The sequence below is a fragment of the Bacillus sp. HMSC036E02 genome, from assembly GCF_001836235.1.
Taxonomy (GTDB): domain Bacteria; phylum Bacillota; class Bacilli; order Bacillales; family Bacillaceae_G; genus Bacillus_A; species Bacillus_A cereus.
In genome coordinates this window covers 48036-105706 of sequence record NZ_KV827842.1, presented here as the reverse complement: position 1 = coordinate 105706, position 57671 = coordinate 48036, and the positions used below count along the sequence as shown (strand labels likewise).

Below are 57671 nucleotides of genomic sequence, written 5' to 3'. Positions count from 1 at the left end.
ATTGCTTTCTCAATTGCATCAATGGATTCATTATCTTTTACTGCACCCCATTCATCTCCACCAATTGCCCAAGAACCGAATCCTATCTCTGAAACTATTAATCCCGTGTTACCTAATAATCTATATTCCATTATGTACGGACTCCTCCTTTACAGTTTATGTTATTAGAAGTATATATAGTGACCAGTTGGAATATTCTTGAATTTGTTTTCGGAGAATAAATTAGGCAATTTACTTTAATAAATATATGCAAGAATACTGTATAAAAAGAAATTAGAATTATTAGTGAAATGGTTTTTTATGCTTAAATTGAATAAAAGTATGAATTGATACAGTATAAATATGAGTTTTATTCATAATTTTAATAACTATGCAATAAGTGAAATAAATGTTGAATTTAGTCGGAAAATATAGATTTACAAATTGCAGAATATGTACATATAGTTGTAACTGTAAATATTATCCGTTTTTAAATATTTATAAAAGGAGAAATTCATATGAAAGAAATACAAAAGAAATATGAAATTGTAGAAGAATTGGATGTAACAGTAGGCCAAGAAGCATTATGGATAGCTCATCAAATGGAAATAGAAATAGGAATGAACAATGAACCGATTATAATAAAGTTAAAAGGAAATCTTCAAATAGAGGTTTTAAAGAAAGCGCTTACTACGATAGTGCAATCACATCCTGCGCTACGTACAATATTTAAGAAGAGGGATGAAAAAATAAAACAATTAATTCAAAAGAATGTAGAATTTGATATACCAATTAAGGATTTAACTGCTTTTAAAAACACAGAACAAAAATCTATTTTAAAAAATTTCTTAGAATCTATAGTGAATGAGAAATTTAGTTTAGAAGAGGGGCCTTTGTTTAAATTCCACATCATTAAATTCAGTGAAGATACATTTATTTTACATTTAATGTTTCATCACATTATTTACGATGGATGGAGTTTAGGAGTTTTCATCCGACAATTATCCAATACGTATGGTGAATTACTTCAAGGAAAGTCGAATGTAGAATTTGAATCTCCTTATAAGAACCTCGTAAAGCATGAGGAGAGTTTTATTGATAGTGCAATATATAAAGAGGGATCATCGTATTGGAAAGATTATTTACAAGGTGAATTAACTCCTACAGAGTTTCCTATTGATTTTAATAAAATGAATGAAAAAAGATATACAGATAAAAATATAAGTAAGAATATTAATTCGGATTTATTTTATCAAATACAATGTTTTGCTAAAAAAAATAATATAAGTATTTATCGAGTAATGTTAAGTACTTATTGTACCTTACTTCATCAAATGACAAATGCTGAAGAGATAATCGTTGGTATTCCAATTAATACTAGACCATATACAGAAGAACGAAATACTTTTGGTTACTTTGTTAATACATTACCTATACGTATAACAATAGAAAAGGGAGAGACATTTAAGGGGATACTTAATAAAGTTAATAAATCTATTCATCTAGCTATTACGTATAAACATAATTCTTACTCACATATAGTAAAAGATTTAAATCTAAATACAAATACAAATCATAATATGGTATATTCCACAGCATTTAATACGATGAAGATACCGGAATTAAAAATTCCTGATATTGAGTCAACAGTTTTAACAGATTGTAAAAGAGTAAATCCTTTTAATATGACTTGGAGAATAATGCGATATGAAGGGGAAACAGAGAATAAAATTGAGGTTGACTATAACTCAGCATTATATAAACCAGAGAGTATTAGTGATTTAGTCGAAAGGTATATATATTTGTTACAAAAATTAATGAAGAATGTGAATGAACCTATTCATTCATTGGATTTGCTTTTAGAAAAAGATCATCGTCTATACAAAGAGATGAACTCAAATGCTCTTACATATCCTAATTTAAAAACATTAGATCAATTAATCGATCTACAAGCATTAAAATCGCCAAATCAAATAGCGATTTCAATGGGTGACCAATCCATTACCTATTATGAATTACAGCAAAGGTCCAATCAAATTGTGAATTATTTGCGTGAAAATGATTTGAAAAAAGGACAACGTGTAAGTATTACAATGGAGAGAGAGATTGATACTATTGTATGGATTCTAGGCATCTTAAAATCAGGTGGAGTTTATGTACCAATTGATCCAAAGTTTCCTGAAAAAAGAATAGAATACATCTTAAAAGATAGCGAAAGTCAAATGATTATTACGAAGAAAGAATATAGGGGATTGGTTGAACGGTTTGCGATTCATACAATTTATCTAGAAGATTTTCATTACGCTAATTCTATAGAAAATATTGCGTCTACACATACCATAGAAGATGCAGCTTATATTATCTACACGTCAGGTTCAACAGGTTTGCCAAAAGGAGTCGTTGTACCACATAAAGGTGTAGTTAATTTATCATATTCAGTAATCAATACATTTCATTTAGGAAAAGAAGATGTGTTTTTACAATTTGCAACAATCATTTTTGACGCCTCCATTATGGAAATATTTCCGATTTTGCTATGTGGAGGAAGAATGCATTTAATTTCTGAAATCGAAAAACGTTCAGCAGAGGAATTTATAAATGTAAGTCAAAAGTATGGTATTACAAATGTGGTTTTACCAACTGCGTTTTTTAAATTAATAGCTGATATGCCAAAAGAAATGTTACTTAAATTAAATTCTGTAAAGCGTTTATTTGTGGGAGGGGAAACCTTACCTGCTGAATCAGTTCGTAAATGGCAAAGTAAATTAGGGTTAAAGATTCCAGTTCTTAATGCATATGGTCCTACTGAAACTACTGTATGTGCAACCATGTATGAAGTAAATGGTGAGATACAAAAAGAAATTTCTAATATCCCAATAGGTAAGCCAATTGCTAATAGTGAAGTTTTCGTGATTAGTCCGTTCAATACATTATGTCCGTCAGGTGTAGTAGGTGAGTTATTTATTGGCGGTGATGGAGTTGCCAACGGATATTTAAATCAAAAGGAAAAAACAGAAGGGGCGTTTATTTCTCTCGATAAATCCTATAATCGTGATAAAAAGATGTATTGTACTGGGGATTTAGTCCGTCTTTTAGCAAATGGAAATTTAGAATTTATCGGAAGGAAAGATAACCAAGTAAAAATACGTGGGTACCGAATTGAGCTTGATGAAATCGAAGGAACATTATTTAAACATCCAGAAGTGAGGGATGCTGTAGTATTCACTTATCAAAACGACAAAATCGTTTGTTTTTATTTATCTAAAGACAATACAGAATTAAAACAAGAGGCATTAAAAACATTCTTAAGTGAAAGTTTACCAGATTTTATGATGCCAAATTATATATTTCACCTTGAAAGTTTTCCTGTATCACCAAGCGGGAAACTAGATAGAAAAAAATTAGAATTACAAATCCCATCTTTACTTGAAAACATGCAGAAGCAATATGTTCCACCGATAAGTGAAACAGAAAAAAGATTGGCAAAAACATGGGCAGAGATTTTAAATTTAGGGAAATATAGAATCGGCAGAGATGATGACTTTTTTAAACTTGGGGGACATTCATTGATTGCTGTGCAAGTGTTAAATCAAATTCAAAAAGAGTTTCATCTGAAAATTGAAATTAGAGATATTTTTGGGCATACAACGATTGCTAGTCTATCTGCTTACATCGATAAATTAATGGCAGTAAATCATGATAGGGAAGAACAGGAGATGCAAGTATTAAAAGTTGACGATAAGGAAAGTTATCAGTTATCAAGTGCTCAAAAAAGAATCTGGTTTTTAAATAAGTATAACGCCATTAATAGAGTATATGATACACCACTACACATATATATTGAGCCGAGTTTAAATAAGGATATTTTACAAGACACCATAAGATTTTTAGTTGAACGACACGAGATGCTACGAACAGTGTTTATTGAAAGAAATGGAGAGCCTAGACAAGTCATTTTAAACTCAATAGCGATTGACCTGATTCACGATGAGATTGAACATATGTCTAAAAAAGAACAACAAGAATATATACGTACAACAATAAATCAAACGGATCATACACCATTTGATTTAGAAAAGGGCCCTCTTTTTAGGATTAGAATTTTTAATCTGAATAAGAAAAAGTCTTATTTATATATTAATTTACATCACATTATTACAGATGAGTGGAGTGTAAGGAATTTATTAGATGAATTAATGAAGGTATATAGTGCCTTTGCTAAACGTAGGAATCCTGAGTTGCCAACTATTTCTAATCGATATGTAGATTATGCAGAGTGGGAACAGGTACAGTTAAATTTAGGTCGATGGGATACAGAAAAATCTTATTGGATGGCCGAACTTGCAGCACCTCTTCCTATATTAAATCTTCCTTTAGATTTTAGTAGGAATCGTCAAAGTACAAATAAAGGTACAGTATTTGAAATGAAGTTAGATAATGAAATGAAAGAGTCTTTGAAACAAGTATGTGAACAAGAGAATATTTCTATGTATATGCTATTTTTAGCAGCGTATATTCAATTGTTACATTATCTAACGGATCAAAAAGATATTATTGTAGGTACACCTGTTGTTGGAAGGAATCATCAAGAATTTGAAAAAATACAAGGGTTTTTTGTAAATACCTTAGCGATCAGAACACAATTGAATGATGTGAAAAATTTAACACAGCTATTACAAGTAGTGAGAGAGAAATGTTTGAATTCATTCCAAAACCAATCGTACCCATTTGATAAAGTAATTGAGCAAATAAATCCTGATAGAAGCTTTGGGAATAACCCGATCTTTTCTACTATGTTTAGTTATCAGAAAGATATTCTGCAGCAACATGATGCGTATAAGCTTCAGTTGTTACCTAATAAACAAGATATTAGTAAGTTTGACATTTCTTTAGCTGTTGAAGAAGGATTGGATTATGTAGGGATTTCATTTGAGTATGATATTAATCTTTTCAAGGAAGAGTCAATTAACAGGTTTACTCAAAACTTACTTAATATACTGGACGCCTTTATTCATCAACGAACAGTAACATATGAAAATCTTTCATTCCTATCACAGGAAGAAGAATCTTTATATAAAAAGGTAAATCATACAGAAAGACCATATCCTTATTTTCAAAATATACAGGAGCAATTCTATATGCAAGTAGATAGACAACCTGAACGGATTGCTATAGCGACTGCAACGGAATCTTTGACATATAGACAATTAAATATGAGCTCTAATCAAGTAGCTCAACATTTACTCGAAAAAGGTATAAAAAGAGGTGATAAGGTAGCCATATTTTTAGATAGAAGTATGAATAGTATCGTTTCTATGCTTGGAATATTAAAAGCCGGTGCTGCCTATATACCAATTGATGTAAAATACCCTGAGGATAGAATAAATTATATAGTTCGTGACAGTGAGGCATGTAGAATTATAACGAGTAACAAATTCAAAAGTCATTTGAATGTAAGTGATTATAAGGTTTCAATAATAGAGGATATATATCGTACGACTATAAATGATGATGTGAAAATTTTAAATAAACCAGATGACTTGGCCTATGTAATTTATACTTCAGGCTCAACAGGAAAACCAAAAGGTACATTATTAACGCATAAAGGAGTATTAAATTTAGTTGAGTGGAGAAATGAAGTATTTCAGATCTCTCCAAATGATAAAGTAACACAGTTTTATTCCCATAGTTTTGATTCTTCAGTATCAGAAATTTTTTCTACCTTGTTAAATGGGGCGGAACTATATTTATTAAGTGATGAACAGCGCTATTCAACTGTCGAATATGCTCAAGCCATTCAAGAAACTCAAGCAACTATATCTGACTTACCAACAGTATTTTTCAATGAATTATCAACTTCATTAACTAAACTGGATAGCGAAAAGATACGTTCTTTAAGATTTATAATAATGGGAGGGGAAGCTGCATCAACAAATGCCATTAGAAGTTGGCAAAATACTTTTAAAAATCAAGTACAGCTGGTAAATGAGTATGGCCCTACTGAAGCAACCGTTTCAGCAATGTATTATTTCATACCAGTTTTAGAAGGTGAAAATAACCTTTTAGGAAGCGTACCGATTGGTATACCAATTTCTAATACAAAGGTTCATATATTAAATTCATATATGCAATATTGTCCGGTAGGGTGCATGGGTGAATTATATATTGAAAGTTTAGGATTGGCCCAAGGGTATTGGAAGCAGAAAGAGAAAACAAAACAGGCATTTATTTCAAACCCATTTTCAGAAGACAATAGTAAAAGATTATATCGAACAGGTGATTTAGTAAGGTGGTTACCAAATGGAAATATAGAATTTATGGGGAGAAAAGATAAGCAGGTTAAAATTAGAGGGCACAGAATTGAATTAGGTGAAATAGAAGATGCAATGTTACAACTTGAGGGGATAAGTCAGGCTGTAGTAACACAAACGGAAGGTGGAATGTTACTGCAAGCTTATTATAAAACAGTGGACGGTATAGGGATAGAGAAGAATAAGTTAGCGATACATTTATCAAATGTATTGCCAGAATATATGGTTCCTAAATATTACTCTCATGTGTTAGAAATACCGATAACGGCTAACGGTAAAATTGATTTTGAAAAGCTGCCAAAAATAGAGTTTGGTCATGAGCAAAAAGATGAGTGTAAACTTAAACCTCAAACTAAAGTGCAAAAAGACATTGCAAAGGTATGGTCTGAAGTTCTAAACGTAAAATCTATAGGTTTAAAAGATGATTTCTTTAATTTGGGTGGACATTCTTTAAAAGTTATGCCGGCATTAGTCAAATTAAAACCGTTATACCCTAACTTGAAAATTCAAGATTTCTTTAAGTATAGAACAATAGAAAAATTAGCCTCTCATATTGAAGAGATGGAAGATATGTCGTTCAAGAAAGAGAAAAATATGAATGTAGCATGTATGGAAAATGAAACGAAAACGACTCCTGTTTATGAAACAACTAAATTAGAAAAATGTGAATTAGAAATGGTGAATTATCCAAAAACAGTTTTCCTTACAGGGGCAACAGGATATTTAGGAGCACATATTTTAGAACGATTATTACAGTTACCATCTACGACTATTTACTGTTTAGTAAGGGAAAATGAGGATCAAGTAATTGGTGCAAAGTTAAAAGAAAGAATGGAGTTTTATTTCGGTAAAGAAATTCTCCAAAAGTTGAAGGAGAGAGTAGAATTAATTGAAGGAGATTTATCTCTGATGAATCTAGGTCTAGATTCAAAGCAATTGGATCATTTAAAGAAAAACGTAGAATCAATCATACATTGTGGTGGAGAAGTTAGACACTATGGAGAACGTGAGCATTTCCAAAAGGTAAATGTTCAGTCTACAAAATACTTATTGGAATTAGCTAAGAACACAAATGTGCGTTTTCATTATATATCGACTTTAAGTGTAGTAGGTCAGGCTGAAAGAGATCCAAAAGAATTTGAATTCTTTGAGTCTGATTTTGATAGAGGGCAAAATTTAGATAATCTGTACCTAGAAAGTAAGTTTCAAGGCGAGAAAATGGTCAGAGAAGCAATGGAAAAAGGAGTTCGTGCCACGATATACCGTGTGGGGAATTTAGTGGGTAACTCTAAAACAGGTAAATTTCAATACAATATTAATGAAAACGCATTTTATAGATTATTAAAAGGGATATGCTTATCTAGCATAGCTCCTGACGTCAATACGTATGTAGATTTAACGCCTGTAGATTATGGAAGCTTAGCTATTACTGAATTATCTTATAAGGCTAATACAGTAAATAAAACCATGCATATTTGTAATCCAAATCAGCTTAAATGGGACCAATTTATTAATAGTTTACAAGCTTTTGGATACGATATCCTGTTAATGAAACAAGAGAAGTATATAGAGAAGTTTTTTAATACGAATCTAACTACTGATGAACAGAAAGCTTTAGAGCTCATAATGCCTTTATTAGAATCTGTAGAAGAGCTATCAGTAGCTATACCATCTTGTTTATACACGCAAGGATATTTGAAGAATGTACATTGTTTAGAGCCAAATCAAGAGTATATCAATTTGTTATTAAATTATGCTATGAGTATAGAGTATTTACCATTAATTAAAGAACCAATACTGTTGTAGTATACTCTATCTATTTTGAGCAAAAGGGAAGAAGGGTTTCACTTCGAAACTTTTTATTTAAAAATCTTAATTATTTGAGTACAAAAAATAAAAGATTGTATAGCGAAGAAGTAATAATGAAAAAGAACCTGTTTTCCATGGAAAATAGGTTCTTTTTTGGGATAAAGATAACTTAGGGGTACGGAAAAGATTCCTTCCCAATATGATTGGGATCGCACTATCGATAATATATAAATATACAATTATGTATATTTATATCGAATATTTTTAATAACTTTAAAATCTAATATATAATTAAAAAGTTTTTAATGAATTGATAAGGAGATGCGAGTATGAAGAAAGTCATAGGACTTATAGTATCATTATTTTTATTATTCTCTACCTATGCACCAACATTTACAGCAGCAGCCGAAGTTTTAAATAAAGTAGGCTGGGTGAAGGAAAATGAGAATTGGTACTATTATCAAAAAGATGGAAGTAAGCAAATAGATAACATTACTTTAGATGGAATAGAGTATTCCTTTTTTAAAGATGGGAGGCTATTCCAAGGGAGAAAACAGGTAGGAAAAGACGATTTATATTATAGTGAGCCTGGTAAATTAAAGACTGGATGGAGTTTTTCTGCAACTTCATGGAGCTATTTAAAAGATGGGAAGTATGTAACAGGAACATTTACCTATCAAGGAAAACCATTTGAAATTAATAAGTACCGGGATATGGAAAAAGGATGGATTACTCTTCGTTCTGCTGTTAAAAGAATCTATCCAAAGCCAGAAACAAAATTTCTATTTAAATCTAAACCTGTAAAGGATGGGTACAAGAAGAAGGAAAATGGACGTATTAAAAAAAGATAGGCAAAGAATAACAGGTTTCCAATCAATTGATGGAAAACGTTATTACTTTGGTACCGATGGTTTTATACAAACCGGATGGGTACATACAAATGGATACGATTATTATTTGGGAACCGATGGCGTGGTGCAAACTGGAATCCAACATATTGACGGAAAAACTTATTACTTTGGCCCGTTAGGTCCTGTACAATCTGGATTTACACATGTTGATGGGAAACCGTATTATTTTGATGCTTCTCATGAATCAAGAAATGGTTGGATGAAGCAAGAGTTTAATTGGTATTTGCTACAGCCTTCAGGTGCATTACAAACAGGAGATTTTACATATAAAGATAAGAAATTCTCCTTTAATCAAGATGGAGAAATGATTAAAGGATGGGTTACATTAGAATCCCTTGTTAAAAAAGTATATCCTGAGCCAGATTTAAGAAAAGCATTACGTGCAAAACGTGTAAATAAGGGTGAAGTGATAGAAGTAACTGGGAAAGTCGGTTCTTGGTATGAGGTTAATTATCAAGGATACGTACGTATTCATGATGCTATTATCTTTGATCAGGAAGCTAAAAGTCCAGATGCTCATATTCCATATAAAAAGTAAGAATTGAGGTCGAAAATGAACGTACAGAGAATACAAGCAGAATTTGAAAAGTTACACTATTGTGATGCATGGGTTACTAAATTAGTATGCGACTATTTTGGTGATGAGGTACACCTAACTTATAAGGATGAAAATGAAGACGTAGATTTTCAATTTAGCGGTTGCTATAGAATAGATTTCAAACATAGCATGGGATATGTAAAAGAAAAGCCAATAAAAACATTTACATATGAACAGTTACCATATTTTCTTCATGATATTGAAATCGGTGAAGTAGGAAAAGAGGGCTTGAAATTATATACCTGTAATATAATTATGCCTCCTATGGAATTAGAAATATGGTGTAAGGATATAAAAATTGAAAGATAAGTATTTGCAAAAGAAAAAATGCTAAGTAAATGCTATATTGTTGTAAAATAATTAAACGGACCTTAGATAAACATAAAACTGTGGAAATATTTAATTCCTGCGGTTTATATTATATCAATTTGATTTTCTTTGATATTGATTCTTTATATCTCAACTCGTTTCTGTATCTCTGCAATATTATGAATTTCTTTTTAAACGCTATGCTTGGTATTATCAAGTATTTGATGTGGGGACAGGTGAAACGGTTGAATTTTAAGTTTAAAGATAAAAATAAATAAGGGGAATATGTTATGAAAGTAACTTGTTTATATAATACCGGAAATGCCCTATCTAAGATAACAGAGGAAACATTTAATTTAACCATTGAAAAAGAGTATATTGTTTATGGAATATGTAAATTACAAAGTGGTGAGTTAACATATTTAATCTTAGGAGAACGTGAAAATATGCCATCATGGTATCCAGCAGAATTATTTAAAATATCTGATGCGTTACAACCTTTAGAATGGTATTGTGCAGAACACAAACAGGTTAAAGATACAACTATAGATTATATATGGGGATATAAAGAGTTAGCCTTGGATGATACACATGCTCTGGGGTTAATAGAAAGAGAAAATAAAGATATGGAACTATTTTTAAAGCGTAAAGCTGAGATTGACGAATTTGAGGAATTGTATAAATAAATTAAATTTATTTATACAAAACGTAGGAATTAAATATTCCTACGTTTTTTTGTTTATAACATTTAAATACCTGATTTTTACAAAGGTTAAAGGATCAAATGGAAAATTTTTAATTTATCTTGCATAAGCAGAATCGTTTCTGTAATTCTACTTAATAGAATACTCCCCTGTATAGCATCATTATTGGGTCCTGATTCCATGAGATTGAAGTTAAGATATATTGAAAAGATCTTATTGAGATTTCTTGTCAATTTCTCATAAGTTTTCAGTTTATTCCGAAATTTAGTGGTTTTAATTTTACAGTTCAGTGAAATAGTGGGTTTGAAGGTAATATAAAGTGTCTGTAAGACAATAGTTATGGGTATAAGATAAAAAATTGTATGTGCATATCAAAACATAACGGAAAATCAACAACATGAACGGAAGGGTAAACAGGATTGTAGTATATGTAATTCCTCTGGAATGGATTCACTTATAGATCCCCATCTAAACTAAAAAATTTCGCATATAACTTCATTTATGTGTAAAGTTTAAAAGCTCACCATTGATGATTTATAGAGAATGCAATTATAAATACAAGAAAATCTAATTTAAAATTGAAAATTCGTTCTATTTTGGTTAGATATGGAATAAATGAATTTTATTTCTCAATATTCACTGTATGTCACTTTTTTGTTTTTTTCTATATGATATTGGAAAAGTATGCTTAACTTTATAACATAAAACCCCTACAAAATTATTACTCTACAAATTAATTTCTTAAAGAAAACTTCTTGTGAATATGTTACTAACTACATAAATTGTAATATTAACAGAATTATTACCAAAGTATTAGGTTTTTAGAATAAAAATGAGTGCTCAAAATATCATTGAAATCCAGGAATAGAAATTGTAATTAAATTTTTTTGTTTTCTGTCAGGTATGTAAATCACTTTAGCTACTTTATGGATAATTTCATGTGTTTTTTCTTTTGCTTAAGTTTATGAAATAGGAGTATTAGCGCTAAATATTGTAGCTAAGAGTATGTAAAGCATAGAAAATCCGAATTAAACAAAATAGGAGGAAAGTGAAAATGAAGCATCAAGATGATAGTAAAACTGGTTTGGAAATAGCGATTATTGGAATGGCAGGTAAATTTCCAGGTGCAAATGAAATAAACCAATTCTGGGATAACCTAAAAAATGGTGTTGATTCAATTTCTACATTTACTGAAGACGAGTTAATTAAAGAAGGTGTTAATTTAGATGTTTTACAACATCCTAATTTTGTGAAAGCAAAAGGGTATTTGGAGGAAGTAGAATATTTTGATGAATCCTTTTTTTCTTATACACCTAGAGAAGCGAAAATAATGGATCCTCAGATTCGTATGTTACAGGAAACAACATGGGAAGCATTAGAGATGGCAGGCTATAATCCATTTGATTATGAAGGATTAATAGGATTATACGTAGGAGCATCTACTAATTTTAATTGGATGAAGCACACGCCATTATTAAACAGTGATAGTGTGGTTGAGTTTTCAGAGGCGGGTACTCTTTCCTATAAAGATGCAATTTCAACGCTTACATCCTATAAGTTGGGACTTAAGGGACCGAGTTTTACATTGTATACAGCTTGCTCTACATCTCTATTGAGCATTCATCTTGCATGTAGATCATTGTTAACTGGAGAATGCTCTATTGCAGCTGCAGGTGGAGTATCTATAACGTATCCTAAAAAGAATGGTTATAAATACCATGAAGGAATGACAAGTTCACCGGATGGCAAAGTACGTACTTTTGATGCAGAAGCCCAGGGTGCAGTTTTTAGTGATGGTGTAGGTATGGTAATACTAAAGAGATTAGAAGATGCGATTGCTGATGGGGATACAATCTATGGTGTAATTAAGGGATCAGCAGCAAATAATGATGGTGGTCGAAAAGTAGGCTATACTGCTCCGAGTGTTGAGGGACAGGCTGAAGTAATTCAAGCAGCACATAGTTTTGCTGAAGTTGATCCTTCTACAATTAGTTATATAGAAACGCATGGGACGGCAACGCCATTAGGGGATTCTATCGAGGTAGAGGCTCTAAAGAGAGCGTTTCAAGATGTGGACAAGAAATCTTTTTGTGCAATTGGTTCTGTTAAGAGTAATGTAGGTCATTTAGATACAGCTGCAGGGGTGACCGGACTTATAAAGACAGTTTTATCTATGAAACATAAACAACTCCCGCCAACTTTAAATGTGAAGCGCCCTAACTCGAAAATTGATTTTATAGATAGCCCATTTTATATCAATACTGATTTGGTAAATTGGCAAAGTGATGATAATGATCTTCTTCGAGCTGGTGTAAGTGCTTTCGGATATGGTGGAACTAACGTTCATATTGTATTAGAAGAAGCCCCTAAATTTAAAAGTTCTGCTTCTACTAGAGAGAAAAAACTAATGGTTCTTTCTGCTAGATCAAAAGAAGCTTTAAATAATGCTACAGTAAATATGGGTGAATATCTGCAATCTAATAAAGATGTTGAATTAGCAGATGTAGCATACACATTGCAAACTGGCCGTCGATCATTTCCGTATAGAAGAGCGGTCTTATGTAAGGATATAGATAGCGCCATAGACAATTTAAAAACAGTTAAAGAATTTCACGTAAAAACGCAAGAAAATCCAGATTTGGTATTTGTGTTACCTAGCGAATACTCATCAATTATTGAGAATGTAAAAGAACTATACCAAAAGGAACCATTATTCTTAAAAGTATTTGAGCGTAATATGACTGATGCCCAAATGTATACTGGAAAAGCATTGAAAGAAGCATTCTTTAAAGGAACAGATGATAGCTTGGTTGAAGATTTAACCTTCTTCGTCTGCTTGCAATCGATTATTGATGTATTAATTGAATGTGATGTACGTCCTTCTAACATTATTGGTACAGGCTTAGCTGGAATGGTTTCAGATATTTATAATAAATCTCTTAAGCCAGAAGATGTCCTGAATCCATTAGTTGAGAACTATATAGAGTTACAGACAGAATGGACGCATGGAGAAAAAGTAGAACTTCTAACACAAGTTAAGGATGTAGATCCTAATTTTGTGATTGTACATATTGGAGAGTTATTAAATTCTGAAATTAATAATAATCAGATTATTTTACAGAACGACTTGTTAGAGGTATTGGGACAAGCGTGGGAGTTAGGGGTAGAAATTAATTGGAGTAAACTGTATGAAGAGGAATATAGATTACGTATTGCCTTACCAACTTATCCTTTTGAGAAAAAGCGATATTGGATAGATCCAGCTGAACAGCAAAATATAACTAATAGTGAAGAAACATCGATAAAGAAACGTTCTAATATAGCTGAGTGGTTCTATACTCCAGATTGGATGGAAAAAGAAATTGTAGATGTAACTAAAGAATCTACTAAAAGTTGGTTGTTATTTTTAGACAATGAGCATATAGGCTTAGCTCTTAAAGAAAAGCTTGAAAGAGATGGACATCGTGTTATAACAGTCAGTGTGGGTCCTTCATATAAAAAGATTAGTTTAAATGAATTTACAATATGCCCTACTAAACAAGAAGATTATTATCAGTTATTTAATGAGCTACAAAAACAAGAGTGTTTACCAGAGGAGATTGTTCACCTATGGAATGTGGATAATAAGGATTTAGGTATCGAGACCTTAGATACTGGATTCTATTCATTAATATCACTTGCAAAGACAATTAGTAAATTTAATTTACTTTATCCTATCAATATAAATGTTATGACGAATAATATGCAAAAGGTAGTAGGAGACGAGTCTATTATTGCAGAAAAATCTACTCTTTTGGCTCCTATAAAAGTATTTCCGCAAGAGTATCCAAATATTAGATGCCGTAGTGTAGATTTTATGTTGTCTGATAATGAAGAAGCATTAATATCAAACTTATATTCTGAGATTCAAACGGACATTATTGACACTGTAATAGCAATTCGAAATAACACTCGTTACATTCGAATCTATGAGCCTATACCTGATGAAAAAGTAAGTGAAATGCTAGTAATAAATGAAAATGAATTAGCTTCAAAAATTCCGAATATTCGATCGGAAGGGGTTTATTTAATTACTGGTGGAATGGGAGGAGTAGGTCTTAAATTAGCAGAATATTTGGCGCGTACAGTAAAGGCTAAACTAATATTAGTTAGTAGAACAGCTCTTCCTGATCGTGAAGAATGGGATCAAATTCTTCAATCACAGATTGAAAATGAACAATTATGTCAACGTATTAACCATATTCAGAAGTTGGAGTCATTGGGAGCAAAAGTAATGACAGCTGTTGCAGATGTAGCTGATGAAGAGCAGATGAGAAACGTGATTCATCAGGCTGAGGCTAATTTTGGTCACATAAATGGGGTAATTCATGCTGCAGGTGTCTTACGTGTTAAATCAGCTCAGTGTCCAATGGAAAAGATAAGTAGGATTGAATGTGAAGAGCAATTTCTTCCTAAAGTACATGGTGTGCTAGTTCTTGATAAGTTATTGAGTAATTATGATCTTGATTTTTGTTATCTTGTTTCATCACTTTCACCTATTTTAGGTGGATTAGGTTTTGTAGCCTATTCAGCAGCAAACCTTTACTTAGATAGTTTTTCAGACAAAGTGAGTAATACATCTAATAATCGATGGACTAGTATTAACTGGGGAGATTGGCAGTATACGGGAGCTCAACAGGTTAATAAAATATTCAATGCTCAAAGTATAGAAGCGCTTGAAATGACATGTGAGGAAGGACAAAAAACATTCCAATGTGTGCTTGGTTTAAGTGGTTTAAATCAGGTAATTATTTCTTCAGGAGATTTAAATAAACGTTTTGATCAATGGATTAATCTGAATTCTCGTAAACGAATTTCTGAATTGGAAACTCAAACGAAAACGGGAGATAAGTTCAGAAATCAAGATGAAGTAGAGCAAATAATTATAGGGATTTGGAAAGAGTTTTACAGTGTTGATACTGTAAATGTAAATGAAAATTTCTTTGATCTTGGTGCAACTTCACTTCATATAATTCAAATTCATGAGAGATTAATTAATAGATTAGAAAAACAGGTTTCAATTGGAGTTATGTTTGAGTATCCAAGTATTCGTTCTTTAGCGAAATACTTAAGTGGAGATAAACAAAAGAATCAAGTTAAACATACAAAACGATTTAATCGAAAAACGAAAGAAGATAACGATATTGCAATTATAGGAATAGATGGACGTTTTCCTGGAGCACAGAATGTAAATGAGTTCTGGAATAATATAAAGTCTGGAACAGAGTCTATTCAATTTTTTACAGATGAAGAGTTAATTGAATCTGGTGTGAATCCTATGGAAGTAAAAAGCCCTAATTATGTTAAGGCGAAAGGGTATTTAGAGGGAACTGATAATTTTGATGCTCCATTCTTTGATTATACACCTCAAGATGCATCATTAATGGATCCGCAACTACGAGTATTTCATGAATGTGCGTGGTCTGCCCTTGAACATGCTGGATATAATATCGAGACATACCCGGGCCTAATTGGTGTATATAGTGGGGCATCTCCTAACTTATATTGGCAAGTGTTATCTACTCTTTCAGAGGCAAATGAACCAGCTGGACAATTTTTAATTTCATTACTTAACGACAAAGACTCGCTAAGCACTCAAATTTCTTACAAATTTAACCTAAAAGGACCAAGTATGAATATCTTTACGGGATGTTCAACATCATTGGTGGCTATTCATAATGCATGCCAAGCATTATTACAGGGGCATTGTGATATTGCTATAGCTGGAGGAATTACATTAACTCAACCTGAAAAAGCAGGTTATACCTACCAAGAAGGAATGCTATTTTCTTCAGATGGTCATTGTCGTCCTTTTGATGAAAATGCAAATGGAATGCTTTTTGGAGACGGTGTTGGGATTGTTGTTCTGAAGCCTTTACAGGAAGCTATAAATGATGGGGATACTATACATGCAGTAATAAAAGGAACGGCGATTAATAATGATGGGAATCGGAAAATTGGTTACACTGCACCTAGTGTAGAGGGCCAAGTAGAAGTTATTAAAATGGCGCAACATGAAGCAAATGTAGAACCTGAGTCCATTTCCTATATTGAAACACACGGAACTGCTACTAAACTAGGAGATACCATTGAGATCAAGGCGCTTAGTGAAGTGTTTAACTCTAATGAAAAACAATCTGTACCAATTGGATCTGTTAAAGCAAATGTAGGCCATCTAAATGCAGCGTCTGGTGTTGCTGGTCTAATTAAAACGGTCTTTGCGATGAAAGATCAGGTTCTTCCGCCAAGTGTGAATTTTACAAAACCAAACACGCAAATTGGATTTGAAAAGACACCTTTTTATGTAAATCAACAATTAAATAAGTGGAAAGAGGATAATAAACCATTACGTGCAGGTGTTAGTTCATTTGGTATTGGTGGTACAAATGCACATATTATTTTGGAGGAGGCACCAAAGCTTGAAGCAACCTCAAATAGTAGACCATACCAGATGTTAATGATTTCGGCAAAATCGAAAGATGCTTTGGATCGTATGACTTTGAATTTAGGAAATCACCTTGAAGAGAATCCTCATGTGAATTTGGCAGACGCTAGTTATACATTGCAAATTGGACGTAAGGAATTCAAGCATAGGAGAGCTTTAGTTTGTTCCAGTACTCAAGAAGGAATTGAACAATTAAACCAGCCAGACGGAAGAAGAGTACAATATGCAAATGTAAAAGAGGAACATCCTAAAATCAACTTCCTGTTTTCTGGGAACGGATCGCAATATGTAAACATGGGGTTAGAATTATACGAACAAGAGGTAATTTTCCGTGAAGCTATGGATGAATGCTTTGCAATCCTTCAATCTGTTACGAATATAAACATGAAAGAAGTATTATACCCAACTACATTCAGTATTGATGAGGCAACGGAAAAATTGAAAAGAATGGAATTTAGTCAACCAATTCTTTTCGCGTTTGAATACTCAGTTGCGAAACTATTAATGGGTTGGGGAATTAAACCTGAAGCAATGATTGGATATTCATTTGGCGAATATGTGGCTGCTTGTTTAGCAGAAGTATTTACTTTGGAAGATGCATTTAAATTAGTTGTAAAAAGAGGTCAGCTAATGAGTAGTCTTCCTGCAGGGGTAATGCTTAGTGTTCCGCTTCCAGAAGAGGAATTAATTCATTTAATTAATTCTTTTGAAAAAGAATATCAACATACCATTTCTTTAGCGGTAGTTAATGGTCCAGCTTGTATAGTTTCTGGGACAGAAGAAGCAATTGTAGATTTTGAAAATGAATTAAAGAAAAAGCGTTTAATGTGTATGCGAGTAACAATAGAAGGAGCAGCACATTCACACGAACTGGATTCAATTCTGGACGAGTATGCTTCCTATGTTAGTACATTGACACTTAGAGAACCTAAAATACCTTATTTATCAAACTTGACTGGTACTTGGATACGACCAGAAGAAGCAACAAACCCAGTTTATTGGGTAAAACATATGCGTGGAACTGTTCGATTCTCTGATGGAATTCAAGAGTTGAATAGCGACAATACAAGTCTATTCATAGAGATTGGTCCTGGAAATGACCTTAGTAGGCTTACTAGTCGCCTTTTAGACTATGAAAATGGTAATGAAAGAATATTTAATACGGTTCGATCTGTTCAACAAGATGTATCAGATATGTATTTCTTATTTAGTCACATCACTCGAATGTGGGTAACAGGTATTTCTATAGATTGGGAACAATTTTATAAAGATGAGAAGAGAAGACGTATCCCATTACCAATGTATTCTTTCAATAAAATATCTTATAAATTACAAGGTAATCCGTATGATTTAGGTCAAAAGCTTAATAGTAAGCAATCTAAAATTAGTAAGAATAACAACATTTCTGAATGGTTCTATACACCGCAATGGAAAAGTTCTACATTGTTTGAACCAAATCATGATGTGAATCAGACATGGATTGTTTTTGTGGATCAAGAAGGATTAGGTAATGAACTAGTTAAGGACTTATTAAATAAAGGGGAGAGAGTAGTTACAGTAGAACCTGGCTTTGCTTTTAATAAGGAGAATAACGATCGTTTCATTATAAATCCTGAAGAACGTACAGATTATGTTAAGTTATTGGATGAAGTACAGGAAATATGTGGTTTACCTACAAGAATAGTTCATTTGTGGGGAATTACGGATGAGGAAAGACAAGCCTCAATTGAATATGTAAATTGTAAACAAAACTTAGGATTCTATTCAATTTTTTACTTAACTCAGGCACTAGGAGACAAGAATATCTCTGATTCAATCTCAATTCGAATTATTACAAATGGTGTTCAACAAGTGATTGGTGATGAAGAATTAATTCCAGAAAAATCAACTGTACTTGGAACGTCATTAGTTGTTCCACAAGAGTATTCTTATCTTTCTTGTTCAAGTGTTGATGTTGTTTTACCTCTAAACAAAGAATGGAAGAGCAGGTTAATAAATCAATTAGTAGAAGAATGTCTTTCAAATACGAATGATAAGATGATTGCTTATCGAGGAAATAAAAGATTTGTTCAAACTTACGAGCCTTTACAACTAGAACAGCCAGCTAAAGAGAAACTGCCTTTACGAAAAAATGGAGTTTACCTTATTACAGGAGGACTCGGAGGTATTGGTACAATTCTTGCGAAACACTTGGCTCAAACTGTACAAGCCAACTTAGTTCTTCTTACACGTACAGGTCTGCCAAATCGTGATGAGTGGGATATGCATTTGAAGGAAAATACGATGTATTCGGACAGAATTCGTAAAGTTTTAGAGATAGAAGAAACGGGATCTAAAGTTTATGTACTTGCTGCTGATGTTACAGATCAATCACAACTATACGAAGCAATTCATAAGGCAGAACAAAAATTTGGAAAGATTAATGGTGTAATTCATGGTGCAGGTATTCTTGGTGGAAAGACTTTTAATTTAATTCAGGAACTTGAAAAAGAGGACTGCGAGGAACAATTTTCTGCAAAAATTTATGGTCTTCTCAATTTAGAAGAGTGCTTACGAAATAAAGATTTAGATTTTTGTGTTCTAATGTCTTCAATTTCAGCGGTCTTAGGTGGATTAGGTTATGTATCATATGCTGCTTCAAATATATACATGGATGTTTTTGCACAATATATAAATCGTTATTCCAACCTGCCTTGGATAAGTGTCAATTGGAGTGATTGGAAATACTGGGAAGATGAAGAAAAAGATATGCAGATAGGTGCAAGTGTACATGAATTATCTATGACACCTGAAGAAGGAGTTCAGGCTTTTAATATAGCACTGTCATGGAAACAAGGGGAAGTACTGATTCATTCTCCAGGAGAACTGCAAGCGCGTATTGATCAATGGGTGTTATTAAATTCTTTCAATGATGAGAAGGAAGAAGAATTAGATTCTACGTTATACCATTCTAGACCACAACTCTTGACTGAGTATGTAGCACCTCGTAATGAGGTAGAAGAAAAGCTTTCAAAAATTTGGAGAAATATATTTAAAGTTTCAGAAGTTGGTGTTCATGATGATCTTCTGGAACTAGGTGGAGATTCACTTAAGGCTATTACTATTGTTTCAAAAATTCATAAAGAGTTTAATGTTGAAGTTCCTATTAAAGAACTCTTTACTCTATCAAATATTGAGAAACTAGCAAATTATATTTCAAGGGCAGATAAGAGTGAATTTGATGTTATTGTTCCAGCTGAACCTAAATCTCATTATCAGCTTTCTTCAGCTCAGAAGAGATTTTATGTATTACACCGATTGTATCCAGAAAGTACAGCTTATAATGATACTTCCGTTATTCTTTTAAATGGAAAATTAAACATTGAACGTTTAGAAAAGGCGTTCACTCAATTAATTAAGCGTCATGAGATATTTAGAACTACTATTGAAATGAAAAATGATAAACCGGTACAAATTATTCATGATCATGCTGATTTCCATATTACTCAAATTGAGGGCTTTGAATCTGAAGTGGAACAAATAATTAATGAATTTATTCGCCCATTTAATTTTAATAATGCTCCATATTTCCGTGTAGGGTTAATTAGATTGGAAGAACAAAAACATATTTTAATTATTGATTTACATCATATAGTAACCGATGGAGTTTCCTATGATATTTTCGTTAGAGATCTATTTGCGCTTTACTCAGGAGAGAAATTACCAAACTTAAAAATACAGTATAAGGATTACTCAGAATGGCAACAGAGTGAAAAAGAAAAAGAAATTGCTCTCAAACATGAACAGTATTGGCTAGATCAATTTAAAGATGGTGTACCTGTCTTGAATATGCCTACTGATTATACAAGACCTGAAATATTAGATCTAAAAGGTAGTAAAATATCCTTTACTATTGATTCAAATGTTACCAAGAAAATTAAGCGTTTATTAGCAAAAGAAGAAACTACATTATATACGCTAATGCTCTCTGTATATAATATTTTGCTAGGTAAATATACTGGCCAAGAGGATGTTGTTATTGGTTCACCAATTACTGGTCGCCCGCATGCGGATTTACAAGATATTATAGGAGTATTTGTAAACATGTTAGGAATAAGGAACTATCCAAGAGCTGAACAAAGGTTTACTCAATTCCTATTTGAAGTAAAAGAGCAGGTCTTACAAGCATTTGAACATCAAAAATGTCAATATGAGGACCTGGTTAATCAATTAGGACTTCAGGGCACGTATAATAGGAACCCACTTTTCGATGTTTCATTTGTTATGCAAAATATGGATGCAGATCATATGTTTATCGATGGTTTAGAACTAAGGACATATGATCACGACTTTAAGCGCGCACAAATGGATTTATTGCTAAGAGTGGTTGAATTGGAAGATACAATTGAACTGACTATGGAATATGCAACCTCTTTATATACTAGGGACACGGTTCAAAAGTTATGTGAGCGTTATGTTGAGATTTTTGAACAAATTGTAGATCATCCTGAAATTTTATTAAAAGATATTTCATTTAAACAAGAAATTCAAGAACTGCAACCAGTTAAGGTATCGGTAGATTTTGGGGATTTTAACTTTTAATTGATTATTGTCAGGAGTGAGTAACTATGGTTGAACGAATAGCAAATAAAGATAAAGTAATTGCCGCAAATGAACGAATAAAGGAAAGAGAATTTTGGTTAGAAAACTTATCAGGGGAACTGGCTGACTGCCATTTCCCTTATGATTACCGGACATCAAACAAACAGGTGAATTTATCAAATGTTAACATAAAACTAAAAGAGGAATTGTCCGAGAAGATTTTAAAGTTAGCAAATGGATCAGATCTTCAGTTGCACATGATTCTTACTGCTGGACTTACCTTGCTGTTAAATAAATATACTAGATTGCAAGATATATGCATTGGTACACCTGTTTTAAAACAAGACAGTGATACTAACCTTATTAATACTTTGTTAGTTTTAAGACATGGTCTTGAGGAACATATGACATTTAGACGAATTCTCCAGCATGTTAGTACAGTAATGGTTAATGCTTTAGAACATCAAAATTTCCCATTGGAAAGTTTACAACCGGTTTTGAGTAACTACCTTCCAGAGGGGCGTAATTATCCGTTCCGTACTGCAATTTTGCTAGAGGAAATTCAAGATTTAAATTATTTAAGTGAGAGCAATGCTGAGATTATATTCTCTTTCCGTCAAGTAAATGGGTGTATAGAAGTTGATATGTATTTTAATGAGCATCTATATAAAACATCTACTGTTATGCGATTTGGTCATCATTTTATAGACTTGTTAGAGCAAGCTTTACTACAACCGAATACACCGCATATAGAGTTAGATTGGATTAGTGATAATGATGTAAGAGAGTTAATTACATTTAATCAAACTGAGTTAGATTACCCGCATCATTTAACGGTGATACAGTTATTTGAAGAACAAGTCATGCATAATCCAAATAAGCTTGCTGTTTCTGATGACAAAAGAGAAATAACATACGCTCAATTAAAAGAAAAGGTAGATCTGGTTGCCAGTTCTCTACATAAAAAAGGAATTGGAAAAGGACACATTGTTGGCCTTATGATGGATCGATCCATTGATGCAGTAATTGCATTGCTAGGTATTTTAAAAAGTGGGGCTGCTTATTTACCTATTAACATATATTTGCCGTATAAAAGGATAGAGGCAATGCTAAAAGAATGTAAATCTCCACTTTGTATAGTAAAACCAGAAGTTATTAGTGAAGATTTTACAAGGGAAATCCAGGATTGTAGTATGGTAAGTTTTAATGAACTACTTGAAACAGAATTGGTTAGTTTCCCTTCAGTAAGTACACCTTACGATTTGGCATATGTTATTTTTACCTCTGGAACAACAGGTAATCCTAAAGGAATTATGGTTGAAAATCGTAGTGTTGTAAATTTAATATTCGGGTTAAAAAATGAAATATATGATAAATATAGTTCCTCTATGCGAATCGGGTTAGTTTCCCCTTTTGAGTTTGATGCTTCAGTACAAAACATGTTTGGTGCGCTTTTATTAGGAAATAGTTTATTTATAGTACCAGAGGAAGCAAGAACTGATGGGCAGAAGCTAATGAATTTTTATCAAGAAAAGCAAATAAATATCGCGGATGGAACGCCGATGCATCTTCGATTATTAACTAATTTTATAGATGAAAAAATAGAATATTCATTTAAACATTTTATTATTGCTGGAGAGGAATTACCACCGAAATTAGCGCGGAAATTCCTTGGTTTATTTAATAAGAACTGCCAACCTAATTTAACAAATGCTTATGGACCTACGGAGACTACTGTAGATTCTACATGTTATCATGTTCAGCACGATAAGTTAGAACTTATGAATCAATTACCAATAGGACGACCTCTAGCCAATCAAAAAGTTTATATTATGGGTGATAATCAACAGTTACAACCCGTTGGAATTCCTGGAGAGTTGTGTATTTCAGGAGAAGGGCTAGCAAGAGGGTATTTAAATCAACCTAAGTTAACTATGGACAAATTTGTTCCTATACAAATCACCAAAACAGGTTCTTCTATTATAGATGACAAGGTATATCGTACTGGAGACTTGGCTCGCTGGTTACCAGATGGAAACCTTGAATATTTAGGCCGTATGGACGATCAAGTCAAAATTCGTGGATTACGAATTGAATTGGGAGAAATAGAAAAGCAACTATTACGATATCCTGAAATTGGTGAAGCTATTGTAATTACACGTAAAAAAGAGGGAGAAGATGCTCCGGTTTTATGTGCATATGTTGTTATGAATTCTTCAGCTAAAGTAGAAGAGGTACGCCAATTCCTTAGAGAGTATTTACCTTTTTATATGATTCCTGCATACATCATCCCGATTGAGCAGTTTCCAATCTCATCAAACGGTAAAATAGATCGGAAAGCTCTTCCAGATCCAATTTGGGAGCAATCCACAGCTTTATTTATTGAACCACGTAATGAAATTGAACAAATGCTCTCTGAGATATGGAAAGTAGTACTTGGAATAGAGAAAATAGGTGTGAATGATAACTTTTTCGAATTAGGAGGTAATTCATTACAAATTACTTCTGTTGTTTCACACATATATAAACGTTTAGGTGTAGATGTACCTATACGTGAAATGTTTCAAAGGCCTACAATTATGCTATTAGCGGATTATATAGAGAAATATGAAGGGAAGAAAAATTATTCTCAAATTGAGATCGTACCTGATACAGAATTTTATCAAGCTTCTTCCTCACAAAAAAGATTATATATATTAAACCGCTTTGCTGGAATAGGAACTGCCTACAATATACCAGGTGCAATGTTAATAGAAGGTGAGTTTGATTTTATAAAGGCAGAACAATGTGTCAAAGAATTAGTGGAACGTCATGAATCATTAAGAACTTCATTCCAATTTATTAAAGGTGAACCAGTTCAATTTATTCATGATAGTTTAGATATTAGAATTGAACATTTATATAAATCTGATAGATCAACAATTGAAGAGTTAATACAGGAATTTGTTCGTCCTTTTCAGTTAGATAGGGCTCCACTTATGCGCGTCGGTTTAATGAAATTAGAATTCAATCAATACCTGTTACTTTTTGATCTTCATCACATAATAGCAGATGGAGTATCTTTAGCGAAGTTAGAAAAAGAGTTTATAGATTTATATTCAGGCAAAGCCTTAGTGCCTATAAAAATACAATACAAAGATTATGCCAATTGGCAAACCAACCGTTTACATGATGAAGGGCTGAAAGAAATTGAAGAGTATTGGGTAGATAAGTTTAAAGGTGAGTTACCAATTCTTATGTTCCCAACCGATAAGCCACGTGGGCTAAATCAAACTTTTGAAGGTGATAGATTAGTATTCCATCTAACACCTGAACTTTCTAATAAATTAAAATCCTTTGCGGATGAAAGAGAAGCTACTTTATATATGGTACTTCTTTCGTCACTAAATATAGTATTGCATGTGTATACGCAACAGGAAGATATTATAGTAGGTTCTCCAATTGCAGGAAGAATTCATCATGATCTTGAGCCTATCATAGGTATGTTTGTAAATACTCTACCTATGAGAAATCATCCTAAAGCGGAAAAGACGATAATTCAATTCTTAAATGAAGTAAAAGAAAATGCGCTAGAAGCATTTCAATATCAAGAATACCCATTTGATGAGTTAGTAAATAAGTTAGACATGGCTTATCATACTAATCGAAATCCTGTATTTGATGTCATGTTAGTAATGCAGAATATCGGAAGAACATCAGAAAAAATAAAAGATATTACATTTAAATCATACGAAATTAAGCATCAAGCTTCAAAGGTAGATATGAGTATAGAAGTATTTCCGGAAGAAGAGGGTCTGCGATTAGAATTGGAATACGCGACAGGACTATATTATCCGCAAACTATAGAGCGGTTTATGATGCATTTTATAAATACGCTAGAGTGGATGGTAGCTAATCCTGAAGCGAAAATTGAAGACGTTAATGTTTTAAGTAAAAGTGAATCCACAAGGATGTTAAATGAACTTAATAATACAAAATTAGATTTTACTCAGGGTAAATTAGTTCATCAATTTTTTGAGGATCAGGTTGAAAATAAACCAGAAGAAATCGCAGTTATTTCAAATGATATACCGTACAGTTATTCGTATATCAATAATCGAGCAAACCAGCTTGCTCGTATTCTTAGACAAAAAGGTGTAGATCAGGAAACTAAAATTGGTATCGTTGTGGAAAGATCCGTAGAAATGATTATAGCTATATTTGCTGCGCTAAAATCTGGAGCTGCATATGTACCAATTGATCCTGAATATCCAAAGCGTCGAATGGAACATATTTTAGAGGATTGTAATCCTCAATTTGTACTTACAGAATCTAAATACGTAGGTGAAATTCCATTTGTAGGAGAGATTATTGATTTAAAGCAAGAAAATTTGTACGTTGGTGATACAAGCAACCTGAAGGTTACTGGAAAACCAAATAACTTAGCTTATATTTTATACACCTCCGGTTCTACAGGTAGACCAAAAGGAGTCATGATTGAACATTGTAGTATTGTGAATTTCTTATTTTCAATGTCTCATTTATATCCTATGGATGAATCAGATACGTATTTACTGAAGACACCTTATATATTTGATGTATCTGTTTTAGAGTTGTTTGGGTGGACCATAGTAGGTAGTAAATTAGTAATAATGGACAATGGGGAACATCGAAACCCAAGAGCAATTTTAAGAACTATAGATAAATATGATGTGAAATTATTAAATTTTGTACCGTCTATGTTTAGAGCTTTCGTAAATACACTTAATAATGAAAATTGCCAGGTTTTAAATAAAGTGAAGTATATATTACTTGCGGGTGAAGCTTTGACACATGAGGTGGTTAATAAGTTTAAAAAGCATCGACTATCGACTCAAATAGAAAATATGTATGGTCCTACTGAGGCGACAGTTATCGCAAGTACGTTTTCACTTCAAGAAAGTGAAAACTATAATACTATTCCTATTGGAAAGCCTATTCCGAATGTAAGGCTTTATATACTTAATCAAAAACAGAGACTTCAGCCTATTGGCGCGGTAGGAGAGCTGTATATTGCGGGAGAAGGGCTTGCAAGAGGATATGTAAATCAAATGAGATTAACTGAAGAAAAGTTTTTACCAGACCCATTTGTAAAAGGGGAGAAAATGTACAGGACAGGAGATCTTTCACGCTGGTTACCTGATGGGAATATAGAATTCCTCGGTAGAAATGATGAACAATTAAAAATTAGAGGATATCGAATTGAGCCAGGGGAAATTTTAGATGCTTTATCTTCACATCATGCAATTAAAGAAGCAGTGATAGTAGACATTCAAGATGAAGATGGGCAGAAAAAACTTGTAGCTTATTTCGTAGCAAAATCACTTGTATCCATTTCTGATTTGAAATTGCATCTTGCGAAATTAGTTCCGAGTTATATGATACCTACTTTCTTTGTTGAAGTTGAAAACATACCATTAACACCAAGTGGAAAGGTTGATCGACATTCCTTACCTTCACCTAGATCTTTACCTAAGAATGAGGAGGAGAGTATGATGTCTCCTAGTAATGAGTTAGAATCTCGTTTGGTTGAAATATGGAAAAGTATATTGAAGATTGAAGCTGTCGGTGTAGAGGATGATTTCTTTGACTTAGGAGGAAATTCTCTACTAGCTATTGAGCTTGATCTTGCTTTAGAAAATGAGAATCTTAATACGGACGACTTAGTCGCATATACAAAACGCAATATTAAACAACTAGCTGCTTATATAGCAGAAAAGAAAAATAATTAGTATTACTTCATATTGTAAACACGACTTTTAAGAGTTTAAATTCACACTTGCTATACTGTGGGATTAAAGGAGCTTTCCCTCTTAGCTTTCTAGAATGTTAGTGTTTATTCTGGTGACTATGAGTTAGGGAATTCTCCTCCCTATTATAGAATGATTAAAATAAAAAAGTGATTCGAGAAATAAGATTCTTTATATGAAATGCGTTAATAATAATGGATAGCTTTTTAAAGAAGATATACATATCTCTGTCAACTTAGTATAGAGAAATAACCAAATTACAATAGTTTTTCCTGTTGGTAAAAATATAGAGGTGAGTAAATGGGAAATTATACTTCTTCAATCTTATATGATGTAGAGCCTTGTAAAAGTTCTGAACAGAATTGTATTGATGATGTAATTGCTACGTTAGCTAATTGGTTTAAGCGTAAACATTATTTAATGTACGCTAGATTATGGGATTTTGGTTTTTCTCCTGTCGATAATGGAAATCTAGGGGATGGTTTATATACAGAGTCTGGTTATTTTGTAAGTGATTTAGAAAAATATCATGGTATAAAAAGTACTATATTTGATACAGATTCATCCGATGAAGGATTTGAAATTATATTAGAACAATTATACTCGGGATTTCCTGTGGTGGTAACCATGAATGCATACTGGCTTCCTTGGGATGAGAATTATCTAAAAAATCATATTGTTCATTCATTTGTTATTGTAGGATATGAGCCCGAAGAAGACTGTTTAATTATTACCGATCCATATTTTATGGTTAAAAATGCACAACTTTCAACAGAACTTTTTCATAAGGGTTATCAAAAAGTAAGTACTTTAAAAGTTACTGAAGATGAAATCACAGACATACAATCGATTACAACCGATTTGTCAAATTGGATAAAACATATAAAAGATGAAAAACATATTTTTTCACAAATGCACCTTTTTGCTACGAAACTAATAAGTAGGTTTGATTTAAATAAAGAGACAGATGGATATTTAGACTTTAATGATGTTCCGTTATTCTCACATTTAGGTCAAGTTGTAGATGGCCGAGTGAAGTTTTCAAAAATGCTTTCGTTTCTTGGTGAGCGTTATCACTCGTACTTCCAAACTATCGCTGAATCTATGAAGACAGCAGCTGCCAATTGGGGAGTAATTCGTGGATCATTGATAAAAATGCACTTAACAAAATCAGTAACTAAAGAAGGAATAGTAAACATTTCAGATAAAATTCACCATGCTGCAGAATACGAGCAAAATTTAGCTGAACAAATAATGATATTTCTTTTTTCTGTTATAGAAGGTAATACAAAGAATGTAATTATAGATTCTTCTCCATTGATGGAGACTACTAATTATGTAAAACCACTCGATGATATGGAGAGAAAGCTAGTTGATATATGGAAAGAAGTTATAGGTAATCCTTGTATTGGTGTGGAAGATAATTTTTTCGCACTTGGTGGTCATTCCCTTCATGCTACTGTAATCAACGCTAAAATATGGAAAGAATTTAACGTGCAATTATCATTGGCAAATCTTTTTGAGTATCCAACAATAAGCACTTTAAGTCATTTTATTAAAAATTCAAAAGAAAATAGGCTGCAAGATATAGAAATAGTACCGGAATCTGAGGTATACCCGGTTTCATCGACTCAAAAAAGAATGATGTTATTACAAGAGATGGATGGGGCACAGATGACATACAATGTACCAAGTTGTTTTATTCTTAAAGGAACGGTGGACCGGAAAAGGATAGAATTAGTCTTTGAAAAGCTTATTAAACGCCATGAAATACTCAGAACACAGTTTGAGTGGCAGGGAGATCAGTTAGTACAGAGAGTATTAGAACAGGTAACATTTGAGCTAGAAATGATAAAGGGAAAGTATAAAGAATGGTTGCAACCATTTAATCTTTCTAAGGTTCCGTTAATGCGGGCTGGACTAAAGGAGCTAAAAGATCATAGTTATTTACTTGTAATTGACCTTCATCACATCATAACAGATGGCGTGTCTTTAAGTATCTTTATGCATGATTTTAAGGCCCTATATGCTGGGGAAACATTGCCGGAAAATCGTTTGCAATATAAAGATTATGCTGTGTGGGAACAAAAACTATTATCTTCTAAAGAATTTGATATCCATGAGAAATACTGGGAAGAATTATTCTCAGGGGATATACCAGTTCTTGAATTACCATATGATCGAGGTCGGCCACCTGTAAAGAGTTTTGAGGGTGAACAATATAATTTCCAAGTAAACAAGGAAATTACTCGGAAAATAAAAAAAATAGCACTAGAAACTGATACGACACCTTTTATGTTACTTATGGCTACCTTCACTATTTTTCTGTACAAGCATGGGGAACAAAAGGATGTCATTATAGGATCACCAGTTGCAGGTAGGCCGCATGCTGATCTGTTACCTCTTATGGGGCTGTTTGTAAATACGATTGCATTACGTTATCAAATAAATCCAGATCAATCTTTTATTAATCACTTGAAAAAAGTGAAAAACGATACGTTAGAAGCTTTCGAACATCAGGTGTATCCATTTGATCAATTAGTGGAAAAATTAGATCTTTCTAGAGACTTAAGCCGAAGTGCTTTATTTGATGTCATGTTTGTATTACAAAATTCGGATGAAAAACATACAGTTGTGGATGGATTAGAAATTAGCACGGAAACAAACACAGATACACTAACAAGTAAGTTTGATTTAACTCTTATTGCTGAAGAAAATAAAGATATATATGAATTCACTTTTGAATATGCTACATCTTTATTTCATAAATCAACAATAGTAGAATTTGGACGGCGATTTAACCTTCTATTAGAAGAAATAACAACTCATCCTAATGTTAGTCTAAAAGATATTCAAATGTTAACAAGTGAGGAAAAAGAACTTGTTTTATCTGCGACTCAGGAGAAAGAAAAAATAAAAATAGAGACTGATTTTAATTGGGATATAGGTTAATTGATTTCCCAGGTCTCAGAAGGAGTAATTACATGGATAATCATGAAAAAATACGTCAATACATTAAAAAAAATCTTATTATTTTTAATGCAGAGGAGACTATTGTTGCTAATGATGACAACATATTTGAAAAAGGTTATGTAAATTCGCTCTTTGCTATGCAAATGTTAAATTTCATAGAAACGGAGTTTGATATAGTAGTAGATAATGATGAACTTGATATTATTAACTTTTCTACTATTAGTAATATGGTTGATCTAATTAACAAAAAGAAGAATGGGAATTTCACAGTATGAGTAATGCAGAAGAGATTCTGGGAGTAGTTGATGAGTTTGCGGAAAAGAACCTTCGGCCTCGAGCAAGTGAGTTTGAAAGTAATGAAGAGCTTCCCTATGATGTGATACAAGAAATCTCAAGTTATGGTGTATTGGGTGCAACGATACCAAAAGAATATGGTGGGCTTTCTCTTGATTCTTTAGATTATGGTCGTCTTACTGAAATCATTGGTAAAGCTTGTAATTCGGTTCGTGAATTACTTACAGTTCATGTATCTTTAGTAGGGGAGTCAATTAAAAGGTGGGGGACTGAAGAGCAAAAGAGAAAATGGTTACCTGAGATGGCAAAGGGGAACCTATTATTTTCATTTGCCCTAACTGAGCCAGAGGTTGGTTCTGATGCAAAAGCTGTTGGAACTTCCTATAAACAAGTTAATGATCATTTTATTCTTAATGGGCACAAAAAATGGATTTCTTTTGCTGACATTGCGGATTGTTTTTTAGTTTTTGCGTCTAGTGAGGGAAAAGTTAGCGCTTTTATTGTTGAACGGTCAATGACGGGTGTTTCTACAAATAAAATGAGTAAACTGTTAGCAAGTAATTCCTCGCATATAGCTGAGATTCATTTGCAAGATGTAAAGGTACCAGCTGAAAATTTGTTAGGACCAATTGGGGGTGGATGGAGTTATGTAGTTAACACAGCTCTTGATCATGGTAGATATAGTATTGCCTGGGCGGGAGTAGCCATTGCTCAAGAAGCACTAGAAGCAATGGTAGCTTATTCAAGAAGAAGAAAACAAGGAAATAAATATATATGTGAATATGAAGCAATTCAAACAATTTTAGCAGAAGCAAGTGTAAATATAAAAGCAGCTCGTTCGTTATGCCAAGAGGCTGGGAAAAAGCGTCAGGATAGACATACTGATGCTGTAATTGAAACAACCATTGCAAAATATTTTGCCTCAAAGATGGCTATGAAGGTAGCCACAAACGCTGTCCAAGTGTTTGGTGGAAACGGGTTTTCAAGAGAATATCCTGTTGAGCGTTTATTTAGGGAAGCAAAGGTTTTAGAAATTATTGAAGGTACCTCGCAGGTACTTCAGCCAATTATTGCGCAGCATGCACTTCACACTTGTTCTCAAAAGGGAGGACTTTTAAGAATATGATTTATGAATTGGTAAAAGAAAAGGATGAATTCAAACAAATATCTCCACTTCTCGTTGATTATAAGAACCATCCAATACTGAATGGTATAGCTCATGGTTACAATAAGGGACATATTTATGTGGATAATCCTAATAACCCTAGATGTGCACTTGTATGGGCAGAACAAGAAATTTTTTATTTATTAGGTGATCCTACAAGTAATTTTGTTTCAAGTCTACCAACTTTTATTAAAGAAGTAATTGCACCTGAGGCTCAGCAGATAGGGGATGACTTTTTTCAGGTTGAATTATTACCCGAATCAAAATGGAAACAGGTTGTCGAGGAACAATTGCAAATGTTTATTCCTAAACCTTACACTCGAGTAACATTTACTTTTGATCCGGAGTCTTATAATAAGTTATCTAAACCTAATATGCCTGATGAGGTAACGGTGGAACGTATTACAATCGACATGTTATCAGATAAAAAGTTCGCAATGGTACGGGATGATATTGTTGATTTTTGGGAGTCAACTCAGGATTTCATTCGAAATGGATTTGGTTATGTAGTAATGGTACATGAACAAGTTGTAACTAGTTGCTTATCGGTTTTTGCGACAGATACTGATGTGGAAATTGGAATTAACACTTATGATTTATTCCAGCGAGGTAAAGGGTATGCTTGGTTGGCTGCAAGAGCATTCTTGGATGACTGTTTAAAACAAGGAAGAACACCACATTGGAAGACAGAGGATTTTCGTATTCCATCTATTAAACTAGCGGGAAAAGTTGGATTCACAAATCTTCAAACCTATACAGCTTATGTGTTTCCTTATAACGAATTAGATAATTTCGTTTTTACCGCATACCATCAACTAAGATACTATTCAGATTTTAATAAAGCTAGTGAGTTTGTACAAAAAGCTCGTACTGTAGGAGATTTAAATGCATGGCATCACTTTTTACTTTCATGTGGTTATTCATTAATTGATAGAATTGATCTTTCGTTAAAGCATATGAATCTTGCACTGGATTTAGGATGGAATGATGTATCAGATATTCGCTATGTAGTTGATTTAGTGAATTTAAGAAAAACTGAAGAGGGACGAGCTTTATTAGATAGAGTTGAAGATAGCTTAAGATGAAAAAAAGGGAGATAAAAAGATGAATATTGTATTTATGTTTCCTGGCGTAGGATCCCATTATTCTGGAATGGGTAAGTACCTTTATGAAAACTTCCCTGTAGCACGTGAGATATTTGAAGAAGCAAGTGACACTCTAAAAATAGACATGGCTTCCCTTTGTATGGAGAAGATATACAAAGCTGACCTTGAAAAGTTACAAAATTCACAGACTGCTTTAGTAACAACTAGCATGGCAGCTTTTCGAGTTTTTGAACAGGAAATAGGCAATAAACCAGAGGCAATGATTGGATATTCTTTGGGAGAATATACAGCTCTATGTGCTTCTGGAGCAATTGCATTTTCAGATACCTTAAAATTAGTACAAGAACGTAGTACGATTTTGAGTAGCTATGCATTGACTATAGATGGAACTATGGCATGGGTTAACAATCTTGCTCCAGAAATTGTTGAAGGTATTTGTTCAGAATTGTCAACCAAGGGACAGGAAGTATATATATCGGCTTATGACACTCCAAATAAAACATCAATTTCTGGTACAAACTCTGCGGTTCAGTTAGCTTGTGAAATGGTAGTAGAGCATGGGGGAATTGCAATCCCCCTTAAATTAAGTGGGCCATTTCATTCTCCTATGATGCAACCTGCTGCTGAAAAATATAAGAGTGTACTAGAAAATATAGATATGAAACAGCCATTAGTACCTGTCATAGCGAATCATGATAGTTCAATGTATAAAGGTGTAGAAAATATAAGAGAAAACCTTTACTTACAATTAATAAAGCCTGTGAAATGGTTGGACATGATTCACTATCTAATGAATCAAGGGTCTATGAAAGCTATTGAAATGGGACCAAAGGAAGTCTTGAAGTATCTTCTGCAAGCTATTAACCCTGCTATATCGACATGTAATTATGAAAGGGAGAAAGATATCCTAAATACAAAAAATTCTTTTACATTACAAGAATCTGATTATGAAGAAGTTATATCAGGGTGTTTAACTGTAGTTGTAAGTACAAAAAATTATAATACAGATTTAAGTGATTATCAGAAAAAGGTAGTACTCCCATTTCAAAAGGTCCAAAGTCAATTGGAAGAAAAAATTAATTCGGGGTATTCAGTGGAGAAAAGTGATGTAGAAGAAGCAATCCAAATGATGAAAACAGCACTTACTGAAAAACAGATTAAAGAGAGAGAACAAAAACGTTACCTGCAAAGAGTTCTTCAATGTAAAAGTTTTTAGATATAAATTATAAATATATTAAGGGAGCGATGATGGATAAATGTTCAAGAAAATTGGTATTGTAGGTGCTGGAACAATGGGGATCGGCATGGCAGTAGATTTAGTACTGCATGGTCTAGAAACGGTATTAATTGATGTTACAGAAGAGCAGTTAGAAATAGCGGAAGAGAAAATATTAGAGACAGTTCGCTTTGCTCCTCTAATTAATAAAGCATTTCCTAGAATGCATAAGGAAGAAGTACTTTCGTTAATAAGTAGCTCTACTAATCTTGATGAAGTGGCTGAATGTGATTATATAGTAGAAAATGTTCCAGAAAACTGGCAAATTAAAGAGCCGATCTATAGAAGATTAGATGAGATATGTAAAAAGGATACAATTTTTGGAGTCAATACGTCTTGTATCTCAATAACAAAAGTAGGAGGAGTAACAAAGCGTCCAGATAAAATAATAGGAATGCATTTTATGAATCCGGTATATATGAAACCATCTATAGAAGTTATTAGAGGGTATTTAACTTCAGATGAAACGGTCGAAAAAGCTCAATCTTTCCTCAAACAATTAGATAAAGATGCAATTGTGGTTAATGATCAGACTGGGTTTGTTTCTAACCGTATCTCCCACTTATTCATGAATGAATCGGCTTGGGTCGTAATGGATGGTGTAGCAACACCTAAACAGGTAGACGATATATTTAAAAAATGCTTTGGACACACAATGGGTCCATTAGAAACAGCAGATTTAATTGGGTTAGATACAGTATTACATTCATTAAATGTACTTTATGAGGAATATCAAGATCCAAAGTTTAGATGTTGTCCATTACTTAAAAAGATGGTAGATGCAGGTGAATGTGGCAGAAAGAGTGGTAAAGGTTTTTACGCTTATTAAAATTAAAAATTACAAATAGGGGTGTATAAAATGCAAGATAAAAATTTAGAACAAATTATTCATATGTATATTCAAGATCATGTAGGTATTGAATTTAATGATGATACTGAGATTTTTGAAGAAGGATTAGTTAATTCTTTATTTGCAATCCAATTGATGACTTTTCTTGAAAAAGAATTTGCCATAAAGGTAACTATGGATGACTTAGATATGGATAACTATAAGTCTGTAAATTCTATTGGTAATTTTATAAGAAATAAGCAAATGGTTCGGTAATGGACATGAAACAATACTTAGAGCCATCTCAATATAAAATGTATCAGAATTTTTCGGATTTTGTTTATGAAAATATAGAACCTTACGCTAATAGTTGGGAGATTGAACAGGGCATTCCATCAGACATAATAAAGACTTGTGCTAAAAATGGTTATTTAGGTGGAACACTTCCAGCAGAGTATGGTGGATTAGAATGGGATTATGTAACGTATGGGTTATTTACTGAAGCAATAGCAAGAGGTAGTGTCTCTCTTTCGGGATTATTTAATGTCCATACGATGGTAACAGAAACGATTTTAAAATGGGGAACAGAAAATCAAAAAAATCAGTGGTTACCATTACTTGCATCTGGTAATCAAATAGCTGCATTAGCCCTTACTGAACCTGGAGCAGGATCAGATTTAAATATGATTAAAACGAACTTCGATCAACACGGGGATAAATTAATACTTAATGGAGTGAAGAAGTGGATCACTTTTGGTGCAGCTGCTGATGTGTTTTTGGTATTTGGAAAACTAAATGGTGAACAACCAGTTGCCTGTTTAGTACCAAAAGATAGTGCGGGTGTAAATGTTACTCATATAAGAGACATGCTTGGATTTAAAGCTGCATATTTGGCAGAAATTGAATTCAATAATGTAGAAATACCTTTAGAAAATATCATTGGTAGACCAGGATTTGCTTTTACTTACCTTGCACCGTATGCTTTAGAATTTGGGCGTATTTCAATTGCCTTTGCTGCTCTTGGTGTATTACGTACTTGTTTAGAAATCTGTGGGAATCATGTATTACATAGAAGTGCATTTGGTAACTCTCTAATTGATCATGGCATGATTTCACATATGATTACGGATATGGGAGTAGATTTAGAAGCTTCTATACTCCTTAGTTTAGAAGCTTGTAAGGCCAAAAATGAACATCGAGCTGATGCTACTGAAAAGATTATGATTGCAAAATATTTTGCATCGCGCTCAGGTACAAGGCATTCAACGAATGCTGTACAGATTATGGGAGCACTTGGTTGTAATGATAATTATTCAATATCAAGGTGCTTTAGAGATTCCAAAACAATGGAGATCGTTGAGGGGAGTAATCAGATTCATCAGCTATTACTTGGTAAGGGATTTGCTAAAAAAGCGAAACGTGCCATTGAAAAAATACCTGTAACTAAAGGAGAGATACACCCCGGATGAGTACATGTATACAAAAGCTGTTTGAAGAACAAGTAGTCCGTACGCCAGATGAGGTTGCTGTTATCTTTAAAAAAGAAACATTAACCTATAAGGAATTAAATGAAAAAAGTAACCAATTAGCTCGTCTTTTACGTGAAGGTGGAGTTGGTCCAGATACAGTTGTAGGTATTATGGTAGAGCGATCTATCGAAATGGTTGTCGGAATTTTCGGGATATTGAAAGCGGGCGGAGCATATCTTCCGCTTTCCCCGAATCATCCATCATCACGATTACAATTCATTATAGAAGATAGCGGTGCTAAATTAATACTTACGCAAAAGCAAATCCTACATCGTTTTCAAGATAGTTTGAAGGCTGATATGTTGGCTTTAGATTCGATTTCCTATGAAGGAAAGAGTGAAAATCTAGAGTGTATTAACAAACCCTCTGATCTTGTGTACGTAATATACACTTCCGGTTCAACCGGAAAACCTAAGGGTGTTATGATTGAGCATTCGGCCTTAATAAATCGAATTGAGTGGATGCAAGAGGCTTATCCAATTAGTTCAAAGGATACTATATTACAAAAGACCCCTTATACATTTGATGTATCCGTATGGGAGATGTTCTGGTGGGCCATAGTTGGAGCCAAAGTATGTATTCTTGCGCCGGGGATGGAGAAGTTTCCACAGGCTATTATTGAGACAACTGAAAGTAATGACGTGACAATTATGCATTTTGTACCATCTATGTTAAGTGCATTTTTACACTATCTTGATGTGACAGGTGAAACTAACCGAATAAAATCGTTGAAACAAGTATTTGTTAGTGGTGAGGCACTACTGTCTCAACATGTAAACCGTTTTAATAAGTTGCTAAATTTCTCTAATGGTACACTTCTTACTAATCTGTACGGACCTACTGAAGCAACCATTGATGTGACTGCTTATGATTGTCCGACACATGAGATTACAGAAGGGAGCGTTCCAATAGGGCGACCAATTAAGAATATCGAGATGTTTGTTGTTGATAAATATGGTAATAAACTTCCTGAAGGCCATATAGGAGAATTATGTATCTCAGGTATAGGATTAGCACGTGGATATGTAAATAGGCCGCAATTAACGGCAGAAAAGTTTGTACAATATTCCCTTGATACCCGTATATATAAAACTGGTGACTTAGCTTTAATAAGATCGGATGGGAATATTGAGTTTCATGGAAGAATTGATTTTCAAGTTAAAGTTAATGGGCTTCGTATTGAGTTAGGGGAAATAGAATCGTGTTTAATGTCTTGTGAAGGAGTTTTACAATGTGCGGTAATTGTAAGACAAGAATCAGAGATGGTAGTTAAGTTAATAGCTTTCTATGAGTCAGAAAATGATATTGAGTTAGAGAGGTTAAAAAAATATCTTCGCTTATTTTTACCAGATTATATGATACCTAACCGTTTTGTACGTGTAAATGAAATGCCATTAACGGATAGCGGAAAGATAGATAGAAAAGCACTTGCCTTATTAGGTTCCGATAAATATTCACACCATACCACACTTGTAGGAGGTTCTGTTAATGAGGAAAGCAGTAAAGATTCATAAAGAAGATATTGAAGATGTAATCGCCCTTACACCAGTGCAGGAAGGTATTCTTTATCATTATTTGAAAGAATCCGAAGGAAAGCTATATCATGAAGAACTTCGACTTTGCTTAACTGGAAAAATTAATATTCCAAAGTTTGAAGAGGCGTGGAATTATGTAACGCGGGAAAATGAAATGCTGCGTACAATTTTTCGATGGGAAAAAGTTAAACAACCTGTACAACTTATACTAAAAGAGCATACTCCGAACATTATTTATAGTGATGGCAAAGTATCTAATGATACAGAAAGCTTTGATTTACAAACAGTTCCCTTTTCTATCGAACTGTGCCATTTGAACGAAGGCGAATATGAAATGGTTTTACGTCATCATCATATTTTGTTTGATGGTTGGAGTAATAGTATTATTTTACAAGAGTTTATTAAGGTATATCGAGAGTTAATAAAGGGAGATGTACCATCATCTATAAATAAAAAGAAATTTAAAGAATATATACTATGGCAACAAAAACAAGATAAATCAAAACAAAAGCTTTTTTGGGAACAATATTTAAATGAATTAACTGAACAAATAAATTTATCCAATAAAAATTCTAATCAACTAAAAAAAGCAAAAACATATGTAAAAGAGATAGATAAAGAGCAAAGTGATAGATTTCGAAGTTTTGCAAGTAATCAAGGTGTAACATTGGCTACATTATTTTATACAGCCTGGGGTCTATTATTACAAAGGTACAAAAATTCAGAGGACGTAATATTCGGTACAACAGTATCCGGGCGTTCAATTCCAATGCATGGTCTGAGTGAAATGGTAGGTTTATTTATTAATACACCACCACTTCGTGTAAGTGCTGATGGGAGAATGACTGTTTCAGATCTTTTACAAAGAATTCAAAGTGATGTCCAAAGAAGAACTGAATATGAAACGACTCCTATTGTTGATTTAAACGTGTCATTTGACACTATTATGGTAGTTGAGAATTACCCTCTTGATATAGAAAAGCTGAAAGAAATTGATGAAAGTGTAAGAATTTCAGGTTATGAAGTAAATGAAATGACCAACTATGATTTAACTGTATCAATAGAGTGTTTCGATTCTATTAAACTTGCAATGATGTGGCCTGAAGATCTATTTGATGAATCCATTATTACCAGTATAACTAACCATTTTATACAACTATTAGATTCAATGCTTTTAGATGAAGGACAACCAATACAAACTCTTAAGATGTTAGATGAGGCAGAAGAAAAGTTTTTGCTTCAAGGTGGTCAAAATCAAAGTGCTACATTCCCACACACAACACTTCATCAATTAATTGAGATGCAAGCTGAAAAGCATCCTGAGAGAGTGGCACTTACATTTGAGAATAGTGAGATGACTTATGGAGAATTGAATGAGCTTGCGGATAAAGTGGCATTTGCTCTTCTAAAAGAAGGTGTAACTTTAGATTCGCCAGTAGCTGTAATGTTGGATTACTCATTTAATATGATTATCTCTCTACTTGGTATTTTAAAAGCAGGTGGGGCTTATGTTCCAATTGATCCTGATTATCCGCAGGAACGCATTGATTTTATTCTTCAAGATAGTGGTTCAAATGTAATAATAACCTCAAATTTATTTGAGGATAAAGTTATATTTGATAGCACAAAGCTTTTTATTGAAGAACTCAATGAGACACCTATGCAAGATTTCGAGAGAGTAGATGTTGCCCCAAATAATTTAGCATATGTCATTTATACTTCTGGAACAACAGGACGTCCTAAAGGGGTTATGATTGAACATAGTAATGTAATACAACTTGTCATGCATCAACCAAATAGTTTTAAATTCTCTAGTAATGATGTGTGGTTACTATTTCATTCTTTCTGTTTTGATATGTCAGTTTGGGAGATATTTGGATCACTTACTTATGGTGGACGTCTTGTCCTGGCAACAAAAGAAACAATCCGTGATACGTATAAACTTGCTCAGTTGATTGCAGATGAGGGAGTAACGGTATTGAATCAAACTCCATCTGCATTCTATGTTTTTCAACAAGTAGTTGAAGAGATGCCTAAACTTGCTTTTAAAATTAGGTTAATTACATTTGGAGGGGAAATGTTGAAGCCAGGTTTACTGCAAAGTTGGTTTAAGCGTTCACCTAATACGGTCATAGTAAATATGTATGGAATAACTGAGACAACAGTACATGTTACTTATAAGGAAATTGGAGAAAAAGAAATGCACAGTAATCTTAGTGCTATAGGCGTGCCTCTTCCTACGTATTCGTGCTATGTATTTGACAAACATATGAATCCTACACCTAAGGGAATGCAAGGGGAACTTTATGTTGGAGGGTATGGAGTTGCACGGGGGTATCTAAATCGTCCTGAACTAAACAGCGAACGTTTTATACAGAATCCTTATGATCCAAGTGAAAGATTATATAGATCAGGAGATTTAGTCCGTATTCTTGAAAATGGCGAAATGGAGTATATAGGTCGTAGTGATCATCAAGTGAAGATACGTGGTTATCGAATTGAAACAGGAGAAATAGAACATCATTTACAACAGCATGCGGATGTGAAGGAAGCGGTAGTTTTATCTATTGCTTTTGGAGAGGAACAAGAACTGTGTGCTTATATACTAACTGATCAAGATATATCTCAAAATGAATTACGTTATTATCTTACTGACAAAATACCTTCGTATATGATACCTATGTATTTTGTACTTTTAAGTGAAATGCCATTAACTACGAATGGAAAAGTTAATCGTCGTGCTTTACCTAAGCCTACTAAGTTAGTACAACCAAATGATTTACTAGATGAGCTTGAAACAACGGTAGCTGATGTTTGGAAGGAAGTTTTGGGGGTAGAAAAAGTAGGGTTGTATGATAATTTCTTTGATGTTGGAGGGAACTCCTTAAAAATGGTTCGATTGTTCTCTCGTTTACGAAGCAAGTTTGAAAAAGAACTTACAATGCCTATGTTATTCCGATACCCAACGGTTCATGATCAAGCTTCCTATTTTAGAAGTGATAATGCTATGGAACACCAACTTGAAGAAGTTAAGAAAGAAAATCTCTTATCTATGAATAAAAATGATGTAGCAGTGGTTGGTATGGCGGTTCGTATGCCAGGCGCTTCTAATCTTAAGCAATTCTGGTCAAATTTAGAACAAGGGATAGAATCCATTCGTACATTTACAGATGAAGAACTTAGTGAGATGGGCATACCAAAAGAAGTGATTCAAAAACCTAATTATATAAAATCTAAAGGGTATTTAGAAGATGTAGATGCATTTGATAATGAATTTTTTGATTACAGTCTAAAAGAAGCTGAAATGATGGATCCACAACTGCGAATACTTCATGAATGCGCATGGGAAGCACTAGAACAAGCAGGTGAGGTTAATTCTTCTCATATGGATACAGGAGTTTATGTTGGAGGATCACCAAATTTCCACTGGCTTCGTTCTATTGCTAGTGAATCTTCAAATACATTAGAAGATTTCCAAGCAATGTTGTTAAATGAAAAAGATTTCTTTGCTACTCGATTGGCTTATAAATTAAATCTAAAAGGACCAGCGATTACAGTACAAACAGCTTGCTCTACCTCCTTAGTTGCTATTCAAAACGCATGGGCAGATCTTATTGATGGACGATGCGATATAGCTTTGGCCGGGGGAGTAAGTATAACTTATCCAACAAAAACAGGATATTTATATGAAGATGGTATGATTTTCTCACCAGATGGTCATTGTCGAGCTTTTGATAAGGATGCTCAAGGAACAGTGGGTGGAAATGGTGCTGGTATTGTAGTACTGAAAAGGTTGGAGGACGCTCTTCGAGATGGAAATTTAATACATGGAGTTATTAAAGGAGCTGCAGTAAACAATGATGGGTCCAATAAGGCTGGATTTACAGCGCCAGGGGTTGATGGACAAGCTGCTGTTATAAAATCGGCTCATGAAATAGCTGGTGTTAAGCCTGAAGAAATCTCATATATAGAAACTCATGGGACTGGTACGCAACTAGGTGATCCTATAGAAGTAGAAGCATTGAAGTTAGCTTTTGGTAAGCAAGAACCAGGTAGAGTTTTAATTGGATCAGTGAAGACGAACATTGGACATTTAGATGCTGCAGCAGGAGTTGGAGGATTTATAAAGACGGTCTTAGCTTTGAAAAACAAGAAAATTCCGCCGAGCCTTCATTATAATAACCCAAACCCTAGCATTGATTTTGGAAAAAATCCGTTTCGTGTAAATACGGAACTTATCCCATGGAAAGAAGAGGTAAGAAGAGCGGGTGTTAGTTCGTTTGGGATGGGTGGAACTAATGCACATATAGTGTTAGGGTCTGTTCCTGACAATGCTAAGAATTTTGAAAAACAATCTTGGAACTTATTAACTGTTTCAGCAAAAACAGAGGAATCCTTAGATAAAGCTACTAACGATCTATTATTGCATTTGAAGGAGAATCCAGAGATATCACTATCTGATACAGCTTATACATTACAAAAAGGTCGTCGTGAATTTCCATATAGAACTGCTGTAGTTGCTAATGGAATAGAGGATGCCATAGAAAAACTTGGTGATACGGGACTAGAGAAAACAAACGCAATGGAGAGTAGACCTTTAGCCTTTCTTTTTTCAGGTCAAGGATCACAGTATATCAATATGGGTAGAGATTTATATGAAAATGAACCTGTATTTCGTGAACACGTTGATCAAGGTTTAGCCTTACTCTCAAATTGGTTAGATATAGACATGAAAAATATTTTGTATCCTACAAAGGAGACAGAGGATAAAGCAACTGAACAGTTAAATAGAACTTCAATGACGCAACCTCTACTATTCACTATTGAATATGCATTAGCCAAGCTCCTAATGAATTGGGGAGTTTATCCAAGGGTCATGTTTGGCCATAGTATTGGTGAGTTTGTAGCAGCTTGTTTAGCAGAAGTAATGTCTTATGAAGATGCATTACATTTAGTAATGATTAGAGGGAAGTTAATGAATAGCGTACCAGAAGGCGCTATGCTAAGTGTAAATTTATCTGTTGAAGAATTAAAAACCTATATAACAGATGATGTAGATATAGCAGCTGTAAATTCCTCTCAATATTCAGTAATTTCTGGCACTGTACTTTCAATCAATAAGATTGAGGAATTACTTTTAAATCATGGAGTAAAGACAACGCGTCTATTTACTTCGCATGCTTTCCATTCTCGAATGATGGATGAAGTTCTAGATGCATTTGAGCAAGCTGTAGGAAATATAAAATTATCAAGTCCTAAAATACCTTATATATCTAATGTTACAGGTGAAATGATTACAGCAAATCAAGCCACATCACCTTCTTATTGGGCACAGCATCTACGAAGTACTGTTCAATTTTCAAAGGGATTATCTGAAATTTTTCATTTGAAAAATGTAATTTGCCTTGAGATTGGCCCAGGTAATGCATTATCAACTTTTGTATTAAAACATTTAAATAGAAGTAAAGATCAATTGGCTTTAAACATGTTACGTCATCCTCTGGATAAATCAAATGACTTCGAGCATTTATGCAAGCAAATGGGACGGTTATGGATGCAAGGTGGAACTATAAATTGGAATACTTTTAATAACAGTGAGAATAAAAGGTTATTAGATTTACCAACGTATCCTTTCATGAAAAAACGATTTAAAGCTGATCCATTTTTTAATACTCAATCTCAGAGTTTAACTCAGGAAACAAGAGGCCATAATAAACAGGCTAATATTAAAGACTGGTTTTATTTGCCTTCTTGGGAACGCAAAACATTAAAATCGATACAAATAAAGAAAGAACAAAAATATAAATGGCTTATTTTCAATGATCATCTAAATCGATTCAATCGACTGATAGAAAAATTAAAAAGAGAAGGTCATGATGTAATTGAAGTTAAAACAGGTGGTATTTTCTCTGAAAAATCCGACGGTTTATATACGATATGTCCATCTCAAAAAATGCATTATGAAATGTTATTTTCAGAATTAGAACAAAAAGATTTATTACCAAATAAGATTATACATGCTTGGAGCTTTAATCCAGTTAATGAGGTTATTCTCGATCAAGAGAGAATTGAACGATCAATGGATGAAGGATATTATTCGTTACTCTATATTGCACAAGCAATTGGGAAAATTAATTATGAGGGAGCATTACAGTTAAACATTTTTACTGACCGTATGTTTGAAGTTACAGGTACAGAGCTGAACTTAAAGCCAGAGCAAGCTACAATTCTAGGCTTTTCAAAAATATGCAATCTTGAGTTTCAAAATATAAAATGTCGTACCATTGATATGGATACAGATTCTCAACAAATGTTTGAAGAAGCGGGTTTAATGGAGAGTTTTGTGGATTCTACTGATATAGTTGTAGCTTATCGAGGACGTCATCGATGGGCGCAAACGATTATTCAAAGTCCTTTTGAGGAAGAAGATGTAGAAATTGATAGATTACGAGAGGGTGGCGTCTATTTAATTACTGGTGGACTTGGTGGAATTGGATTTGAAATTGCAAAAGATTTAGCTAATAGAGTACCAAATGTCAAACTTATATTGATTGGCCGCTCAGAGTTCCCACCTCGTAATCAATGGGAACAGTACTTAGAAAATAAAGACGAGCGTGTAAGCCGAGTTATTTCTGATTTGTTGACAATGGAGTCTCAAGGTGCAGAATACATGATCCTAAGTTCTGATGTTTCCAATCAAGATGATATGAAACAGGCAATTGAAAAGGCTAAATCTCGTTTTGGTTCTATTAATGGTGTAATTCATGCAGCAGGTGTCGCTGATTATCTAGGTATTATGATGAATCGTGAAAAAGAATCTAATAATAAAATTTTAGCTCCGAAAATTAAAGGTACACTAGTACTCGATGCTTTATTAAAAGATGAACCAATTGATTTCTTCGTGCTATGTTCATCAATTGGTAATGTGGCGTATCATATGAAATTTGGTCAGAGTGGTTATAATGCAGCGAATGAATTTTTAGATGCATTTGCGTTTTATAAGCGGGCTCATGATGGAGTGTTCACTGTAGCTATTAACTGGCCAGATTGGCAAGAGGTGGGTATGTCACTTAAGTCGGCTGAAATATGGGCAAAGCAATTTAATATGGATATGGAAAGTGTCTTACATGATGGTGTAACTGTAGAAGAGGGTTTAAAAGTATTCCGTAGTATTATCAATAGAAATCAACAACAAGTCGTGGTTTCTCCAATAGATTTACATTGGAAACTTTTAAATGGTGCCAACTATTATAATGAACTATTGGAAAAAGGAAGTAAGAATAGATTAAAGCAGAATCGTTCAGATGTTTCCACAACGTATAGACCACCAACTAATGAAATTGAACAACAATTATACGAATTATTAAAAGATATGTTTGGAATCGAAGAAATAGGAATTTACGATAATTTCTTCGATCTAGGAATGAGTTCTTTAGATCTTGTTCGTATTAATGCGAAATTAAAAGAAGCCTTTAAACGAGACTTACCTATAGTTGTTCTTTATGAGCATACGTCAATTAAATCTCTTGCTAAATATTTAAGTAATCAAGAAGTAAATAACAATTTAACAAATAAAAAAGAGTTATTGAAAGCGAAATCGGTTATGAAAAATACATTATCTGCTTTAAAAAGTAGAAAGTAGTAAAGGGAGGGGAACAACATGATTAATAAAGAAGTAGTTCCGTCAAAAGTTGAGTTTTGCTGGGGATTACCTGTTATTCCAACACCACAAACAAAAGAACTTCTAGAGGAATATGTTAATCAAGCTAAAAGAGCTGAGAAGAATAACTTTGACTCGGTATTGGTTTCTATTGCACCAACATCTGTTGATCCAATGATAGCAGCGTCTATGATTGGAATGAATACGGAGTTTGTAAAGATTTTGGTTGCGCAAAATACAAACCAGATGCTTCCTACCGTAACAGCAAAAGCATTGAATACTTTAAATAGTTTAATTGGTAATCGTGCAGATATTAACATTGTAACTGGAAGTGCCTCGCTTGTCCTTGCGCGTGATGGATTACCAGAACCGCACCATGTTCGATATGCTAGGACAAAAGAATATATTGAGCTGTTACAACAATTAAGACGAGGAGTAACTAGCTATAAAGGTGAGTTTTATCAAGTAGAAAATAGTGATATTTATCCAAAGGAAGATCTCTCTCGAAGTGCCCGCTACTTTGTAGCGGGGTCCTCCGAGGAGGCAATGAGAGTAGCTGCAGAGCATGGTGATGCTTATATACTTTATGCAACAGACCGCAAAAGTCTTAGAGAACACTATCAAACAGTTAATAATTACGCTAAGCAATATGGGCGCGAGAAAATTCCAGGTGCTATTTTAGTAGACATCATTGCTCGTGAGACTTCGGAAGAAGCATATAAAGAAGCATATGAATTACTTGAGAGAACACCAGCAGCCTTAAAGCGGATGACTAAGCTATTTTTAGATAATGCAGATTCTATTGGACTTCGCCGATACAAAGATTTAATTACAAAAGATAGTATGTGGATAGATGATCATCTTTGGGGAGGTCTAAGTTTAGTTAACCCATCTAATTCAATTTCTATTGTTGGTAGCTATGAGGAAGTCATCTCGACATTAACTGATTTTTGGGAAATAGGGGCAAATTATTTTCTTATTACTTCTCAGATTAGTGAGCATGAAATTGAACGTATTGGTCAAAATGTTGTGCAACCATTTAAAAAGAAAATTGAAAAGTTAATCCAAGTTAACTAAAAGAGGGCTAAAAATATGAAGTTAAACATATGGTTGAAGTTTATCATTTTAATGACTTTAATAGTACTCCCTTATCGACAGGTGGAAGCACAGGAAACGGTACAGTTTAATGAGAAGAAAATACAGAAGCATATAGAAGAACAAATATCTCAAGCGGGTATTCTTGGACTTTCAGTAGTAATTGTAAAAGGAAACGAAACGATTTATAAGAAGAATTATGGCTATGCCAATACAGACAAAAAACGTCAAGTTACGAATGAGACGCTTTTCGAGCTAGGTTCTACTTCAAAAGCTTTTACGGCATTAGCTGTATTGCAGCTAGAAAAAGAAGGGAAAATTAAACTTAGTGATTCTTTAACTAAATATGTTTCATGGTTTGAAATGGAGTATAAAGGAAAACCTTATGAAATTACACTTTATGACTTATTACACCATACTAGTGGAATACCGGAAAAGGCCATTGGATATATTCCTATAACCAATGGCAAAGATTCTATTGAGAAAACGATTAGAAATGTTATGCCAATAGGACTAAACCGAGAGCCGGGTAGCAGTTTTGAATATTCTACGGTTAACTACGATCTATTAGGCTTAGTAATCGAGAAGGCAACTAATCAATCATTTGAAAGATATGTTCAAGATCATGTGCTATCAAAGTTGGATTTATTGAGTACATACGCTGGACGAGAGATGGCCCCATTAGATAACATGGCCCAAGGTTACAAGCGTAATTTCTTACAATCATTACCCTATGACGCTCCTAATTATAGGGGGAATACACCGGCTGGATATTTTATTTCAAATATAAATGATATGGAAAGATGGTTAAAATTACAGCTTGGGGTTGAAAAGCCTAGGATGTTTCCGGAGGAATTGATTAACGATTCTCATAAAGCGAATAGAAAGGTTGCCCCAGATAGCAATGGAGCTTCATATGCAGCTGGATGGGAGGTCTATCAAAGTGGTGGAGGGGAAATTTCACATGGTGGAAGTAACCCAAATTATTCATCGTATATTGGTTTCCGTGATGAGGAACAGATAGGGGTCGTAGTATTAGCAAATCTGAATAGTAATTACACTTACTATATCGGTAGCAGTCTTTTAAATATGATGATAGATAAAGAAGTTAAACCGTTACTCTATGATGAATATAAGAAAACGGATCAATTAGGAACAGCCTTATTTGTGATCTCATCTTTGTGTTTACTAACGTTATTGGTCATGTTATTTCATTTAATCAGGGAGATTATTTTTAGAAAAAGAAAGTTTATATTACCAACGGGAAAAACATGGTTACATATGGTATTAGTTGTTGCGATATATGGGCTAATGATTTATGCACTTTATCAACTACCAAATCTCTTGTTTGGAGGGCTTCCGTGGACATTTATAAAAGTTTGGGCTCCTTCAACTGTTGTACTTGCAATATATGCAATTGCTGGGGTGGGTTTGGCCTATGTTATCCATACATTCTTAAATCTTTGTTTTCCAAGACAAAAGGGAAAGTCGCTTTTGACTTTAATTGTTTTGGGATTAATATCAGGATTTGGTAATGCCTTTCTCATTTTTGTGATTAATGAAACGTTTGTTAGATCAAATAATTTGGAAAATGGCTTGTTGTTTTACTTTGTACTTGGAATCGTTATGTATATCTTTTCACAACGTATTATTAGAACTAGCATTGTATCGTATACAAACGAGCTAGTTTATGAAAAAAGGATGGAATTAACAGATAAGTTGTTACAGACTCCTTATTACAAATTGGAGTTGATTGAGAAGGGCCGAATAGAGGCGACATTAAATAACGATACGGAAGTTATCTCTCGTTCTCTCAATCTATTAGTTACTGCTGGAACAAGTTTATTAACGTTACTATTTTGTTTTCTCTATCTTGGTGTAATGAATATGTATGCCTTTTTACTATCCTTGTGTATCATCTTTATTACTGCAGGGGTATATTCTTTGATCGGACGACAAGCAGATAAAGTTTGGAATGAAACAAGAGATATTCAGAATGTATATTTTCGTTTGATTGGTGATCTAAGGCATGGTTTCAAAGAGCTTAGGCTTCATACTGGAAAACGAAACGATTTTCGAGAAGTTATGAATGAAAGCTGTAATAACTATCGTGTTAAACGAACGATAGGAGATATTAAATTTGCAAATGTGTTTGTTCTGGGAGAACTATTATTCATTTTTGTTATTGGTATTGTAGTTTTCGTATTTCCAGAAATTTTTGTTAATATGCCGAAAGAGACGATAAGTAACTATGTAATCGTTTTTCTGTATATGACAGGTCCAGTTAATGAAATACTGGGCGGTATCCCTCAGCTCGTAAATGTACGTATTTCTTGGCAACGTATTCAACAAATGGTGAAGAGTGTAGATCATATAAAGGCAAATGAGCAAATCGCGACAACAAAAGAGTACTTAGATGTGCCAATTTGTTTGCAGCTACAAAATGTAAGTTATAAGTATAAGAATAAAGATGGAGATTTTACTGGTTTTGGTATTGGTCCAATAGACATGGAGTTTAATTCTGGAGAAATAGTCTTTATTGCTGGTGGTAATGGGAGTGGAAAATCTACTTTATCAAAACTGATTACTGGGTTATATGAACCTAATGAAGGTAACATTTTATTAAATGGAAAAGAAATAGCTCCAGAGGAATTGAATCAATACTATTCAGCTATCCTGAGTGATTTTCATGTTTTTGATAGGCTATATGGAATTAATACAGAAGGAATGAAAGCAGAAATCGATCATTATTTAGAACTTCTCCAACTGAGTGACAAGGTTGGCATTGAGAATGGGCGCTTTACTACTACGCAACTATCAACTGGACAAAAGAAAAGGTTGGCATTGCTGGTTACGTATTTGGAAGATCGACCTATACTTTTATTTGATGAATGGGCAGCGGATCAAGATCCTGGTTATAGACGCTTCTTTTATGAAGAATTGTTACCTCAAATGCGAGCGAAGGGTAAATGTATTATTGCTATTACTCACGACGATCAATATTTTCATTTGGCAGATAAGCTTATAGTGATGGAGATGGGAACTGTGAAAATGAATAAAACAAAGGAGGCATTATCATGAGTAAGGAAATTAAATGTGTTGTTTGGGACTTAGATTGTACAATTTGGGATGGTGTTTTATTAGAGAGTGGTACAGTTACTTTAAAACCTGGAATTTATGAAATTATATGTGAATTAGATCGACGTGGAATACTGCAATCAGTTGCTAGTAAAAATAACTACGAAGATGCAATAGCTAAATTACGGGAATTTGGAATAGAAGAGTATTTTTTATATCCGGAGATTCATTGGAACTCTAAATCTAGTTCCATTGAGAAAATTAGAAAAAATTTAAACATAGGTATTGATACTTTTGCGTTCATTGATGACCAACCTTTTGAATTAGAAGAAGTACAGAGTGTTCATAATGATATTCTGTGTATACATGTAAATGAATATAAGTCGTTATTAGACTTGCCACGACTACAACCAAAAAGAATTACAGAAGATTCACGTCGTCGAAGACTGATGTATTTAGAAAATCTTAAGAGAACGAAGGATGAAGAAGAATATGAAGGCCCAAAAGAAGAATTTTTAGCTTCACTTGGGATGAATTTTGTGATTAGTGAGGCTCGTGAGGAAGATTTGCAGCGTGCAGAGGAGTTAACAGTACGTACGAATCAATTAAATTCGACTGGTATTACCTATGATTATGATGAATTAAACTATTATCGTAATCATCCAGATTATTTATTATTAGTTTGTGAGTTATCAGACAAATATGGCTCCTATGGGAAGATTGGTTTAACACTTGTAAAAAGGACGGAGGAAGCCGACTGCCTAAAACTTCTTCTCATGTCTTGTCGTGTAATGTCCCGTGGCGTTGGTACTATACTCCTCACATATCTAATGGAAAGGACAAAACAGGCAGGTAAACGCTTTTTGGCTGAGTTTCGACAGACTGACCGTAACCGTATGATGTTTGTTACGTACCGATTAGCTGGATTTAAGGAAACTAGCAACGAAAATGGAATATTAATTTTAGAACATAATCTTGAGAATATAAATCCTTATCCTCACTATATTAATATACAATTTCCGGAAACACCAACGGATGTGGATAGAGGGGAAGTGGAAATATGCAACAAACAATTGTAAAGCATTCTCTTACGCATCCACAAAAAAGAGTTTGGTATAATGAACAAATTTATCCAAACACATCTATGTATAACATCGGAGGGATGGTTCTTATTAATGGGGAAATTAATTTTACAATTTTAGAAAAAGCAATTCAATTATTCATTAAGAAAAATGATGGTTTACGTCTACGGATTTTTCAACAACATAGAGAACCCCACCAATATATATCACCATTTGAACCTACACCAATACGTTTAATTGATTTTTCTAATCATCATAATCCAAGTTTAGAAGCTAGAAACTGGGCCCAGGATGAATTTCAAAAACAAATTCCCCTTGAAGGAGGCCCTCTGTTTGAATTTGTGCTCTTGAAAATAAGTGATGTAGAAAGCTCCTATTTTGTTAAGTTTCATCATATTATAGCTGATGGTTGGACAATCCAACTTATGACGAGTCAAATTATCGATTTTTACTCTAAGTTAAAGAATGATGAGCATATAAATGATACGGTTGAATCTACTTATCTGTCTTATTTACAAGCAGAGGAGAAATATCTGGAATCCCCTCGATACGTAAAAAATAAGAATTATTGGAATGAGAAATTTATGAATCTGCCAGATTTCTTTTTATCAAAAACATCTCATTCTCTAGAAGGGAAACGAAAGATATTTTTAATTGAAAAAGAAAAATCGGTTGCTCTACAGTCTTTTATACAAAAACATAGAATATCTATGAATACATTATTTTCAACCTTTATGCTTATTTATATTCATAAAATGTATGATCAATCAGACATAATCATTGGATCTCCTGTACTAAATCGTTCCGGTGTACTAGAAAAGAAAATAGTAGGTATGTTTACTAGCACAATGCCGTTACGATTAAATGTGGATGAAGATGAGAGTGTTCTATCTTTCATTAAAAGAGTAAATCATGAAATAAAACAATGTCTATTTCACCAGCGTTATCCTTATAACTTATTGGTAAAAGACTTGCAATTGACTAGTAAAGGATACGATGGTTTATTTCAATATAGTGTGAATTACTATAATACAAAACTTAAAAATACTATTGATGGATTTTCTTTAGAAAACGTGGAGTTTTACAGTGGTTACCAAGCCTATTCATTGCAGTTAGTTATTAAGGAATGGGCAGATGAAGGTTTAGAAATTCAATATGATTATAAAGTTGCGGATTTTGAAGAAGATCAAATCAATTGTATGCATGAAAGGTTTTTAGCTTTAATAGAACAAGTTTTACGTAATGAAGATCAATCGATAAAAGAATTATCTTTGTTATCGGATGATGAGCAAAAGTTTATGCTAGAGAAATTTAACAATACAGCTGTTGTGTATCCGAAAGAAAAAACTATTCAAGAATTATTTGAAGAACAAGTAAAACAGACACCAGAAAAAATAGCAATTCAACATGCTAATAGATCAATGACTTATCTTGAATTAAATAAGAAATCTAATCAGTTAGCAAGAAAGTTACGAGAAAAAGGAGTCAAAAATGGTCAAGTCGTGAGTATACTAGCTAAACATTCACTTGAGATAGTAATTGCAATTTGGGGAGTTATTAAGGCTGGAGGTACATATTTGCCTATAGATCCTTCCTACCCAGAGGACCGAATTCGTTATATTTTGAATGATAGCGGCACAACATTACTTTTAACTGACTATACAAATGAGGGTAATTTAGAATATTTAGGTGAGAAAATTAATATATGTGATCAGAAACTTTATGAAGGAGATAATGCCAATCTAAACCTAGTAAATGCACCAAATGATCCAATATATATAATTTATACCTCTGGAACCACGGGGAATCCTAAAGGAACTGTAATCACTCAATGTGGATTGGTTAACTATATTTCCTGGGCTAAAAAGAACTATATTAGTAGTGAAAATGATGTTTTTGCATTATATTCATCCGTTTCTTTTGATTTAACAGTAACTTCAATATTCACTCCTTTAATAAGTGGTTTATTGTTAGTAATATATCATGATAATGAAGATGAGTTTATTTTGTCAAAAATACTCAAGGAAAATGTAGTAACAGTGTTGAAAGTTACGCCTTCACATTTAGCATTGTTAAATAACTATTCACCCCCAAGAGTTTCATCTCTTCGCAGATTGATTGTGGGTGGAGAGGATTTGAAAACCTTAGTAGCCGAAAAGATATATGATCTTTTTAGCGGTAAAGTTGAAATAATTAATGAATATGGACCAACTGAAACTGTGGTTGGATGTATGATTCATCGTTATGATCCAGATCTAGATCGAAGAGCATCCGTACCAATTGGTACACCAGCTGATAATGTTCAAATATATTTATTGGATAAGAATCTTCAGCCGGTTCCTATTGGTGTAAAAGGAGAAATTTATATATCGGGTGATGGGGTAGCTAAAGGTTATTTAAATCGTCCGGATTTAACAGCGCAACGTTTTTTATCCAATCCATTTATTTCGAGTGAGAAGATGTATCGAAGTGGTGACTTAGCTGTCATGTTGCCAAATGGATTAATTGAGTATCAAGGACGGATGGATTCTCAAGTGAAAGTTAAAGGATATCGTATTGAAATAGGGGAAGTTGAGAATGCACTGTTACAACACAATTCTGTTAAAGATGTAGTAGTGGTGAATTGGCAAGATGAGGATAATTCAAATCATCTAGTTGCTTACATTGTTTTGAAAGACAGTGTTCAAAATATAGAAATACGCAGTTTTATTTCGCATATGCTACCAAGTTATATGATTCCTTCATTTTTTATCTATATGGATCAGCTACCGCTTACTATCAATGGAAAGGTAGATCGTCAAGCGTTGCCAGATCCGATGTTAAATAACGGTTCTAATCATACTCATTTAGAAGAAGTAGATGAAGATGTTACTGGAATGGTTAGTGAAGTTATCAAGGAAATATTACAGACTGATAGAATCGAATTGCATAGTAATTTTTATCATTTAGGTGGAGATTCTATTAAAGCGATCCAAGTGAGCGCTAGATTACAAGAACTGGGATGGAAAGTTAGAGTTAAAGATGTACTAAATTATCCAGTTGTAAGTGAATTGGCAGCAATGTTAGTTAAACAAAAAGATGTTACAGTCTCACAAACATTGGTAACAGGAAAGGTAGAGCCTACTCCTATTATGCGTTGGTTCCTTAATCAACAGTTTAAGAACCCGCATCATTGGAATCAATCGGTATTACTGTCTTTGAAGAAGCCGGTTAAAGAAGAATATGTTAATAAGATGTTAAATATGATCATGCATCATCATGATTTGTTACGGTTAAGGTATGAGGATAAGCAGGATTACTTCTATTATGACGAAGATATGTCCATTGTTGATTCTAAGGTTACCATGTTTGATTTGTCTGAAATTCCAATTCAAATGGCTTTGAATCAGGTTCATATAAAAGGTGAAGAGTTAAAAGGAAGTTTAAATTTGAATGTAGGACCATTATTTAAAGGGGCCTTATTCCAGCTTTCAAATGATCAACAGTTGTTATTATTAACTGCACACCACCTTATTGTTGATGCTGTGTCCTGGCGTATTTTAATTGAAGATGCAAACCGATGTTTGAATAGCTTGTATTTAGGAGAAGTTCCATCGCTACCATTAAAAACTAACTCTTTCCAAGATTGGTCTGAAGCTTTAAATAGTCGAGGAGTTAATTTAGTACATGCTGAATTAGATTATTGGGAATCCATAGATAACACGCTAGATAATAATTTTCAAATTAATAGAGAAAAAGAAAATAGTACTGTTGAAAGTTGTACGACTCTTACCTTTACATTGAATGCAGATGATACAAGAAAACTATTAACTACTGCAAATGTGCCTTACAATACACAACCAATGGAGTTGTTACTTGCTGTGTTGACAGAAAATTTAGGTAAATATACAAACCAAGATCAAATTAAATTTGAGTTAGAAGGTCATGGTCGAGAGGAATTATTTGAGCATCTTGATATTTCACGTACAGTAGGGTGGTTTACAACGATGTATCCTATTGTATTACAAGTTTCACATAATATTGCTAATCAAATAAAGAGTGTTAAAGAAGAGGTTCGTAAAAGACCTAATAAGGGAATTGGATATGGAATTCTTAAAGAGAAGTTTCCTTCTTGCAAAGATTTAACTCAAAATATAATTCGTTTTAACTATTTAGGAGAGATAGATAATTCTCTCGGGGATGGATGGTTTACTATTGTTGATTATCAAAGTGGCAGTGAACAATCAAAAGATAATCATATTACTGCATTATTGGATATTGTGGCCATGGTTAAGAATAAAAGCTTAGAAATTCATGTGACATTTAGTACAAGTCATTTTCAAAAGAATTTTGTAGAAAATTTATTTTCAGATTATCTAGAACGACTACAGACATATATCCAATCCTGTTGTCAAATGCAAACAAAAGAATTTACTTCATCAGATTTTGAAACCTTAAACCTTAGTGATGAAGAAATTGATAATTTGTTTGATTAAACAACTATTTGATGAAAATTTTATTTAATAAAGGAGAAGTCACTTGAGAAAATTAATGAAAGATTTATCGCCAGGATTGAATAGTAACAAATATTTGGTTTGTGTTCCTTATGCTGGGGGCTATTCGAATTCTTTTTTACCTTTAAAGAATTATTTACCGAAAGATATAAAACTTATTTCATTTGATCCTCCAGGCCATGGTCCTAATCTTTCTCCACTAGTTGATAACATAGATGATCTTGTTAATTTATATTTAATGGAGATGCAACCAATTTTAGAGGGAGAGGTTACATTATTTGGCCATAGCATGGGAGGAATTATAGTTCACCGTATGGCTCAAATTTTAGAAAGTAAGGGCATAAATCCTAAAAATGTTATTATCTCTGCTATGAATCCACCGGAAATAAGAAGAAAAACAAATCATTTAGATGATAAAGACTTTATAGATTATATAAAGTCTTTGGGAGGATTACCGGATGAAGTATTACAACATCAAGAGCTTTTAAACTATATCCTTCCAGTTATTCGATCAGACTTTCGTGCCATTGAGAATTATATAAATGATGACACAACATTGTTGAAAGCGCCCCTATATATTATTAGTGGAACAACAGACTCTAATTATACAGTAAAAGGGGCTAAGAAGTGGGTAGAATGGGGCAATGAGGTTCATTTTCTAACAGTTAATGGTGGTCATATGTTTTTACTACATCAAGCTGACATCGTGGGCGAGTTAATTATGAAAATACTAGATAGGGTAAAATCTGTGAAGTAAAAAAATTAAGAGATGTATCTGAGTAAGAGAAAAGTGCATTTCTATGCTTTATGTGAAACTTCTATCGTTAAAGTAGCAATCTAATTGGTCGTTATTGGGAGTTTTATTACTGAGGAAGAAAACTCCCAATGACGAGTATGATTGTGCCCCCTCATGATAAAACGGATAGGTCTATGGGGAACATAACCACTAAATATGTAGTATTTAGTATCAATATCATAGAGAATGGTGGGAAGAAAAAATGCTTGATAAATTTACCCAGCAGGTTTTATTATCTAGTGAAAAATTTAAAAAAGAAAAAGAATATTGGTTAGACAAGTTATCAGGTGATGTTGAGTTAAGTAGATTTCCTTGTGATTGTCTGTCTTTAAATAATATTCAGGCTTCTAAAGAAAGTTATTATTGTCAATTCCCATCGGATATTGCGAAGAGAGCTGTAGCAATTAGCAATAATTCTGATATGTTACTGTACACTATTTTATTATCAGGTGTGAAATATCTCTTAAGTAGATATACCGATAAGGATGATGTAGTAATTGGAATGCCAGTTTTTAAACAAGGTCAAGAAGAGACGGTTTTTCAAAACAACTTTTTATTATTACGTACTCAAATAAATCAAGAAGATAATTTTAAAGAAATAATATATAAAATTAAAGAAACAATTTTAGAGTCAAATGAACATTGTCATTTTCCTTTTAATAAACTTACTCAATTATTAAGTCTAGATGGAGAGAGTAATAATCTTCCCTTATTAAATACAATAGTAATGTTAGATGATATTCATTGTTATGAGAGTACAGATAAAATAAACTCTGATATGGTTATTAGGTTTATGAAAAATGAAGAACAGTTAAAGGTTCAAGTGGATTACAATTCTACTTTATATAGTGAAGGATTAGTTAGTAGAATAGTTAATCATTTATATAATATTTTAGATATATTAATGAAAGATCCAAATAAATCTGCAATGGATCTAGATGTAATGCCTAAAACAGAAAAGAATCAAATATTATTTGATTTCAATCATACGACTAGAGTTCATAAAACATTACTTTGTGAGACTGTAACAGCTCCTCAATTATTTGAAGAGCAGGTAAAACAGAATCCTAATCAAATAGCGATTGTATGTAATGGAAAAGAAATTACATATAAACAATTAAATATAAAAGCTAATCAGTTGGCGAGAAGGTTATTAGACCAGGGAGTTAAAAGAGAATTCATTGTTGGTGTGATGATGGAACGCTCTATTGAGATGATTGTAGGCATATTAGGTATCTTAAAAGCGGGTGGGGCGTATTTACCGATTGATACCGAGTTACCAAAACAAAGAGTGGAATATATGCTG

At 33.3% G+C, this 57671-nt stretch carries 22 protein-coding genes and 1 pseudogene (1 of these 23 only partly in view); 22 read left to right on the top strand and 1 reads right to left on the bottom strand.

Going from position 1 to position 57671, the window contains the following annotated elements; genetic code table 11:
* On the bottom strand, nucleotides 1-131 hold the start of the coding sequence (locus HMPREF2590_RS12685) for an aldo/keto reductase (protein ID WP_000456651.1). 796 nt of this gene lie to the left of the window's left edge; only the first 131 of its 927 coding nucleotides appear in the window; the start codon lies at nucleotides 129-131; its stop codon lies beyond the left edge, outside the window.
* Nucleotides 132-497: 366 nt separating this feature from the next.
* On the opposite strand from HMPREF2590_RS12685, the gene HMPREF2590_RS12680 reads away from it, so the two are divergent.
* The 22 genes and pseudogenes from HMPREF2590_RS12680 to HMPREF2590_RS12570 all read left to right on the top strand — a co-directional run.
* Nucleotides 498-8096, top strand: a complete 7599-nt coding sequence (locus HMPREF2590_RS12680) for a non-ribosomal peptide synthetase (RefSeq protein ID WP_070861439.1) — start codon at nucleotides 498-500, stop codon at nucleotides 8094-8096.
* 332 nt (nucleotides 8097-8428) lie between these two features.
* Nucleotides 8429-9521 (top strand): annotated as a pseudogene (locus tag HMPREF2590_RS28825) (N-acetylmuramoyl-L-alanine amidase family protein); the annotation flags it as partial.
* Between the two features lie 42 nt (nucleotides 9522-9563).
* Nucleotides 9564-9917, top strand: a complete 354-nt coding sequence (locus HMPREF2590_RS12665) for a hypothetical protein (RefSeq protein WP_001102754.1) — start codon at nucleotides 9564-9566, stop codon at nucleotides 9915-9917.
* Between the two features lie 290 nt (nucleotides 9918-10207).
* The gene (locus HMPREF2590_RS12660; protein WP_000868983.1) at nucleotides 10208-10603 is read left to right on the top strand and encodes a hypothetical protein; all 396 of its coding nucleotides are present in this window, start codon (nucleotides 10208-10210) and stop codon (nucleotides 10601-10603) included.
* Nucleotides 10604-11675: 1072 nt separating this feature from the next.
* The gene (locus HMPREF2590_RS12655; RefSeq protein WP_070861437.1) at nucleotides 11676-21686 is read left to right on the top strand and encodes a type I polyketide synthase; all 10011 of its coding nucleotides are present in this window, start codon (nucleotides 11676-11678) and stop codon (nucleotides 21684-21686) included.
* 26 nt (nucleotides 21687-21712) lie between these two features.
* The gene (locus HMPREF2590_RS12650) at nucleotides 21713-27436 is read left to right on the top strand and encodes a non-ribosomal peptide synthetase (RefSeq protein ID WP_070861435.1); all 5724 of its coding nucleotides are present in this window, start codon (nucleotides 21713-21715) and stop codon (nucleotides 27434-27436) included.
* 318 nt (nucleotides 27437-27754) lie between these two features.
* Nucleotides 27755-30406, top strand: a complete 2652-nt coding sequence (locus HMPREF2590_RS12645; RefSeq protein WP_070861433.1) for a condensation domain-containing protein — start codon at nucleotides 27755-27757, stop codon at nucleotides 30404-30406.
* A gap of 32 nt (nucleotides 30407-30438) precedes the next feature.
* A complete protein-coding gene (locus tag HMPREF2590_RS12640) occupies nucleotides 30439-30702 on the top strand; it encodes an acyl carrier protein (protein WP_070861431.1) in 264 nt (87 codons plus the stop codon).
* Entirely contained in the window at nucleotides 30699-31847 is a 1149-nt protein-coding gene (locus HMPREF2590_RS12635) for an acyl-CoA dehydrogenase family protein (protein WP_000063360.1), read from the top strand. Before HMPREF2590_RS12640 ends, HMPREF2590_RS12635 begins: the two co-directional genes overlap by 4 nt.
* Nucleotides 31844-32971: a GNAT family N-acetyltransferase gene (locus HMPREF2590_RS12630; protein WP_000638854.1), complete on the top strand. Its 1128-nt coding sequence runs from the start codon at nucleotides 31844-31846 to the stop codon at nucleotides 32969-32971. Before HMPREF2590_RS12635 ends, HMPREF2590_RS12630 begins: the two co-directional genes overlap by 4 nt.
* Before the next feature lie 19 nt (nucleotides 32972-32990).
* Complete coding sequence (locus tag HMPREF2590_RS12625) at nucleotides 32991-34208, top strand: ACP S-malonyltransferase (protein ID WP_001028181.1); 1218 nt, start codon at nucleotides 32991-32993, stop codon at nucleotides 34206-34208.
* 40 nt (nucleotides 34209-34248) lie between these two features.
* A complete protein-coding gene (locus HMPREF2590_RS12620) occupies nucleotides 34249-35097 on the top strand; it encodes a 3-hydroxyacyl-CoA dehydrogenase family protein (protein WP_000473347.1) in 849 nt (282 codons plus the stop codon).
* A gap of 30 nt (nucleotides 35098-35127) precedes the next feature.
* A complete protein-coding gene (locus HMPREF2590_RS12615) occupies nucleotides 35128-35373 on the top strand; it encodes an acyl carrier protein (protein WP_001152970.1) in 246 nt (81 codons plus the stop codon).
* Nucleotides 35373-36566 carry an acyl-CoA dehydrogenase family protein gene (locus HMPREF2590_RS12610; RefSeq protein ID WP_000367340.1) on the top strand — a complete coding sequence of 398 codons (1194 nt, stop codon included), beginning with the start codon at nucleotides 35373-35375 and terminating at the stop codon, nucleotides 36564-36566. Before HMPREF2590_RS12615 ends, HMPREF2590_RS12610 begins: the two co-directional genes overlap by 1 nt.
* Complete coding sequence (gene zmaJ, locus HMPREF2590_RS12605; RefSeq protein ID WP_002099041.1) at nucleotides 36563-38140, top strand: zwittermicin A synthase ZmaJ; 1578 nt, start codon at nucleotides 36563-36565, stop codon at nucleotides 38138-38140. Before HMPREF2590_RS12610 ends, zmaJ begins: the two co-directional genes overlap by 4 nt.
* Nucleotides 38115-45803, top strand: a complete 7689-nt coding sequence (locus tag HMPREF2590_RS12600; RefSeq protein WP_070861430.1) for a hybrid non-ribosomal peptide synthetase/type I polyketide synthase — start codon at nucleotides 38115-38117, stop codon at nucleotides 45801-45803. Before zmaJ ends, HMPREF2590_RS12600 begins: the two co-directional genes overlap by 26 nt.
* 18 nt (nucleotides 45804-45821) lie before the next feature.
* Entirely contained in the window at nucleotides 45822-46898 is a 1077-nt protein-coding gene (locus tag HMPREF2590_RS12595; RefSeq protein ID WP_000608546.1) for an LLM class flavin-dependent oxidoreductase, read from the top strand.
* Between the two features lie 15 nt (nucleotides 46899-46913).
* Nucleotides 46914-49997, top strand: coding sequence for a cyclic peptide export ABC transporter (locus HMPREF2590_RS12590; RefSeq protein ID WP_070861428.1), 3084 nt, complete (start codon nucleotides 46914-46916; stop codon nucleotides 49995-49997).
* Nucleotides 49994-51073, top strand: coding sequence for an HAD-IIIC family phosphatase (locus tag HMPREF2590_RS12585; RefSeq protein WP_000031545.1), 1080 nt, complete (start codon nucleotides 49994-49996; stop codon nucleotides 51071-51073). The genes HMPREF2590_RS12590 and HMPREF2590_RS12585 overlap by 4 nt, the downstream gene beginning before the upstream one ends.
* Entirely contained in the window at nucleotides 51055-55551 is a 4497-nt protein-coding gene (locus tag HMPREF2590_RS12580; protein ID WP_070861427.1) for a non-ribosomal peptide synthetase, read from the top strand. The genes HMPREF2590_RS12585 and HMPREF2590_RS12580 overlap by 19 nt, the downstream gene beginning before the upstream one ends.
* A 43-nt stretch (nucleotides 55552-55594) precedes the next feature.
* Nucleotides 55595-56326, top strand: a complete 732-nt coding sequence (locus HMPREF2590_RS12575; protein ID WP_001228849.1) for a thioesterase II family protein — start codon at nucleotides 55595-55597, stop codon at nucleotides 56324-56326.
* 241 nt (nucleotides 56327-56567) lie between these two features.
* Nucleotides 56568-57671: condensation domain-containing protein (locus HMPREF2590_RS12570; protein WP_141763537.1), on the top strand; the 1104-nt coding region annotated here is incomplete at its 3' end.

Coding starts and splice junctions, on each gene's coding strand:
- HMPREF2590_RS12680 (WP_070861439.1), top strand. CDS start 498: ATGAAAGAAATACAAAAGAAATATGAAATTGTAGAAGAATTGGATGTA.
- HMPREF2590_RS12665 (WP_001102754.1), top strand. CDS start 9,564: ATGAACGTACAGAGAATACAAGCAGAATTTGAAAAGTTACACTATTGT.
- HMPREF2590_RS12660 (WP_000868983.1), top strand. CDS start 10,208: ATGAAAGTAACTTGTTTATATAATACCGGAAATGCCCTATCTAAGATA.
- HMPREF2590_RS12655 (WP_070861437.1), top strand. CDS start 11,676: ATGAAGCATCAAGATGATAGTAAAACTGGTTTGGAAATAGCGATTATT.
- HMPREF2590_RS12650 (WP_070861435.1), top strand. CDS start 21,713: ATGGTTGAACGAATAGCAAATAAAGATAAAGTAATTGCCGCAAATGAA.
- HMPREF2590_RS12645 (WP_070861433.1), top strand. CDS start 27,755: ATGGGAAATTATACTTCTTCAATCTTATATGATGTAGAGCCTTGTAAA.
- HMPREF2590_RS12640 (WP_070861431.1), top strand. CDS start 30,439: ATGGATAATCATGAAAAAATACGTCAATACATTAAAAAAAATCTTATT.
- HMPREF2590_RS12635 (WP_000063360.1), top strand. CDS start 30,699: ATGAGTAATGCAGAAGAGATTCTGGGAGTAGTTGATGAGTTTGCGGAA.
- HMPREF2590_RS12630 (WP_000638854.1), top strand. CDS start 31,844: ATGATTTATGAATTGGTAAAAGAAAAGGATGAATTCAAACAAATATCT.
- HMPREF2590_RS12625 (WP_001028181.1), top strand. CDS start 32,991: ATGAATATTGTATTTATGTTTCCTGGCGTAGGATCCCATTATTCTGGA.
- HMPREF2590_RS12620 (WP_000473347.1), top strand. CDS start 34,249: ATGTTCAAGAAAATTGGTATTGTAGGTGCTGGAACAATGGGGATCGGC.
- HMPREF2590_RS12615 (WP_001152970.1), top strand. CDS start 35,128: ATGCAAGATAAAAATTTAGAACAAATTATTCATATGTATATTCAAGAT.
- HMPREF2590_RS12610 (WP_000367340.1), top strand. CDS start 35,373: ATGGACATGAAACAATACTTAGAGCCATCTCAATATAAAATGTATCAG.
- zmaJ (WP_002099041.1), top strand. CDS start 36,563: ATGAGTACATGTATACAAAAGCTGTTTGAAGAACAAGTAGTCCGTACG.
- HMPREF2590_RS12600 (WP_070861430.1), top strand. CDS start 38,115: ATGAGGAAAGCAGTAAAGATTCATAAAGAAGATATTGAAGATGTAATC.
- HMPREF2590_RS12595 (WP_000608546.1), top strand. CDS start 45,822: ATGATTAATAAAGAAGTAGTTCCGTCAAAAGTTGAGTTTTGCTGGGGA.
- HMPREF2590_RS12590 (WP_070861428.1), top strand. CDS start 46,914: ATGAAGTTAAACATATGGTTGAAGTTTATCATTTTAATGACTTTAATA.
- HMPREF2590_RS12585 (WP_000031545.1), top strand. CDS start 49,994: ATGAGTAAGGAAATTAAATGTGTTGTTTGGGACTTAGATTGTACAATT.
- HMPREF2590_RS12580 (WP_070861427.1), top strand. CDS start 51,055: ATGCAACAAACAATTGTAAAGCATTCTCTTACGCATCCACAAAAAAGA.